Raw genomic sequence first — 55,644 nt, forward strand, 5'->3', positions numbered from 1 at the left:
CGATCGCGATGGAAAACGGTCTGCGCTTCGCCATCCGCGAAGGTGGCCGCACCGTTGGTGCGGGTGTTGTTTCCAAAATTATTGAATAATTCGCACCTGCGAATGATCAAACGGAAAGGGCGTCCCTCGGGACGCCTTTTTTGTTTGAACTCAATGATCCCGAGACACACCAAATGTAGTGTGTCGAAGATCATCGAGTAATCGGTAGGCCAGGCTTCAGCCCGGCTCGTCGTTGAGATTGAGAAGGCCGCTCCCTAAGGGGCGGCCTTTTTTGTGGCGAGCCCTTCGCTGCGAAAGTCATCGCCGAACATTTGGCGTTAGCGCATAGTACTCAATAATACGACCGGGTTCCGCGATTCCGTAGAAAGACTGAACAGTTGATTTCGTCTTACAAAATAGATGTAATTTCATAATCTATTACTTTTCACGATTTTTGTGGGGGATTTCCCATGCCTTTGTCAAAAAATGAAATGCAGGAACTAAGACATCCTACTGAGACTCCACGCTTTTACATAACCTTGTTTGTTTTGATTCCGTTTGGTTTCGTAACGGCGCTGCTAACAGTCGCAACTTTTGGAACCATTCTTTTGCTGGTTCCGATCATCCTTTTCTCGCTGTGGTTTAGCCTTAGGTTGGCTGTCGCGCATTGGATGAACAATTTTGTCCAGGTTTCAGCGGCGTCTTTCCCTGAAGCCAACGATGCGATCAAAGAAGCGAAGGAGCTTTTTGGTTACAACCGAACGGTCGAGGCATATGTTCATGAGGATGGATCTTACAATGCATCAATCCTGTCGCTTCTCAACACCAAGATATTGCTTCTGAATTCCGAGCTTCTGAGGAACGAAAACACTAAGGACGAACTGCGATTTATTGTGGGGCGATTTGTGGGCGCATTGGCAGCTAAACATTTCCGGTTTGGCTGGTTGCAATTCTTCATTAACAGTGTGGAGAAGCTATTGATCTTCAATATTTTGCTTTTCCCCTACGAACGCGCAACCAAACTATCAGGCGACAGAATGGGATTGCGCATGATTGATGGCAACACTCGGGTCGCTGTGAGGTCCATGATGAAAATGGCTGTAGGCTCCGAGATTGCTGACCGTGTCAACATTCGCGCGTATGTCGCACAGGGAAGAAAATACAATGGGAGTTTCTTTGGCTGGTTGGCCCGTGCTTTTTCGTCTTTCCCACACCACTGCACACGTGTGTCAGAGCTTATCGTCTTCGCGAAACAAAAATACCCAAGAAGCGTTTCCGCTTCCCGTGGCCGGGCCCGAAAACGCCGTGTCAGCGGCGCACGAATGGCTACATAGCGACTGACTTTGTGACCCGGGATCCATTCGGCACAGACCCAGTCAGCCGCCGCCATAAGCTGCTGAATTAGGACAACCCACCCTCAGCCGCCGCGCGAACGGCCCGGATGTTCTCACCATAAACCTCCGGCTGATCCACCGATCCGCCCTTGAATACGGCTGATCCGGCCACCAGCACATCCGCACCCGCTGCCGCAACCAGTGGTGCCGTCCGGGGATCGACGCCACCGTCGATTTCGATATGTACCGGGCGGTCGCCGATCATCTGGCGCAGTTTGCGGACCTTGGCGGTCATGTCGATGAACTTCTGGCCACCGAACCCGGGGTTCACCGTCATCACGCAAACCAGATCGGTCAGGTCCAGCAGATGCTCGACCGCCTCGGCAGGGGTGCCGGGGTTCAGGGCGACGCCTGCTTTCATGCCCGCCGCGCGGATGGCCTGCAGGGTGCGATGGGTGTGCGGCCCGGCCTCGACATGGGCGGTCAGGATGTCGGCGCCCGCATCGGCATAGGCCTGGATGTAGGGATCGACCGGCGTGATCATCAGGTGCACGTCCATCACGGTTTTCACATGCGGGCGGAACGCCTTGACTGCCGGGGGGCCGAAGGTGAGGTTCGGGACGAAATGGCCGTCCATCACGTCCACATGTACCCAGTCGGCACCTTGGGCTTCGATGGCCTGAATCTCGGCCCCGAAATTGGCGAAATCGGCGGACAGGATCGACGGAGCGATCTTGATGGTGCGGTCAAAGCTCATGGTGGCCTCGTGTCAGCAAAAGAGTCGCGGTCGCGTATACCCGCGCCGTGACGCAAAGGGTAGCCCCTGCGACCCGTGCGCCGTTACAAAACTTTCACCGCAGTGACACGTATTCGTTGAACGGCATCTGTAGCAGACCGCCAACACGAATTGGGGGTGGCACGTGCTGCGGATCGAGAAACTGACCAAACGCTTTGGCGGGAATACAGCCGTGGACGCGGCGACGCTGGATGTGGACAAGCCGTGCATGATCGGCATCATCGGACGTTCGGGTGCGGGCAAATCGACGCTGTTGCGGATGATCAACCGTCTGACGGATTCGACGGAAGGTCGGATTCTGTTCGAAGGCCGCGACGTGACCCAGTTGAAGGGGCGAGAGAAACGGGCATGGCAGGCGGATTGCGCGATGATCTTCCAGCAGTTCAATCTTGTGCCTCGCATGGATGTGGTTTCCAACGTGTTGCACGGCACGTTGAACCGCCACTCGACGCTGGCGACGATGTTCAACCTGTACCCGATGGCCGAAATTCACCGCGCCATCGATATTCTGGACCGTCTGGGCATTGCCGAACACGCGCCCAAACGGGCTGAGGCGCTTTCGGGTGGACAACAGCAGCGCGTGGCCATTGCCCGCGCCCTGATGCAGGACCCTAGGATCATTCTCGCGGATGAGCCGATTGCCTCACTCGACCCGATGAATGCGCAGGTGGTGATGCAGGCGCTGCGTCGTATCCACGAGGAAGATGGCCGCACCGTCATCGCCAACCTGCACACGCTGGACACGGCGCGCCGCTACTGCGACCGCGTCGTCGGAATGCGTGACGGTCGCATCGTGTTCGACGGCCTGCCCGAGCAACTGACCACCGGCGTCGCCCGCGAAATCTATGGCGCTGATGCCAGCTTCTCGGAAGAGGCGACCTCGACCGAGATCGACACTCTGGACGCCACCCAGAAGGCCCTGATGGAAGCAGAAGCCACCATCTGAGCCACCCAACCCCTTTCATCGACCGGCCGATGAAAGGCCGGCACAAAAACCTGGAGAGAGACAGATGAAAAAACTGATTGCTGCCCTTGCTGCAACCACCGCCTTGGCCGCGCCGGTCCTGGCTGACGACATCAGCGAGTTCCGCATTGGCATTCTGGGCGGTGAGAACGCTCAGGACCGCCTGAACAACAACGAATGCCTGCGTGAATACACCGAAGAAACATTGGGCGTTGAAACCAAGCTGTTCGCGCCTGCCGACTATGATGGCGTGATTCAAGGCCTGCTGGGCGGCACAATCGACATGGCGTGGCTGGGCGCATCGGGTTACGCAAAAACCTATCTGAGCGACCCCGAAGCGGTCGAGCCGGTTCTGGTCAAGGTCAACACCGATGGCGGCTACGGCTATTACTCGATCGGTTTTGCCCGCAAGGACAGCGGCATCACCTCGCTGGAAGACATGAAGGACAAGACCTTTGGCTTCGGCGATCCGAACTCGACCTCGGGCTATCTGATCCCGTCCATCGAAATCCCACAGGCCACCGGTTCGACCATGGAGTCGGGCGACTATTTTGGTGAAGTCAAGTTCACTGGCGGTCACGAACAGACCATCGTTGCTGTCAATAACGGCGACGTTGATGGCGGCGTGACCTGGGCCGATGGACTGGGTGACTGGGAAGACGGTTTCAACTCCGGTGCCCTGCGTCGTGCGGTTGATGCGGGTCTGATCGACATGAACGACATGGTCATGATCTGGCAGTCCAAGCCGATCCCGGAAGGCCCGGTTGTACTGCGCACCGCGCTGCCTGCGGATGTGAAGGAAAAGATGACCGCGCTGATGGCGGGTCTGGCCGAAAAGGACCGTGAATGCTTCTACGGCGTTGCCGCTGGTGAGGCCAAAGCGTTCGAACCGATCACCCATGACGCTTACGAAATCATCATCGAAGCGCGCAAGCTGAAGTCGAACTAAGCCTGCATCCTCCAAGATCGGGGTCCGGTACCTGCCGGGCCCCGTTTTTCCACTCAGGAGCATTCCATGACAGACCTGACCGCAGGGCCCCCCAGCGTCGCCCAGATCCGGGCCGACTATTCCGAGATGACACGGCGCAAGCGGGTCTATGGTGGTATCCTTCTGATCCTGTTTGTGGCGCTGATGGTCGCGGGCTTTCGTACAGCAGACAGCCGCAACGCGGGCAGCTTTATCGATGGTTGGCACCGCATCTTCGACTACCCGTCCGAGGTTCTGGCCGAGGCGTGGGAGAAGATCGGCGCGATGCCCGAGAATCTGGTCACGTTCTTCCCGGCCTTGATCGAGACAATCAACATCGCCGCAGCATCGACCCTGATCGGGACTATCGCGGGGACGTTTCTGGCCTTGATGTCGACGCGGGGCATGGCGCTTTGGCCTTCGCTGATCCCGCTGTTCCGCCGCATTGCCGACATTTGCCGGGCGATACCGGAGATCGTGATCGCGCTGGTGCTGATCTTTGTTCTGGGCGGTGGTCCGGTTCCGGCGATGATCGCGATTGCCATTCATACGGCAGGGGCCTTGGGCAAGCTGTTCTCGGAAGTGAATGAGAACGCCTCGCTGAAACCGGTCGAGGGGTTGCATTCGGTCGGTGCGAACTGGTCACAACGGATGTATCTGGGTGTGATCCCGCAGGTCGGGCCGAACTATGTCAGCTATGCCTTGCTGCGGTTCGAGATCAACATCCGCGCCTCGGCCATCCTCGGTTTCGTCGGGGCTGGCGGTCTGGGCTATGAGCTGCGCAACTCGATGTCCTGGGGGCAGGGGCGCTATGACGAGGCCGCCGCCATCTTCCTTCTTCTCTTTGTCACTATTGTCGTCGTGGACCAGATCTCGGGTGTGCTGCGCGACCGCCTGACCCATGGGTCGGAAAAAGGAGCTTCGGCATGAGCACCTTCGCAACCGATCTGACCGTTGTTGAACTGAAGGCCGAAGCGGACCGTCTGTTCAGCCGAAAACGTCTGGTGAATTTCGGCCTTCCGGCTTTGGTGCTGGTCTATCTTGTCTATGTGTTCTTCGCCTTCGACGTGCCGGGTTTGGCGGGGCGGGCGAACCTGGAAAACGGCAGAACTCTGGTCGCCGACAGTTATAGTTACAAAACCCATATCGAGCGGGATAATCGCACAGGTGAGGTCTCAGCCGCCATCGAAGGCGAGCGCAAGGGCGCCTACCCCGAAGGCGAGGCGCCGGATTGGGTGACGCTGGGCGAAACGACCGTCATCGATCTGGAAGACGGGCATGTGGTGCGTTTTGGTCCGGAGACCATCGAATATGACATTCCCGGCTACGGCACCGTGCGCGCCACACCGACCCGATCCGCCGGGGTGCAGGCCGAACTGCCGCCGGGCGATGTGCCCGATTGGATCAATGTTTCAAAGAACCGGATGGCGATCACCACCGATGCCGGTCGCCTGACTGTGACCCGGAACCGGGCCGAGGTGTTTCGGTATTTCACCGGGTGGGAGCTGTTCTGGTTCACTTTGGACAGCCCCTATTACGGCCAGTCATTCTCCGATCTCGCCGGGCGCGCTGCATCCGGGGAAGCCGGGGCAATTTTCAACGATTTCTGGACCAACAAGATGTGGCGGCACCAGGACGTGGCCTGGGCCATATTCGAGACGATCCTGATGGCGTTTCTGGGCACGTTCGGCGCGGCCATCGTGGCCTTGCCACTGGCCTTTCTGGCGACGCGCAACTTCAACCCGCTGAAATCCGTTCGGTTCGTCACACGACGTATCTTTGACTTTGTGCGCGGCGTGGACGCCTTGATCTGGACGGTTGTTCTGGCCCGCGCCTTTGGGCCCGGCCCGTTGACCGGCGCTTTGGCCATGCTGGTGACGGATACCGGCACCTTCGGCAAGATATTCTCGGAAGCTTTGGAGAATGTGGACCAGAAACAGATTGAGGGCGTGCAATCGACCGGTGCAAACGCGCCGCAGCGCTATCGCTTTGGGGTCATCCCGCAGATCACACCTGTATTGTTGAGCCAGCTTCTGTATTTCCTGGAATCCAACACCCGCAGCGCCACCGTGATCGGTGCGATCACGGGCGGCGGTATCGGCCTGTTGCTGACCCAAGCGATCATCACGCAGAAAGACTGGGAGGAGGTCGCCTATTACATCGTCCTGATCATCCTGATGGTGATGCTGATGGACTGGTTCTCGGGCTGGTTGCGGCGTCGCCTGATACAGGGGGAGATTGGAAAGGCACGCAAACCGCGCGATCCCAAGCGCAAACCCTTCCTGCTGCCCTGATCTAACAACGGACGAGACAATGCCACGACTGCGCGCGGATCAGCCGTTCATCCATCCCGATTGCCAGATCAGTAACAGCCGGTTCGGGGAATATGTCGAAATCGGCGCGGGTAGCCGCCTCGCCAATACGGTCTGGGGTGACTATTCCTATTGCGACCGGACCTGTGACATTGCCAATGCCGAGATCGGCAAATTCGCCAATATCGCCAGCTTCACCCGGATCGGGGCAACGGATCACCCGATAGAGAAAGCCTCGCTGCACCATTTCCTGTACCGGTCGGCAGATTATTGGGACGGTGAAGAGGACGATGCCGAATGGTTTGCCCATCGTGCCAGCCGGACGGCGCGGATCGGCCACGACACCTGGATCGGTCATGCGGCGATCATCAAGCCCGAGGTTTCCATCGGGCATGGGGCAGTCGTCGCCTCTGGTGCCGTTGTGACCAAGGATGTCGCGCCTTACACCATCGTTGGTGGCGTCACAGCGGCCCAGATACGCCGTCGGTTCTCTGACACGGTGTCCGACCGGATGTTGGCCCTGTCATGGTGGGATTGGGACAATGCCCGTTTGCGGGCGGCCCTTCCGGACTTCCGCACCCTGAGTGCCGAAGCCTTCCTGGAGAAGTACGAATAGGAAAAGGCAAACTCTCCCGCGCCCGCTGGTGCATCGGCTGCGCCGATCCCCCTTGGCGACCTTGGGCCCGGCGCCGCGCTGCGCGCGGCGCTACGCCCAACAGGATGAGGCCTCCGGCAGGAGGGCGAAGACGGGCGGGAGCCCCTTGGGTTCAATCCTCATTCAGGGTCAATGTCACACGCTCGCCGGCGAAAACGGTTCGGCCATATTCCACAGGATTGCCGTCCGGGTCGGCGTTTATGCCGATTGAAAACAGCACGGGAGCCCCTTCTGCCATATGCAAATGAAGCGCCTGTGTTGCGGTCGCCGCCCGCGCTGTCAGCCGGGTCGAAATTCGGGTGTAATCGGAAATGCCACAGGTTTGCAGGGCTTTGGTAACGGATTGCGTGTCCGAGAGGGCCTTGAGCAGATCGGGAAACCGCTCAGCCGGAAACACACTTTGAAACAGGCCGATGGGTTGCCCGTCCGCCAAAGACAACCCGTCATAGACGTGCACCGAGGCACCTTGTTCAAGCTGTAAAGCCTCGGCTTCTGCCTCATCCGCCGCACGGGTGGTCAGCGCTAGGATTTTCTTGCCGGGGATCTTGCCGCCGGCTGAGATATTCTTGTGGTAACGCACCCGCTTGCCAATGGGATAATCCGTGGGCCTCGCCGCCACAAACACGCCCGCTCCGCGCCGTGCGTGGACCAGCCCCTGATCGGCCATATCCGACAGGGCACGCCGGACCGTGTGGCGGTTGACCCCATGAGTTGCCGCCAACTGCGCCTCGGTCGGCAGGCGATCACCCGTTTGATACCGCCCTTCGGCGATATCCGACGTCAGGCTGAGGGCGATGCTTTTCCAGATCGGCGTTTTGCTCATGTCACCAAATATTCACAGAGTTCTGATTGCACGGCGCACGCACGCACGCTAATATTTGTCTAGTTGTATAGTATAGATAGACAACCCAGCCAAGAGGCTTTGATGACACATCAAACAGAAATCGCGACGGCTGCCCGTCAAGAGTGGATGGGCCTTTTGGCGCGCGCTCCGGAAGATGCAATGTTGACGCTTTGGAAGGATCTTGCGGACCGTCCCCCTTTTGAGTGGTTGCGTCGGCCCGAAACCGGCGGCGTGATGGTGCGCGGACGCGCGGGTGGAACCGGTGCGCCGTTCAACCTGGGTGAAATGACGGTTACGCGTTGCTCGGTTGTTCTGAAGGATGGCACGGTTGGGCATGGCTACGTTCAGGGACGCTCGAAACCCAAGGTCGAGGCGGCGGCGGTGATCGATGCGATGATGCAGACGGCGGCGGCGTCAACCCTGCGGTCCGAACTCCTTGATCCGCTGAAACAGCAGATGCAGGCGGTCAAGGCCACGCGCGCGGCCAAAGCAGCCGCAACCAAGGTCGAGTTCTTCACGATGGTCCGGGGGGAAGATTGATGTCGGCGCAAACGCAATTCTCGGGTGGCTTCGACAACGCACCGATCCAGGCCGCTCATGCGTTCCGCGCTGCGATGACAGTGATGGCGCGCCCCGGCGAAATCCGCCCGCTGACCGGTGTTGTGCCGCCCAGCCCGCTGTCCGCGGCCGCCGGAACATTGCTTTTGACGCTGTGTGACCCGGAAACCAAGCTGAATCTGGCCGGGGCTGTTGACACCGACGCTGTCCGCAACTGGCTGACCTTTCACACCGGCGCTCCGCTGGTACCCGCGCCCGAGGCCGACTTTGCGGTTGGAACCTGGGATGCGTTGGCCCCGCTTGACGTCTATCGCATCGGAACGCCGGAATACCCGGATCGCTCGGCCACTCTGATTGTCGAATGCGAGGCGCTGGAACAGGTGGGTGCTGTTTTGTCCGGTCCCGGCATCAAGGATGTGGCGCATCTGGCTGTGCCCGACATCGCTGCGTTTCAGGCGAATTCGAAACTCTACCCGTTGGGGTGCGATTTCTTTCTGACCTGCGGAGAACAGGTCGCTGCCGTGCCACGCAGTACGCAGATCAGGGCGGAGGGCTAGGTCATGTATGTCGCTGTCAAAGGGGGCGAAAAAGCCATTGAGAACGCCCATAGCTGGCTTGCCGAGGAACGGCGCGGCGCGACAGATGTGGCGGAGCTCAGCCTCGGCCAGATCCGGGAACAGCTGAGCCTTGCGGTCAATCGGGTCATGGCCGAAGGGTCCCTGTACGATCCTGATCTCGCCGCTTTGGCGATCAAACAGGCGCGCGGGGATCTGATCGAGGCGATCTTTCTGATCCGCGCCTATCGCACCACCCTGCCACGCTTTGGCTACTCGAACCCTGTCGAGACAGGGCAGATGGCTTGCGACCGTCGCATCTCGGCCACCTTCAAGGACGCACCGGGCGGGCAAGTTCTGGGCCCGACTTTTGATTACACCCACCGGTTGCTGGATTTCAAACTGGCCGCAGATGGCGAGGTGCCTGCCACCCCTGAAGGATCAGCGCGTACCGAACCAACGCCGCATATCACCGAATTCCTCAAAGGCGAGGATATCATCCAAGACGAACCCCTTAGCGATGAAACCCCGGGCGATCTGACACGTGAACCGATGGAGTTTCCCTCGAACCGCCCGCTGCGCCTGCAATCTCTGACGCGCGGGGATGAAGGGTTTGTGCTGGGCATGGCCTACTCGACCCAGCGCGGCTATGCCCGCAACCACGCCTTTGTCGGCGAGTTGCGGATCGGCAAGGTCACGGTTGAGATGGACATCCCGGAACTGGGTTTTGCCATCGACATTGGCGAGGTCGAACTGACCGAATGCGAGACGGTAAACCAGTTCAAAGGCTCAAAAACCGAACCGCCGCAATTCACGCGCGGTTATGGGCTGGTCTTTGGTCAATCCGAACGCAAATCGATCTCGATGGCTCTGGTCGACCGGGCGCTGCGGTGGGAGGAGTTGGGAGAGGAAAATCTGGGTGCCCCCGCGCAGGATGAAGAATTTGTTCTGAGCCATGCGGATAACATTCAGGCCACAGGGTTCCTCGAACACATCAAGTTGCCGCATTACGTGGATTTTCAGTCCGAACTGGAACTGGTGCGCAAACTGCGCCGCGAGGCGGAAGAACGCATTACGCCCAGGGAGGCTGCGGAATGAAGGCGGTTGTTTTTGACATTGGTGGTGTGCTGATCGACTGGCAGCCGCATCTGGCCTGGGTCGAGGCATTGGGTTCCGAGGACGCCGCCCATGCGTTTATTGAGCGGACAGGTTTTCGGGAAAAAAACGCGCGCGGGGACAATGGCGAGTGCTTTGCTGATCTGGCGCAGGAGCTGGAGGACCCGCAGGACCGGGAGTTGTTCGCCGGATATGTCGATCTTTACGCCCGAACGGTTGAAAATGCGATCCACGGGACCTGGGACGTGCTGGACAGGCTCAAGGCGCAGGGAACACCGGTGCATGCCATCACCAACTGGTCCGCTGAAACCTGGCCCGAGGGGTTAAAAGTACACCCACGTCTGGGTGAGGTGTTCGGAACTCTGGTTGTGTCTGGCGAAGAAGGGATGATGAAGCCGGACGCGCGGATATTCCATCTGCTGTGTGAACGGGCGGGAATTGCGCCCGAGGGCTGCGTTTTTATTGATGACGGATTGCACAATGTCGAAGGCGCTCGGGCGGTCGGAATGGATGGTATCCATTTCACGACACCGCAGGCGCTGGAGATCGCTCTAACTGAAAGAGGGTTCCTATGAGCGAGTATAATTTCGCCTATCTGGACGAGCAGACCAAGCGGATGATCCGCCGTGCCATTCTCAAGGGTTTGGCCGTTCCGGGCTATCAGGTGCCCTTTGCCAGCCGCGAGATGCCGATGCCCTATGGGTGGGGTACGGGCGGGGTGCAGGTTTCGGCTGCAACCCTGACGCCCGACGATACGTTCAAGGTAATCGATCAGGGGGCGGATGACACAACGAACGCTGTCTCGATCCGCAAGTTCTTTGAAAACACGGCAGGCGTCGCAACCACCGAACAGACCGAGAAGGCGACCGTCATCCAGACCCGCCACCGCATCCCTGAGGCCAAGCTGACCGAGGATCAGATCCTGGTGTATCAGGTGCCGATCCCGGAACCCTTGCGCTTTCTGGAGCCGCGCGAAACCGAGACGCGCAAGATGCACAGCCTTGAAGAATACGGGCTGATGCATGTGAAACTCTACGAAGACATTAGCCAGCACGGGGCGATTTCGACCTCATACGCTTATCCGGTGAAAGTGTCCGACCGCTACGTGATGGATCCGTCACCGATTCCGAAATTCGACAACCCCAAGCTGGAAATGGACGCGATCCAACTGTTTGGCGCAGGACGCGAGCAGCGGATTTACGCGGTGCCGCCGCACACCAAGGTCGTCAGCCTCGATTTCGAGGATTATCCGTTTGAGGCCACCAAGGCCGATCACGCCTGCGATCTGTGCGGGGCCGAAGACAGCTATCTGGACGAGGTCATCATGGATGATGCGGGTGGCCGGATGTTCGTATGCTCGGATACCGATTACTGCCGCTCGCGCCGCGCGGCGGGCCATTTGGGGCGATTGGGCGAAACACAGCCGGAATTGCAAGGAGAGATGAGATGACAGGAAGGCCTTCGATTGTTCCCTATTTCAGCTATGTCGATGCAAAGGCTGCGGTTGAGTTTTTGCAGCGTGCGTTTGGGTTGGAGGTTGTTCAGGCCTTTGATGGCGAGGACGGTCGGCTGATGCATGGCGAGATGCGATATGGCAACGGCGTCATCATGATGGGCACGGTCGACGATGCCGTGCAGGTGCAGAGCCCCGGCGTTTATCTGGTCGTCGAGGATGTGGACGCCCATTTCGAAACCGCAAAGGCGGCTGGCGCCGAAATTGTTTACCCGCCCGAGGATACTGAATTTGGAACGCGCCGTTATCGGGCGCGCGATTCAGAAGGGCATGAGTGGTCGTTTGGCAGCTATCAGCCTCAGACGGTTGCTCCGGATTGGGGCGCGGAATGATGGGGCAAAACGTGCCATTGTTGAGCGTCAAGGGCATCGAGAAACGCTATGGCACGCGGATCGGCTGTGCGGATGTCAGCTTCGATCTCTACCCCGGCGAGGTGATGGGGATCGTTGGCGAAAGCGGGTCGGGGAAATCCACCCTGCTGAACTGTCTGGCCGGTCATCTGGAACCGGATGCGGGGCAGGTGATCTTTGACACTCGCGCAGATGGACCGGTGGATACGGTCACCATGTCGGAACCTGCGCGCCGGATGCTGGGCCGCACCGATTGGGCCTTTGTGCACCAGCACGCGCGCGACGGGTTGCGCATGTCGGTCAGTGCCGGAGGCAACATTGGTGAACGGCTGATGGCCGTAGGCGACCGGCACTATGGCGAAATCCGCGACAAGGCGATTGACTGGCTGGGCCGGGTCGAGATCGCAGCATCCCGGGTCGATGACCGCCCGACAGCGTTTTCCGGCGGGATGCAGCAGCGGTTGCAGATTGCGCGCAATCTGGTCACGGGCCCTCGACTGGTGTTCATGGATGAGCCGACCGGGGGGCTGGACGTCTCGGTTCAGGCGCGTCTGCTGGACCTGTTGCGCGGGTTGGTCCGCGAAATGGGCCTGAGCGCGATCATTGTGACCCATGATCTGGCCGTGGTGCGCCTGCTGGCGGATCGATTGATAGTGATGAAGGACGGGCACGTGGTCGAGGCCGGGTTGACCGATCAGGTGCTGGACGATCCGCAACATGCCTATACGCAGTTGCTTGTGTCCAGCGTCCTGCAGGTTTGAGTATTTGGGAAAAGATGAAGTGATGATTGAGCTGAAGGACGTCAGCAAGAGCTTTACCCTGCACAATCAGGGCAGTGCGGTGATCCCGGTGATGGAGGGGGCTTCGCTGACGGTGGCGCCGGGCGAATGTGTTGCCCTGACCGGGGCGTCCGGTGCGGGGAAGTCCACGCTGATGCGGGTGATCTATGGGAACTATCTGGCCGCGTCCGGTTCGGTACAGGTTGCTGGGTTGGATGTTGCGCAAGCCGAACCGCGCGAGATTCTGGCTCTGCGGCGGGACACGCTTGGCTATGTCAGCCAGTTCCTGCGGGTTGTGCCGCGCGTGCCGACGTTGGAGGTAGTGGCCGAGCCGTTACTGGCGATTGGATGCGATCGGCAGATGGCGTTGGACAAGGCAGCGGGATTGTTGGCGCGGCTGAACATACCGGAACGGCTGTGGTCCCTGAGCCCGACGACCTTTTCCGGGGGCGAACAACAACGTGTGAACATCGCGCGCGGCTTCGCGCATGAGTATCCGGCGATGTTGTTGGACGAACCGACCGCCAGTCTGGATGCACAGAACCGGGAAACCGTTCTGTCCTTGATCGATGAGGCCAAGGCGCGTGGCGCGGCGATTGTTGGGATATTCCACGACGTTGATGCGCGTGATCGGGTCTGCGACCGCGCGGTGGATGTGTCCACATTCACGCCCGGACAGGCGGCATGACACTCGCCCCGGTCATAGCGGTTGTGGGTCCATCAGGCGTTGGCAAGGACAGCGTCATGGCGGCGCTGGAGGCGCGCGCGCCGGGTATTCAGCGATTGCGGCGGGTGATCACCCGGCCCGAAGGGGAAGAGGGCGAGGAGTTCGACCGTGTCTCGGTCGAGGTGTTCGAGCAGATGGTGCTGGACGGTGCCTTTGCCATGCACTGGCCTGCGCATGGGTTGCTGTATGGCGTACCAGCCGGGATCGCCGAACAGCGACAGAACTGTCAGGCAGTGCTGGTCAATTTCTCGCGCGCTGTGCTGGTGCAGGCGCAGAAGGTGTTTGGCGATCTGATCGTGATCTCTCTGACCGCTGATGCCGAGGTGCTTGCACAGCGTCTGGCCGCGCGGGATCGCGAAAGCGCGGCGGATCAGGCCAAGCGTCTGGGCCGGGCCAAAACGCCCCTGCCGGACGGGCTGAACCGGGTGATCAAGATCGACAATTCGGGCGCTTTGGATGACACGGTCAGCGAAATCCTTGCGCAGCTTCAGTCGGAAAGGGCGTAGCGATGGATCAGGTGAAAGCGACCGTCCTGAGCCTCGCCCATCAGGGCCAGATCGTTGATCTGAAAGGGCGACGGCAGCAGCGGGGCCAGATGATCGGCCAGTGCGCTTTCAACGTCTGTCAGCGTGGTTTTGTCCAATCGCCCGCTGAGCGTGATGTGAAATCGGAACGCGTCCAGCACATAGGGATAGCCCCACTGAACAAGATTGGCGTCCTGTTCCGGGGTCAGCTTTGCCGCCCGGCGGCGGGCCAGTTCCGCCTCGGACGCGGGCGCGCGAAACGTATCCAGATCCTGCACGCAGCCAGCGGCCAGAGCGTTCAGGGCATCGGTGTTCCCAACGGGGCGCAAGGCCAGAAACCGGCCCAGACGCGCGATCTCGAGCCCGTCCAGCGTGACCGGCGCGTGACGCGCGGCCAGCGCGGCGCAGGCATCGTGCAGCGCGTCCACGGTTTGGCCGTCGCGCAAGCGAAAGGGGGGCTTCATCGTTGCGTGCAGCCCGTATTTGCGCGGAACCTCGGTGACGGTGGCCACGTCGATGCCGTCGACAACCGGGTGCGTAACCTGCGTTCCGGCCTCCATGTCCCAGCCCAGCCAACGGGTGGCAAATCTCGTCCATTCCGCGTCAACGGGCGGGGCAAAATAGATCGCGTATCGCGTGAATGTCACATTGGCCTCCTAGCTACGTGGCCGTTCAATATCTCAAACTGCGTGAAGTTCAGATGACAGAAGAAATGATCCTTGCCAATGCCACGCTTGTGTTGCCCGAAGAGACCGTGACCGGCAGCGTTCGGATCGTCGGTGGCACCATTGCGGAGATGGACACAGGCACCTCGGTTCCGACGGGGGCGATCGATTGCGGCGGCGACTATGTCTGCCCCGGATTGGTGGAGTTGCACACGGACAATCTGGAACGCCATATCCAGCCGCGCCCCCGAGTGGACTGGCCGCATGCCGCCGCGATCCTTGCCCACGATGCCGAGTTGGCCAGCACCGGGATCACCACTGTCTTCGATGCCATGCGCGTGGGCTCGATCCCGTCTGGGGCCGCGCGATACGGGAAATACGCCCGTGGCCTGTCGCAGGAGCTTTGGGACCTGCGGGAACAGGATGCGCTGAAGATCAGCCATTTCCTGCATCTGCGGGCCGAGGTGTGCTCGGAAACGCTGGTCGAAGAACTGAATGAGTTCGGCCCCGAGGACCGGGTTGGGCTGGTGTCGATCATGGACCATACGCCGGGCCAGCGGCAGTTTCGCGATCTGTCAAAGTTCGAGGCCTATGTGAAGGGCAAATACGCGATGGACGACGATACGTTTTTGCAGCACGTGGCGCAGTTGAAGGGCCTGCGCGACCAACACGGTGACACACACGAGGTCGAAACCGTGAAGGCCGCGCAACGGTTCGGGGCGGTGATCGCCAGCCATGATGACACGACCGAAGATCAGGTGAAGGTTTCTGCAGGCCACGGCATTTGTCTGGCCGAATTCCCGACAACGGTCGAGGCCGCGCGCGCCTGTCATGACCACAACATCAAGGTGATGATGGGGGCGCCGAACATCATACGTGGCGGCTCTCATTCCGGGAATGTGGCGGCCGAGGAACTGGCCCGGCTGGGTCATCTGGACATCATGTCGTCGGATTATGTGCCGTCGGCCCTGTTGCTGTCGGCAGTGCGTCTGGGTGAGATGTGGGGCGACATGGCACGCGGTCTCATGACCGTCACTCTGGCCCCGGCGCAAGCCGCAGGGTTGCACGACCGGGGAGAGCTGCGCAGCGGCGCGCGTGCCGACCTGATCCGGTTTCAGATGCGGGGCGATGTTCCGGCCTTGAAGGCGGTCTGGTCGCGTGGGCAGCGCGTGGCCTGATCAGGCAAGGTAAAACAAGTACCGGTCCGGTGCGATGGTTTCGGGCCCTTTGATCTGATCGAAGCCCACCAATGGCTGGCCCGAGATCAGCAACCCTCCGGGCTGCATCACCTGCGCGATCAACGGGCTGAGGCGGGCAGCTTCGGCCACGTCCTCTTCCTTGATCCCACGTCCGAAATCATAATGCGCCATGGCCATCTTGTGGCCTTCACGGGCCAGCCTTTCCAGCATCGGCTCGGCCTCGCCTTGCAGGAAATCCTGTTCGGGCGGGGTGCTGTCGGGGTGGCATTGCAACACCCGGTCCATCACCCAGATGCGCCGGTTGGGCAGGATCTCTCGCAGGTGGTCATAGGTGCGCCCGTTGCCCAGGCCCATGTCCAGCACATCGCCGTCCTTATCCGCGATCCGGGATGCGGCCCAGTTCAGCCCGTCGCGCTGGGCAGTCAGGCGACGCAGCATGGAATCCAATCGGCTCATCAGGGGAACTCCGTTCTTCAGGTCTTGGGGGCGGTCCACGCCTGTGCGGGGCCGTCCAGTAGTTTCGTCAGCAGGGCCTCGGTGAAGGCCCAGATGTTCGGGTCGTGGACAAGGTGGTGGGTCAGCACTCCGAACGGTTCAGCATTCTCTGCCCGTCCATTGCGGCGATCCTTGAGAAAGTCCACGACCTGCAAGATCAAAACATCCGGAGCAACCAGCCCGCGTGTTCCACGCCAGTCAATGGGATCGAGATGGGTGTTGATCTGCTCCAGCCCCGGGGCGGCCATCGCGGCCTTGCGCGGCGTTGCCGTGGACAGGATGCGAAAGCCCAGCGCGGGCAGTTGCGCGACGGCTTCATCGCCGATCCTGTTCCAAGGTGGGACAAACATCGGTCGCAGCCGATCACCGAACATCTCTGTCATACGGGTAAGCCCCGCTTTTGCATCGGCGATAACCGCATCCAGTGGTCGATGCGCCCTAAACTCGGACTTCTTTTCACCTTCGGGTGCGTGATTCTGATGCGCCCATCCATGGACAACGGGGATCAAAACCGGATGCTGGTCGACATATCCCGCAAGTTTTGCATCCGCATCACGGGGGATCACAGCCAGATGGACAGGCAAGCCCAACCGCTCGGAGAGTTCGGTTAGCCTGTCCAATTGCGGTGTAAGCGTCGTCGCATCATCGTCCCGCCACCACAGGGGCAGGGACAGGTCGCCCTCGCGCCACAGGGCCAGTTCGGCGTCCAATGGGCTCCAGTCGGGGTTCATGGCCGTTGCTCCCACAAGTGTTTGGCGATCTCGACGCTGCGCTGTGCGCCGTCAAACCCTGCGCGTTCGGGCTTTCGCCGCCCGTCGGAAATCACGCGTTCAACCCGCTGGGCCAACACAGACCCGGTCAGGTCCTGACTGTGCAGCAGCTCGATCGCGGGCAAACCCGACAGACTCTGACCGCGCAGCCCCTGTTCGACTTCCTTGCCGTCGTCAAAGGGCACAAACACCGCAGGCGTTCCGCATTGCAGGATATCCAAAGCGGTGTTGTAGCCGCACATGCTGACTGAGGCCGCGGCATGGGGCAGCATCTGCCTGAAATCCGGGCGCACGGGTTCCAGTGTCACCGGTGCCCCATCAACGTACCCGGACAACTCGGCAATGCGGTCCTTTGCGTCCCGCCCGCCCACCAACAGGCGCCAGCGCCTGTTGGACATCTTTCGGGCGGCCTCGATGGCCGCGCGAAAGATCGGCTGGCCGACAGATCCGCCGCCTGCGCTGACCAAAACTTCGTCCCGTCCCACGGCGTCTGGATGCAGGCTTGGTGCCTCTGGTGCGACAAACCCCGTATAATGCAGCCGTTCGGCAAGGCGTTCCGACACCGGCCAACTGACCGAAAGCGGGGTGATGTTTTCATCAGAATGCACCAGCACACCATCATAATAACGCTGCACGATGTCATCGGCGCGTTCGGCCTTCGCGGGTTTCGAGGGCGGCGCCAGAATGTCGCGGATCGAACAAAGAATGATGGGCCGCGATTCCAGTGCGTGTGCGGCTTCCAGCCCCGCTTCGAACTCGGCGGCCAGCACACGGCGGCCAAAGGGGAAAAGCTCGGTGATCAGAACCTGGGGCTGAAAGCTGTGTATCGCCTGAACCAAAGCGGTGCTCCGCGCAGTCAGATACCCTGCATCGGCGACCACGCCGGTCTCTGTCAGAAGGCGCGTGAAATTCGTCCCGTCTGATCGCAGTGGCGGCAGGCCAAACAGGGTCATGCCGTCCGTGTTCAATTGCTGCGCGGTCATGCCGCCCGACACAACCAGCACCTGCTGCCCATCATCCACAAAGGCGCGGCCCAATGTCAGCGCGCGGCTCAGATGGCCCGTGCCCAGCAGATGGGTGACGACGATCATCACTCTCATTGCGTGGCTCCGCGAGGGATCAGGCGCACAGGGTCAGGTTCGGCGGTCAGGTCAGGCATCTCAACGACATAAAGCCGATTGCGTTTGATCTTGAAAGGCGCGGGGCCTTCAAAATTCCAACCCCAGGCGCGGGCGAGGATCACCCGCATGATGCCGATATGGCAGATCGCGACCGTGTCCCGCTGCAACCCAGACAGCCATGGTTGCAAGCGACGCCAGACCTCGGCGGGGCTTTCGCCATTGGGCGGGCGATAGTCCCAGCCCCAGTCTTCGATATGGCGATAGCCGCTTTTGGGGTCTCTAATCAGATCGACGCCGCGCAGCCCCTCCCAATCGCCCCAGTTCATCTCGGTCAGGGCCGCAGATGTCTGCGGAGTGCGACCCGATACCAACTGCGCCGTCTCGTGGGCGCGGGCCAATGGGCTGGACCAGATGTCAGCCTGCTGCCATCCGGGTGGAAGATCATAGCCCGCCAATTCAGCCCGCGCGTCATCATCAAGGGGAATATCGCTGCGCCCTTGTATCTGCCCGGCGCGGTTCCAGCTTGTGTGTCCGTGTCGCAAGAGGGCCAGTCTGGTCATGCCGATGCCTCCACCAACGGGCGCACCGTTGACCAGAATACTTCGGTCGCACGCGGCATCAGGTGATGCGCCGCCACATGCGCCCGTGCGTCGGCACCAAGGGTTCGGCGTCTGGCGGGGTCATCCAGCAGCGCCTGAAGATGCATGGCAAATCCGAGTACCCCGGCATCCACGGATGGGTAATCCGACGGACAGAGAACGTCCCGAACCCCCGGCCGATCCTGCGCCACTACGGGCAGACCGGCTGCCTGTGCTTCGAGGTAGACCATCCCATAGGCCTCATTCACGCCGGGCCAGACGAACAGGCTGGCGGTTTGGTAGGCAGCTTGCAGAGCGTCCCGATCCAGTTGACCCAAGAAGGTGATGCGATCCGCAAAGGGTGCCATCAGGGCCTCGACCTCGGGGCGGGCGGGGCCGTCCCCTGCGATGTTGAGGTGCCAGTCGCCAGTTAGATGCGCCAAGGCTTTGGCGAGAATGGTGTAGGAGGCCAGCTTGTCCCCGTGGCGCATCATCCCGACGCTCAGCATCGGGCCGTCTGCGGTGCCGCTTGGCGGCAGGTCGGAGATCGGCAAAAAGGGTGGCAACTCAACCAAAGCCTGATTGTTGCAGCGGTCGCGCTGCAGGGTGATCAGGTCATTTGCCGTGTGATAGAAAATCACCTGCGCCGCATCGCAGGCCGCGTGCGCCGCCCGGGCGAAGCCCGACCAGGGGCCGGTCAGGCGGCTGGAGGCGCGGGTGCTTTCCAACTGAACATAAGGAATACCGCGCGCCTTTGATACCACAGGGCCCACCAGATCGGGGGCTTTGTAGTAGTTGTGATAGGTCACCCAAAGATTGACGTCCGCCGGCATCCGAGCGATTAAGCGCTGCGCCTCGGCCTCTGCCGCCAAACGCAGCGATTGCTGATGTGCCGCGTCTCCGGTTTTGTCATAGATGCGCAGGTCCGAGATCAGATCGACCCGGTCCCCTTGCGCCGAAATGGCCTGCATCAGATTGCGGGCCATTTCCCGGTCGCCCGAAGGTTTTGGGTTGTCGGGCGACTTCATCGGCGCATAGAACGCGACGCGCGCCATCAGGCGGCATCCGTGCACAAAGCGCTCAGCCGGGCCGACAATCGAGCGATGCCGGGGTCCATCCGGAATTCGGCGAGCAGACGATCATAAGCGGCTTGGGCCATCTGGGCAGTTTTCGCTGGCTGCGCCGCCATCTGGGCCATCGCCTCGGCCAAAGCCGCCGGGTCGTCCTGGGACAGAACGCCATGCGTTCCGGTCTCGATAAACTCGGGAATGGCGGAAACGGGCGTCGAAAGGATCGGCAGTTTTTGCGATGCCGCCTCCATCAGGACATTCGGCAACCCGTCCCGGTCGCCGTCCTCGGCAATTCGGCTGGGCAGCATGAACAGATCCGCATCCCGCATCGCAGCAATCACCTCGGGCTGATCACAAGCGCCTTTCCAGGTGATGCGGTGCGCAACGCCTGCCGCCTTTGCTTGATCCTGCAGCGCCTGACCCAGGCCGCCGCCGCCGATATGGGTCCAGTGCCAGTCCAGTGTCTTGGGCAGCAGGGCGAAGGCCGCGATCAGGCGATCAAAGCCCTTTTTCTCGACCAGCCGCCCGACCGAGATCATGTGAAACGGCCCATTCGCATCGCGCAACGCGCGCTCGGGCGGGGATGGAAAGCGGCCAAGGTCCAGTCCGTGGTAAATCAGATCGACCCGATCCGGCGTATCCGCCAAGCCGCGCAGGTGTTGCGCCCCGATGGCGGTGCAGGTGGCCCCGAAGGTTGCGCCATGTGTCGCCGCCTGCAACTTTTCGCGTTTCTCCCAATCCGGCGAGGTCCAGATATCCTTGGCGTGGGCAGAAAAGCTCCATGGAACGCCGCGCATGATGGCCGCATAGCGCGCGACCGAGGATGGCGTGTGCATGAAATGCGCGTAAAGCGCCCGTGTGTCGCCGGGCAGTTCCGCAGCCAGAACGCAAGCCTGCCCAAAGCGGCGGATGCGGTTGTGGGTGGGATCACGACGCAGGTCCTGCCGCCATACCCGGTATGATTCTGCATAGCCCGGAAGACCCTGGGCAATCGCGCGTGCGGACCAGACCCGCTGGGGTTCCTGATACAGGTATTCGGGCAGGTAGTGCACGCGACCGGTAAAGCGGTCATGCAGCGGATGGCGTTTGGTGTCCGTCGGGTGGCGGAGTGACCAGATGTCAAACGCGTGGCCCGCGTCCTGAAGGGCGACCAGTTCCTGCGCGATGAACGTCTCGGACAGGCGCGGCCAGCCTTTGACCAGCACCGCCAGCTTCGGCGTATTTGCACTCATCCGGTGGCCCGTTCCTGTTCGCCGGTCAGCAGGGTTTCGATCCGGTCGGTCACGTAATCCAGACCGTCAAGCAGGCCAGCCTGGATCGTCTCGGACGGCAACGGCTGTTGCGGCAGTGCACGAATGGCCTGAATCATCGCATCAGGCGTCAGGCCGTCGCGGGTTTCGTCCAGCATTCGGACAAGACCCAACCCCTCGGCCTGCGAGGCGCGGATCCACTGTTCCAGACGCGGTGTGGTACGCGGAACGATGACGGCGCGTTTATCGAAGGACAGAACCTCGCAAAAGGTGTTGTAGCCCCCCATGCAGACCACACCGGCAGCACCGGCAAACAGGGTTTCGATCTGGGATTCGAAGCCCACAGCCGTCACCCGGCCATTCAGTGCGGCCACGCGGGCTTCAAAATCGTCGCGCAGTTCGCCGGACAGGAATGGCCCATAGACCAGAACGGCGCGGGGCGACAGATTGGGGTCTTGTTCGTAAGCGGACAGAACCAGATTGACCATGGCCTTGCCATCGCCGCCCCCACCGGGGGTGATCAGGATATAGGGCTGTTCAGGCGGTTCACCGACAGGGCCAAGGTCGCGCCGCAGATAGCCGGTCCAATGAATGCGGGACTGTGTTGCGGGGTTCAGAGGCAACCCAGCGGTCGGGTCGTAGATCGAGCGCAGGCCATAAACCCAGATCTCGTCATAAAACCGCTCGGTCGCGGTAACGGCGTCTTTCCGGTCCCATTCGGCGGCCAGCACCTCGGGCTCGTCCAGCACATCGCGCAGACCAAGGACCAGCTTGGTGCCGCACTTGTTTTCCAGATACTCCAGCGTCGGCAACAATTCGCCGCGAAACCCGGTGGGTTCCTTATCGACGATCAGCATGTCCGGATCGAATTGCTGCACGGCTGTCTGGATCAGACCCGCGCGCAGCTCGGTCACTTCATCGATTCCCATGCCGATAGTGCGCGCGGCATAAGATCCGTCGGCGCGCTTGGTCACGCCGGGCAGGCGCACATGGTCGACGCGGCGGGGAAAAGTGAACCGCCCGGCCACGGGCGAGCCGGTCAGGATCAGCGCCGATGCGGTTGGGTCTGCCTGCGTTGCCGCCGCCGCCAATGCGCGCGAGCGTCGCAGATGACCCAAACCAAAGGTATCATGGCTGTAAAACAGGATGCGCGGCGCGCGACCGGATTTGAGAGTGTTTGTGCCGAGGCTCATATTGGTGCCTGTTTTTCTGGTCTTGGTGCAGGATCCGCGCGTTCGCACCAGTTATCTTATATTGTTAAGCCTTGCTTGCCAAAGGCGGAAAGGCCCAATCGCAAATGCGCGAGGCATTGCGAATTGGCAACAGAAGAATGTTGTATCGCGGGCATTTTTCTCCGGGGTTTGGCATTGTTAGCGGAATGGTCGAGAAAACGGCCAGTTGGGCAGCGCCTGGGCGCAATACAGGTCATATTCAATTTTTGCGAAGTTGAAAATACCCGCAGTGACCCATTGCGCCAGGACCACGCCCCGGCACGATATTGAGTTCGATGGCCGTGATGGTTTGAACAGAGCGTAAGGGTTCTGTATTCTGAGCGGCATCTTGAGTTTAGGATGCAAGACCCTATGAAACCTAACTTTCTGGCTGGATTGATCCTGGCGTTGCTGACTGTTCTTCTGGTCTTGCCCGCTGGAGTTTCTGCGCAAACCTCTCTGATCCCCGGTTATCCGACAGGATCAACCGAAGAGACCGAGACAGCCAGCGAAGGCGATCTGGCCGCCGCGATCCGCGCCGCCAGCGAGGCTGGTGCCAGCGTCATCGTGATCGACAGTGCGGGGCAGGTTGTGACCTCGACCTCCGGCGGAGGGGCTGCGTCCGAGGACTCGGCGGAAAACCCAATGGCCGACGGATCGCAACTGATGCGGGCGCAAGAGCGGTTTTCGAAGTTCCGCGAGTCGGTCGCCTCGCGCCTGGAAGCCTTGCCCTATTCGGTATTCGAGGTTCAGTACGTCCTGCGCCAAACCAGCCCCGATGGGCGCATTCAGACCTATGTCGAGGTTCTGGTTTGGAACGTCCTGTTCCTGTTGTTAGGCCGATGGCTGTCGACGGAAATATACGGCAAACGCTTTGCCAAACGCTGGGTCGTGGCCCGAAGCAAAGAAAACCCCCAAGGCTATCGCGAAAAAATGCCGTTCCTTGTGTTCCGCTTCCTGATGGGAATCGGCGGAACCATATTTGCGATGCTGATGGCCCTGATCGTCGGGTATCTGTTTTTTGGCGAGGCCGAGGATATCTCGATCCAATTCACGGTAACGGCCATCTTCACGGCCTTTTTCCTGTCACGCACGGTGTCCGACCTGTGGCGGATGGTGCTGTCGCCGTATCTGAGCCAATATCGCCTGCCGCCCTTTTCCGACCGCAACGCGAAGCGGCTGTATATCTGGGCGTCGGCACTGGCCACCTATGACATCTCGGTCGTTATGTTCTCGACCTGGGTGGCGGATTTCGGGCTGAACTACAATGTCTATGCCATGGTCTATGGTGGCCTGACCATGGTGGGGGCCTTGGGCAATATCCTGATGATCCTGTTCAATGCAGGTGCCATTTCCAATGCGATCCGGGGTGGGCGCGCGCCCGGTCAGGTGTCGTGGATCTTGCGGTTCATCTCATTCGCCTGGGCCCCGGTGCTGATCATTTACATGGTATTCAGCTGGTTCAAGCTGGCAGTGGATCTGGTGCTGGAGAATGAAAACTCGGTCCCGATTGTGGCCAGCAGCTACGCGATCTTCATGTCCGTCGTCGTGGCCTATGGTGCGATGAACTATCTGCTGGAACGCTATTTCAACCGTAACCGCCAGATCGAAGAAAAGAATGCCACGGCGGACGAACCTCTGGAGGGCGAACTCGTTTCGGACACGCCAGAGGCCACGCAACGAAAGCACACGATCCTGACCTACGAAGACCTTGCCCGCCGTGTCGCCGGTATTCTGGCCTTTGTGGTCGGTATGTACGCGCTGGTCGTGATCTGGAACCCCGAGGCCAGTTGGAGCGAGGACCTGCCCGTCGGGCGCGCGTTGGATGTCATGGTGATCCTGTTCATCGGCTACATCCTGTTCAACTTCTTCCGCATCTGGATCGACAGTAAAATCGCCGAAGAATCCGATGACGGGACCGAGGCCGAACTGGGTGATGAAGGTGGCGAAGGCGGTCAAAGTCGGTTGGCGACTCTGTTGCCGCTGTTCCGGGGGGCGATTCTGGCCGTTGTCGTGGTCACGATTGTGCTGATCGTGCTGATGGAACTGGGCATCAATGTCAGCCCGCTGTTCGCCGGTGCTGGTGTGGTTGGTCTGGCCGTTGGGTTCGGCTCGCAAACGCTGGTCCGCGACATATTCTCGGGCGCGTTCTTCCTGTTGGATGATGCGTTCCGCAAGGGGGAGTATATCGACATTGGGGATGTGAAAGGGACGGTCGAAAAGATCTCGGTCCGGTCGTTCCAGTTGCGCCACCATCTGGGCGCGCTGAACACCATTCCCTTTGGTGAGATCAAGGTTCTGACCAACTATTCCCGCGACTGGGTGATCATGAAGCTGCCCCTGCGTGTCACCTATGACACCGATGTGGAAAAGGTGCGCAAACTGATCAAGAAGCTGGGCCAGCAATTGCTGAGCGATCCGGTGATCGGCGAGAACTTTATCCAGCCGCTGAAATCGCAGGGCGTGATCGAGATGCAGGATTCCGCGATGATCATCCGGGTCAAGTTCATGACCAAACCGGGCGATCAGTGGCTGGTGCGCAAGAAGGTGTATCAGGAAATTCGCGAATTGTTTGCCCGCGAAGGTATCCGTTTTGCCCACCGCGAAGTCACTGTGCGGCTGGCAGATGACAAGAACGCCGAAGACCTGACGCCAAAACAGCGCGAGGCGGTAACCGGCGCTGTGCAGGCCGCGATTGACGAGGATTATCTGGACGATATCGGCCCCGGCGGCGACGACCGCTAGGGGTTCTCCCGCCCCTTTGGTCTGCGTCTCTGACGAGACGCCACCCAAAGCGTTGGGCCGGGCCGCGCGTGCCGCGCGGCGGGTGTGTCAGGGGGCCGGCGTCGGCCAGACAGGATCAGATGTGCCCAGTTTGTTGGCGGGACGGGGCCAGCGCAGTTCGGTCCCGCCCACGGTAAGGGGCGATTTCAGCCGGTATCCGGGGCCCCAGCCTGAATTTTCCATGGTTTTGGAATAGTCGCTTTTTGTGACTTCCCCGATTTCGTCCGCTGCGTCGGTCTTGCCCAAAACGGCAAGAAGCTCGGCCGTGCGGGCAAGGGACAGTTGCGCATGCATGACCGAGTTGCTTTGCGCCGCCTCGGCCAGTGCAGACAGGACGGCGGCTGCCATCAGGTATCCGGTTGCATGATCCAATGCCTGAACCGGCAACGGGGTTGGTCTGTCCGCCTGCGCCCAGCCCATGCCGGTATGTGCAATTCCGGCGCTCATCTGCACCAGACTGTCGAACCCGCGCCGCCCGGCCCAGGGGCCTTGCCAGCCATAGGCATCCAACGTGACCTCGACCCGGTTCGGGGCCAGTTCGTCCCGCTTGGATTTGGTCAGGCCCAAGGCGTCCAAAGCACCGGGACGGTAGCCATGGACAAAGACATCCGCCTCGGCCAGCAGAGCCTGCAGTCGCGCCAGCCCATCAGTTGATTTCAGGTCCAGATAAGCGCAGTGCTTGCCCAGAGAAATATCGGGGATCACGCCGGGTTCATCCCAATCCGGTGGATCAATGCGCAACACGTCGGCCCCAAGCCCGGCGAGCGTACGGGTCGAGACCGGACCCGCCAGAACCCGCGTCAGGTCCAGCACGCGCAACCCTGCCAGCGGGCGTTCAGCGGTGGCCTGGGGCCGATCACGCAGCGTGATATGTCTGGGGCTGTGCCATCCGATCAGCGGGTCTCGGGCGACTGCACGACCTTGGGGGTGGTCCTGCCACTCGACCCGGCTGCGCATTGCAGCGGCAACGCCGCCTTCCGCGACGATGGCGTTTTCCAGATCACCAATGGACCACGACCTGAGGGCCTGCGTGACCGCATCCCGGTCGGCCTCGGTGCCCAGGACCTTCAGCGCGGCGGCCCGGTGGTGCGGCAGGTTGGTGTGCAGCCGAATCCAGCCATCTGCGGCGCGGTAATCCCCTGCGATGGCGTCCCACAGGCTGGGCATCTGCCACCCATCGGGCTTGAAGGAATAGCGAAACCAGAGCGAGGCCAGACGTTGGTTGACCTCGATGTCGGGCGCTGTGGGCGTCAGGTTGAGCGCCACCATCAGGCGCGATACCTCCTGACCCACGGCAGCAAGGCTGGCAGTTGCAAGCTCAGAGACCGCGAAGGCGCTGGGCAATGCCCCGGACCCGGTGGTGCGATAGCCGTCAGATGCAGGCAGTGCGGCAAGCAGACTCATTGCTGATAGGGATCAAGGCTGTCGCGCAATCCGTCACCAAGGAAGTTGAAGGCCAGTACGACGACGATGATTGGCAGCATCGGGATGGCGGTCCACGGGTAGATCTCGATCGAGGCCAGGTTCTGCGCGTCATTCAGCATCACGCCCCAACTGACCGCCGGTGCGCGCAGGCCGAGGCCCAGGAAGGATAGTGCCGTTTCCCCAAGGATCATCGCAGGGATCGACAGCGTGGCCGAGGCGATCAGGTGGGACATGAAGTTGGGCAACAGGTGTTTGCGGATCACCCGGCCCGAGCTTGCGCCCATCATCTCGGCCGCGCGGACATATTCCTCTTCCCGCAGCGACAGGAATTTGGCCCGGACGGATCGGGCGAGGCCGGGCCAGTCGAGGATGCCAAGAATGATCGAGATGATGAAGAACACCGCAACCGGGCTCCAGTTCGATGGCACGGCGGCGGACAGGGCCAGCCACAAGGGAAGCTCGGGTAGAGAGCGCAGGACTTCGATGACCCGGTTGATCGTCCAGTCGATGCGCCCGCCGAAATACCCGGCCATGGATCCGAACAGGATGCCAAGGAAAAATGAGACCGAAATGCCGATCAGGCCCACCGTCAAGGACAGTTGCGCGCCGTAAAGGATGCGGCTGAACACATCACGGCCCAGCCGATCCGAACCCCACAGGAACAGGGTAGCGCCGTCCGGGGCGCAGAACAGGTGGGTGTCGGATTTGATCAGGCCGGCCAGCCGGTATTCCGACCCTTCGCAGAAGAAGCGGATCGGGCGCGGGTCTTCGGTATCGGGAACGAATTTCCACTGGAACGTCTCCAGATCCGCCTCGGCCACGATGGGATAGATGAACGGGCCTTTGAATTCCCCTTCGTGGAACCAGTTGATCGATTGAGGCGGAGCATAAAGGTGTTCGCCGTTCCGGTCATTTGGGCCATAGGGTGCGATGAACCCGGCGAAGGGCAACATCAGGTAACACAGCAACAGGAAGATGCCCGAAATCAGGCCCAGCTTGTGGGTTCTGAATTTCCGCCAGACCAGCACCCAGTTTGGCGCGTCCAGATCGGCACGTTCCAGCTGCTGGACCGAGGCTTGCGGGTCGAATGGGGCGTCATCGACAAAGCGATCATCGGGGCGGTCGGTCATGCTTCGCGCCCCTCATACCGAATGCGTGGATCGAGCATCACCAGCAGAATGTCCGAGATCATGGTGCCGATCAGCGTCAGCAAGGCCACGAACATCAGGATGAAGGCCGACAGGAACTGATCCTGTGTCTTGAGCGCCGTCAGCAGGGTCGGGCCGATGGTCTGCAGGCCCAGAACGACCGAGACCAGAACCGAGCCCGACACCATCGAGGGTAGCAGGTTGCCGATATCGGCCACGAAGGGGTTAAAGGCCACGCGCAGGGGGTATTTGGTCAGCATCCGCGACGGGGCCATGCCCTTGGCGATGGCTGTTTCCACATAAGGCTTGCCCAACTCGTCCAGCATATTCGCCCGCAGGCGTTGCATCATGGCCGAGGCTCCGGATGTGCCGATGACGAAGGTTGGAACGATCAGGTGGATCAGGATGGATTTGAGTTTATCCCAACTCATCGGCTGGCCTTCGAATTTAGGGTCCATAAGCCCACCGATGGGCAAGTTGAAATACTGGTGGCCGTAATAAAACAGGATCAGCGCAAGCAGGAAGTTCGGCGTCGCCAGACCCAAATACCCGACAAAGGCCGAGGTATAGTCGATCCATGTCCGCGATCGCGCTGCGGCAATCACGCCAAGGGGCAGGGCGACTGCATAGACAAACAGGATCGCGGCAAGGTTCACGACGACGGTCAGCCACAGCGTATCGCCAACGATCTCGGACACCGGGCGGTCGAATTCAAAGGACCAGCCCCAGTTGCCCTGCAACATGCCCGAAAAGCCGTGCGGACCGGGCCAGAAACCCATCCAGATCAGGTATTGCTCCCACATCGGGCGGTCCAGCGCGTATTCCGTGCGCAGGAACTCGGCCTTGGCCACGCCTGCCGATTGGCCCGAGGCCTGAAGTTCGGCGATCTGATTGCTCAGATAGTCGCCGGGCGGCAGGTTGATGATCACGAAAATCAGGACCGAGACCACCAACAGGGTCAGCAGCATCGTGAAAAAGCGATACACCGCATAGCGCAGCATGACCATTTAGCTGCTCCTGTCAATCGGCGAAGAAGAACTCATCTGGGCGGTGAACGCCGAAATGCGCGCCGGGCTCCCACGCCCACATGGCCTGTTCCGGGACATTGCGCAGACGGTTCGAGACGACGATGGGCTGCGGTGCGCCGTTCAGGATGCCAATGGCATACAGCTGATCGGCGTGGATATTCAGCATTTCGGTCCAGGCGGCCTCACGCTCTTCATCCGTGGTGGCGATCTCCCATTCATGGGCCAGTTCCATCAGGCGCTCGGCCTCGGGCATATCGGGGGCTTCGCCAACCTCGCCACCGGTCTGATAATACTGGCCCCATTTCGGCCAGGCCAAAAAGACCTGATCGGTCGGTGCCAGATAAGACGGCGACGTATGGGCCTGCGGCAACCCGTCATCCCATCCGAACCAGACCGAGGCCATGGTGTTCCCGGCAAAGACACGGTTGCGCAGGATGTCGCGGTCCAGCGGGCGCATCACCAGTTTGACGCCAATCTCGCGCCACGTGTCGGTGACGATTTGCAGGGCGTTCTCCACCTCTTGTCGCTCACCGGCGGTTTCGATCACCAGTTCCATGGGGCGGCCATCGGGCAGCAGGCGGATGCCATTCTTGTCGCGCTGATCCAGCCCGGCCTCGTCCAGCAGGGCATTTGCCTGATCGACATCGAAGTCGGCCCAGGCCTTGGCGTTTTCCTCACTGTAGAAAGGCGAGGCGGGCAGAACCGACATCGCCATCGGCTTTGCCAGTTTGAAGTAAAGCGCCTGATTGATCGTGTTGCGATCAATTGCCAGCGACAGTGCACGGCGTACACGCACGTCGCGCAGCACATTGCGCCAAGCTTCGTCCGAATAGTTCAGGTTGGGATAAATCGCGATCTGCGAGGCCACGCCGGTTTTCCACAGCAATGTCTTGTAATTGCCAACCTCTTCCCCCTTTTTCAGGATCGAGGCATCGCGGAACGCCAGACCACGGCCTTGCAAATCGCTTTCGCCTGCGTTGGTCTTGGCTGCAACCAAGCCGGGGGCAACAATCTCCATCTCGACCACGTCGATATAGGGCAGTTGCACACCGTTCGAGTCGACGCGGTGGTAATAGGGGTTGCGGATAAAGCTGTGCCGGATCTTCTTGCCCGAACTGGCATTCAACCATGGCTGCAGGGTCGGCAACTCACTATTGTCGAATTTATACAGGTTATCCAGTTTGTTATGCAGGGCCGCCCAGCTTTTGACGCGGGCATCTTCGACCTGAAACGCCAGCTCTTCCGGGTCCGCAAATTTCTCATGATATTGCTTCAGGAAAGCGGCTGGCCGGTAGATGAAGGGCGGACGGGCCTGCGCCAGCGATTGCAGGAAATCCGGATTGGGGTCATCCCATTCGAAAATCACGGTCGTTTCATCCGGGAATGAAACAGTGGGTGTTTTGCCTTCGACGATCAGGAAATCCGGGGGGCCGGACGGGCTGAGCAATTCGTTATTGGCAACATCTTCCCACCAATAGCGGAAATCCTCGGACGTGAAGGGCGAGCCGTCCGACCACTTGTGCCCGTCGCGCAGTTTCAGGGTGAACTTGCGGTTGCCTTCGTTTTCGAACGAGGCCAGCAGGTCGGGGACAATCTCGTAATTCTCGTCAAAGCCGACCAGGCGGGCATATCCGTAAACGACCATCTGACGGATATCCTTGGAGCGGGTCACCATGGTGCGCAGGGTCCCGCCGGGCGTTCCGAACTCGCGCCCTTTGGCGGCCAGATCGACGATCAAAGGCTCTTTCGGCAAGCGTTCGGTAACCGGTGGCAAGTCTCCGGCATCAACCTTTGCGGCCCAGTATTCGGCCTCTTGCGGGGTTGGTGTTTCGGCTGTGGCGGCCAAGGTCGAAGAAAAGGCCAGCGATGCGGCAAAAAACAAATGGCGAGTGGTCTTAAACATGACAACGTACCTTATGGCCCGGCTCCAATTCCACAAGTGAAGGTATCACGGTGTCAGAGAAACGAAAGGCTTCATCCCAACTGTCCGGCGCGCCGGCGCCCAACGAAACCATTTTCAGGTCGATCGGGCGGTTGATGTCGGGTTCTGGTTGAGCGGCAATCAACGCCTTGGTGTAGGGGTGGCGCGGATTGTAGAAAAGGGTTTCGGGTGGGGCTTGTTCAACGATCAACCCCCGGCGCATCACGGCGACCTCATCAGCAATGCGCGCCACGACCGCAAGATCGTGAGAGATGAAGAAGTAGGACAGGTTCAGACTGTCCTGCAGGTTCTCAAGCAGTGTCAGGATTTGTTCCTGTACCGACACGTCCAGCGCCGAGGTCGGCTCGTCACACACAATCAGTTGCGGGTCCAGCATCATGGCGCGGGCGATGGACAGGCGCTGGCGTTGACCGCCGGAAAAGGCGTGCGGGTAGCGTTTCAGCATGTCGGCGTTCAGACCAACACGCTGCAACATCTCGGCGGCCTTGTCCCGTTGTTCCGACGTTGAGCCTATCCGGTGAATCTCCAACGGCTCAGTCATCGCATCCTGTATTCGCATGCGGGGGCTGAGCGAGCTATAGGGGTCCTGAAACACCATCTGCGCCTTGCGCTGAAAGGCGGTGCGCTGGGCGCGGCTCATTTTGTGGACGGGGATCGGGTCTTCGGTTGCGGAGGTGCGGAACAGCACCTCTCCGCCCGGATCGGGCAGTTCCGCGCCAAGGGCGATCCGGGCCGCGGTGGTCTTGCCCGAGCCGCTTTCACCTACGATGGCCAGCGTTTTACCGCGCGCAAGTTTCAGATCGACGCCGCGACAGGCATGAATTTCCTTATCTGCCTGCCAGCCCTTGCTGGCCCGCATCGTATAGGTCTTGGAAACCACTTTCATTTGCAGGATCAGGTCTTCGTCAGGCATGGGAATGCCCACGGCATCCTGATCGGGGATTTCGGGCGCCGCATCGAACAACTGCTTGGTATAGGGATGTGCGGGCGCAGTCAGGATGGGCGCGGCGGGACCCGCCTCCATCACGCGGCCCTTGTGCATGACCACGACCTGCTCGGCCATGTTGGCAACCACGCCAAGGTCATGGGTCACAAGGATCAGCGCCATCCCGGTTTCGCGTTGCAATTCCTTGATCAGACCAAGCACCTGCGCCTGTGTTGTCACGTCCAGCGCCGTTGTCGGCTCATCCGCGATCAGCAATTCAGGCTTGGCCACCATCGCCATCGCGATCATCGCGCGCTGACGCATACCGCCGGACAGCTCGAACGGATAGGAATCATAGGCGCGCTGCGGATCGGGGAAACCGACACGTTCGAATTGCGTGATAACCTCTTTGCGGGCCTGAGCCTCGGACGCGCCGCGATGCAGCCACAGCACCTCGCTAACCTGATTGCCGATCTTGTGCAGCGGCGACAGCGAGCGCATGGGCTCCTGAAAAATCATCGAAATCCGATTGCCGCGAATGCCGCGCATCTCACGCTCGCCGATCTTCACAAGATCAGCGGTGCCCTTGGAATCGTTCAGAATGATCGAGCCGCTGCGAATCTGTGCGGTTCGGGGAAGGATGCGCAGCGCTGCCCGGCAGGAAATAGTCTTGCCCGACCCGGACTCGCCCACAAGGGCAAGCGTCTGACCGGCCTCAACGTCGAAATTCACGTCTGTGACCACAGGATCACCCACGCCAAAACCAATGCTGAGGTCTCTGACGGACAACAACGCGCTCATTCGGGTTTTCCACCCCGTTGGCCGTACGGTAGCATCGGCTGTATCAACTCCCCGTGATTTTTTAGTCAGTGTCGCGCGGTTCCGCCCGTCTAGTCAAACCCGTTCTTAGACTGAAATGTCTCGGGAATATGAAAGTTATGTCTTCGCTGCTACACAAACTCTTGAGTTTTTGTCATCTAGTGCACAGCCGCCTGCGTCTATGCTGGTGAGCGGTATCAAGGAGAGATTTCCCCGTGTCCGAGAATCAAAGCCGTCTGGATCTGTTCATCGACCGCATGGTGTCGCAGCGCGCCTGTCTGGATTTTGCGATAGCGCAGACCGCAGGGATGGAGGGGCCGGTATTCGAACTGGGTCTGGGCAATGGCCGGACTTATCATCACATGATCCGGCACATTCAGGACCGCCCAGTTTACGTGTTCGAACGCGCGGTGGCCTCGCACCCGGACAGCACCCCGCCCGAGGATCGGGTCATTCTGGGCGATGTGCGCGAGACGCTGCCCGCCTCGGTCGCGCGTTTCGGCGCGTCTGCCAGCCTGATCCACGCGGATCTTGGCGGGCATAATCGCGAGAAGAACGATGCCTTCGCGCGCCTTGTTTCCCCGCTGATCGAGCCGCTGCTGGCCGAGGGCGGGCTGATGGTGTCGAGTGACCGAATGTATTTCGAAACGCTGACTGAACTGCCTTTGCCCGGCGAGGCCGTCGTAGGGCGCTGTTTCGTCTATCGCCGATGATCCAAGAAGGACCCAGCCGATGATCTTCTATGATTGTTCAACAGCGCCAAACCCCCGCCGGGCCCGCATGTTTATCGCCGAAAAGGGGATCGACATCGAAACGCGCGAGGTCTCGATTGCCAAGGGTGAGCAGCTGGAGGATGCGTTTCTGGCGGTGAACCCGCGCGCGACCCTGCCGGTTCTTGTGACGGACGAGGGCGCGGTCCTGACGGAAAACCTGGGAATCGCGGCCTATCTTGAGGCGAGCTTTCCCGAACCGCCCCTGATGGGGCGTACACCTGACGAAAAAGGCCAGGTGTTAATGTGGCATGCCCTTGTCGAACAACAGGGCGGGGCCCCGATTGCCGATGCGCTGCGCAACACGCATCCGGCCTTCAAGGATCGCGCCATTCCGGGGCCGGTCGATTACGCCCAGATCCCTCAACTGGCGGAACGTGGTGCGGCACGTGTCGGGGCGTTTTTTGACTTGCTTGAGGGCAGATTGGCCGAGAGCCCCTTTGTCGCCGGGGATACCTTCAGCCTCGCCGATATCTCGACCTTCGTTTTCGTCGATTTCGCGCGCGTGATCAAAATGCGGATACCCGAGGGCAATACCGCCACGCAAACGTGGTTTCACACGGTTCAATCCAGGCCCAGCGCCAGTCTTTGAAAGCAGCCAAAACAGGCGGGTGTCTGATTGGGTCGATTACTGTACAGAAATGTCTAGACAGAAGTGAACAGTGCCACTAGCGTCTTTCCAGGTTCTGATTAGGGGAGGTCGGGATGAAATCCCAATACCGTGTCGTGGTCATCGGGGGCGGCGTTGTTGGCGCCTCGGTTCTGTATCATCTGGCCAAATTCGGCTGGTCGGATGTTGTGATGCTGGAACGGCGGCGGCTCGCCTCGGGCTCGTCCTGGCACGCGGCGGGTGGCATCCATGCGCTGAACGCGGATCCGAATATGGCCTCGCTACAGGCCTATACCATCGACCTGCTCAGCGAGATTGAAAAGGAATCGGGCCAGAATATCGGGTTGCACATGACCGGCGGCCTGACGCTGGCTGGCACGCCCGAACGGTGGGAGTGGTTGCAGGCCAATTACCGTATCTTCCAGTCTATCGGGATCGATGACTGCGAGTTGCTGACCCCGCAAGAGGCACAGAAACGCTGCCCGATCATGTCCACCGAAGGCGTTCTGGGCGCAATGTGGGCGGATCGCGAGGGGTATATCGACACCACCGGCACCGTTCAGGCTTATGCGACGGCTGCCAAGAAACGCGGGGCCGAATACTACGAGGAAACCAAGGTCGAAAGCCTGACGCAGACAGCGGATGGTTGGGAAGTGGTGACAGATAAGGGCACGATTACCTGCGAACACGTGGTCAACGCCGCTGGCCTCTGGGCCAAGCAGGTGGGCCGGATGGCCGGGGTCGAACTGCCGGTTTCGCCCCTGAAGCACCACTATCTGATCACCGACACCGTACCCGAGGTGGCGCAGGCAGAGTTTGAGATGCCGATGACCGTGGACCTCGAAGGGTTCACCTATATGCGGCAGGACCAGAAGGGTGTTCTGGTTGGCATTTATGAGGTCGATCACGAACACTGGGCCATGGATGGCGCGCCGTGGAACTATGGCGAGGAACTGTTTCAGGAGCAGCTCGACCGGATCGAGAACGAGTTGACGCTGGGTTTTGAACGCTATCCCTCGATCCAGAACGTGGGCATCAAGACATGGGTAAACGGCGCGTTTACCTTCTCGCCCGACGGTAACCCTCTGGTCGGGCCGGTGCCGAGCAAGCGGGGCTATTGGTCGGCCTGCGCGGTGATGGCCGGGTTCCTTCAGGGTGGCGGCGTTGGCAAGACGCTGGCCGAGTGGATGATCCATGGCGAACCCGAGGCCGACGCATGGCCGATGGACGTGGCCCGTTACGGAGACTTTGCGCAAAACAAACGCTACATCCGCGAGACGACAGGCCAGTTCTATTCCCGCCGTTTTGTGATGACCTATCCGAACGAACAGCTTCCTGCGGGCCGTCCGTTGAAAATGGCCCCGGCCCATGATGCGATGACCGAGGCGGGCTGCAAATGGGGCGTCAGCTGGGACCTTGAGGTGCCGCTGTATTTTGCGCCGAAAGGGTTCGAAGAGACGCCGACGCTGAAACGCTCGAACGCGCATGACATCGTGGCCGAGGAATGCAAGGTGATCCGTGAGGGTGTGGGCCTGATGGATATCTCGGGCTTTTCCCGGTTCGAGGTCACCGGGCCGAATGCAGAGATCTGGCTGGACAAACTCATGGCCTCGAAACTGCCCGCGCCGGGTCGGGCCAAGCTGGCCCCGATGCTGGGCGAGAACGGACGCCTCAAAGGTGATCTGACCGTCCTGAACTGGGGTGATGGCACCTGGTGGATCATGGGCAGCTACTATCTGCGCGCCTGGCACATGCGCTGGTTCGACGATCACATGATCGACGGGGTTGAGGTCCGCGATCTGGGCGAAGAATACTGCGGGTTCGCCGTGGTTGGCCCGAAATCGCAGGCAGTGGTCGAGAAACTGGCGGAACAGGATATCTCGGGCCTGAAATTCATGGGGTGTGGAGATTTCGACATCGGTTTGGTCCGCGCCCGCGTGGCCCGCATGTCGGTGACGGGCGAGAAGGGGTACGAGATCAACTGCCGCTATGGCGATCACATCAAACTGAGGCGCATGTTGCTGGAGGCCGGGGCCGAGGACGGTATTCGCGAGTGCGGTTTCAACGCGATGCTGTCGACTCGGCTTGAGAAAAGCTTTGGCATTTGGTCCGCCGAGTTCACCCAGGCCTATACCCCCGGCATGACCGGTATGGATCGCTGGATCGACTGGGATAAGAACTTTGTCGGCAAAGACGCTGCCTTGGCCGAGCGCGATGGCAACGGCCCGGCGCAGGTGCAGGTGACGCTGGAGGTGGACGCTTTGGATGCCGATGCCAGCGGCTATGAACCCATCTGGTCGGGCGAGGACCGCGTTGGTTTCGTCACCTCGGGCGGCTATGGCCATTACACTGGCAAGTCGCTGGCAATGGGTTTGGTCAACCGCGACAAGGCCGCGCCGGGTACGGAACTGACCGTGCATGTGGTGGGGGTCGAACGACCCGCGCGGGTGATCGCCCCATCGCCGTATGATCCCCAGGGCAAGGCGATGAGGGGCTGAGGATGATCTCGCAAACCCCTGAGCGTGGCAGGCGACGGCGCGGACGTGGGGCCGAGGCCGCGCCCGCACCCAGTCGCGACGTAAATTACCGCCAATTGCGGAACCCGTTCCCGCAAATGGAGGTGTTCCCCGCCGATCAGATCGCCGACATGCACGAAACGGCCTTGCGCACGTTGGAAGAGCTGGGCGTCAAAGTCCTTTTGCCCGAGGCGCGACACCTGTTTGCGGCAGGTGGCGCAAAGGTGGATGAAGACAGCGAAATGGTCTTCATCGGGCGCGATATGGTCGAGGCAGCTGTGGCCTCGGCCCCCAAATCGATCGCGTGCCGCGCCGGGGCACGGCGCAGGGATTTTACTTTGGAACTGGGTTCGCTGGTGTTTCAGCCCGGTGCTGGCGCACCCAACGCCACCGATCTGGAACGCGGGCGACGCCCCGCGACCGGGCAAGACTATCTGGAGTTCCTGAAACTCACCCATCATTTCGACGTGTTCCAGATGATCTCGCCCCAGGTCGAGCCGCAGGACATGCCGACCCATTTACGCCATTACTTCACGACCAAGGCGCAGATGGAGTTGACGGACAAGTTCCCCTTCTTCTTCTCGCGCGGGACGCCGCAGGTGATGGATTGCTTTGAAATGCTCTCTACCGCGCGCGGTCTGACGGATGCGGAGTTCCGGGCCAACCCGCACTGCTACACGATTATCAACACCAACAGTCCACGCACGCTGGACATTCCAATGGCGCAAGGCCTGATCGACTTTGCGCGGCATGGGCAGATGTCGATCATCACCCCGTTCACCCTGATGGGCGCGATGGCCCCGATCACCGTGGCAGGCGCAATCACGCTGTCCCATGCCGAGGCACTGGCGGCGCTGACCCTGACCCAACTGGCGGGTCCCGGAGCGCCGGTTTGTTACGGCACCTTCACCAGCAATGTGGACATGAAATCGGGTGCGCCCGCCTTTGGCACGCCTTCGCACTTCCAAGCCTCGCTTGCGGCAGGGCAACTAGCGCGGCATCTGGGTCTGCCATGGCGGTCGGCGGCAGGGTCGGCATCGAATATCAACGATGTGCAGGCCGCCAATGAAAACCAGTTCGGCCTTTGGGGTTGTCTGATGGCTGGTGCGACGGTGATCATCCACTCTGCCGGGTGGCTTGAGGGCGGGTTGACGGTGTCCTTTGAAAAGATGATCTGCGATGCCGAGGTCCTGAACATGGTCGCGGAGCTTTGTGCCGGGGCGCAGGCCGGGACTGCCGAGATCGGCTTTGACACAGCACTGGCCGAGGTCGAGCCCAGCGGCCACTTCTTCGCCTCAAGTCAAACGATGGAGCGCTACAACACCGAATTCTACCAGCCCCACGTTCACGACTACGCCAATTTTGGCACCTGGACCGAGCGGGGGGGCGTTGATGCCAACCATCGCGCGACCGGTGTCTGGAAGGCAATCCTGAACGATTTCAAGGCCCCTGCTGGCGGCAGCGACCGGCTGGGTGCCTTACATGATTTCATCGCGCGCCGGACCGCCGAGGGCGGCGCACCGCCGGAGAGTTGAATGAACACCAAACCAATTCTGCATCGGGATGATCCACTGGCTGAACCCTTGGTCGGCAACATCAAGGTCACGCGCGACGACTGGCTGAATGTGGCCATGGACGTGCTGATCTCGGACGGTGTGGACCAGATCAAGGTCCTGAACCTGGCCGAGCGCATGGCAGTCTCGCGCTCGTCCTTCTATTGGTATTTCAAATCCCGGCAGGAGCTTCTGGACGCGCTGCTGTCGCGCTGGCAGGCCACCAATACGGCTGCGTTGGTCGCGCAGGCAGAGGCACCGGCCAGGACGATCACGGCAGCGGTCTGTAACGTGCATCGATGTGTGGTGAACACCGACCTGTTCGATACGGCGCTGGACTTTGCGGTGCGCGACTGGGCGCGCAAATCCGGCAAGGTGCGCCGCGCATTGGATCAATCGGATGCCCGACGATTGCAGGCGCTTCACGCCATGTTCGCGCGTTTTGGCTATTCCGAGATCGAATCCGAGACCCGCGCCCGCGTGCTGTATTACATGCAGATCGGATACGATCTGGCGCAGCTGAACGAGCCGATGGAGACGCGGCTGTCGATGGTTTCGCATTACCTGTACGTATTCACGGGTGTCGAGCCGCGCCCAGAAGAAGTGGAAGAATTCAGCGCCTATTCCAAGCGCTATTGGGAAGGAGACACAGAATGAGCCAACCGGATGCAATCATCATAGGGACCGGAGTGATCGGTGCCGCCATCGCGTTTGAGATGGCCAAGGCTGGATGGAAGGCGCTGTCGCTGGATCGCAATGCGCAGGTCGGGCACGGCTCAACCGCAGGGTCTTGTGCAATCATTCGGATGCATTATTCGACCTTCGATGGCACGGCCTTTGCGTGGGAGGGTTATCACTACTGGCGCGATTGGGCCGAATATCTGGGCCTGCCGTCAGATGCCAATCTGGCGCAGTTCCGTGAAACGGGCTGTCTGGTGATGAAAACCGATGCCAATGGCATGCTGGAAAAGCACATGAAGAACAGCGCCGATCTGGATTGCCCGTTCGAGGAATGGTCGCCCGACAAGGTTGTTGAACGCTTGCCGGTCTATTCGCTGGATAGTTTCGCGCCCGCGCGCCGCATGGATGATCCGGAGTTCGGCCAACCCAATGGCCGCAAGTTGCAGGGCGGTGTTTACTGGCCACAAGCGGGGTACGTGACCGACCCGGCGCTGTCGGCACAGAACCTGATGGACGCGGCCAAACAACACGGGGCCGAGGTTCGCACCGGGGCCGAGGTGGTCGAGATCCTGACCGACGGCGGTCGTGTGGCCGGGGTCAAGCTGGCCTCGGGCGAGGAAATCCACGCCAAAGTGGTGGTGAACGTGGCGGGGCCGGGATCGGCCATCATCAACAAACTGGCGAATGTGCTGGACGATATGACCATCGAAACCCGCCCCCTACGGCAAGAGGTGGTGCATGTGCCCGCCCCCGAGGGGTTTGATTTCGAAAACGACGGCACCATCGTCTCGGACAGCGACATCGCGTGTTATTGCCGCCCCGAGCATGGCAATCACATCCTTGTCGGATCAGAAGACCCGGAATGCGACCCGCATCAGTGGTGCGAGGATGACATCCACTACAACCGCGATTTTACCGACCAGTGGACCACGCAGGCCATGCGCTACGCTCAGCGTGTGCCCAGCCTTGGCATTCCGTCCAAGACCCGTGGGGTGGTTGACCTGTATGACGCCTCGACGGATTGGATTCCGATCTATGACAAGTCCAGCCTTCCGGGATTCTACATGGCCTGCGGCACCAGCGGGAACCAGTACAAGAACGCTCCGATCGCCGGGAAGATGATGACCGCCCTGATCGATTATTGCGAGGGCGGAGCGGATCACGACGCCGAACCGCTTCAGTTTGAACTGCCCTACATCAAACGCATGATCGATGTCGGCTTTTATTCGCGCAAACGCCCGATCAACGAGGAAAGCAGTTTTTCGGTTTTGGGGTAGTCGAAAGGCGACCAAACGTTCTGAATGACTGGAGGCCCAAATTCTAGCGGGTCACACCTTGGTCAATATGCTGGTCATTGCCGCGCGACGGAAACACGACGCGGTCCCGGTCAGTGTGCGAAAGTAACCCAGGCCCAGGCCATGGCGATGTAGGTCAGATTGTGCATCAACTGGTCCAGACCTGCCGCGCGCCAGAATGCGGGCTGGTTGGGCTCTAGCCGTTTTTTGTCGGAATAGCTGGCTTTGGCGTAGTCGATATTGAAGTGAATAAACCACTCAAGCGCGCCGATGATCAGGATAAAGGCCAACGGCGTGCCAAAAATCAGAAAGACAATGATCGAGCCAACAACATGCACAGCGGCATGCTGCGCACGGCCCATGTGAAGATATTCACCCCGACCGGACAACATTTTCGGTGTTTGTAAGTAATAGTCAGCGAACATATGTTTGATCTGCAACAAGCAGAGCATGACAAACACTGCGCCAAAACTGGCAGTCAAAAGTTCCCTCCCGAAATCGTCCTTCAGCGGATACTAGGCGTGAATGCGTCAATTGGTAAATGAACTAGTTCACATTTGGCAAAGAAATCTGAGGCTCGAAAACGTGTTTGCGAAATTTTGCTGGGATTGTGTAGATTTATACTGTTCAGTTTTCCGGCATATCGCCAATCATGAGTTTTGAGTACAAGCAGGGGCAGGTTCCATAGAGCGCACGATCTTTCGTTTTATCTGGAAGTATTCCAAACGCGACCAGCTGATCCTGCTGGCCGTGACCTCGACGCTGTTTCCCTTGCTGTACCTGACGTTGGAGTTGCCCAAACGCATCATCAACGATGCGATCGGTGCCAGCAGCGATGTTGTGGATGTCTGGGGATACAGCCTGCCGCAGACCAATTTCCTGATCATCCTGTGTTTTGCCTTTCTTGCGGCGGTTCTGGCCCATGGCCTGATGAAGATGCGCATCAACACCATGAAAGGGGTGCTGAGCGAACGGATGCTGCGGCGCTTTCGTTATCAGTTGATCAGCCGTGCCCTGCGTTTCCCGCAGCCCTATTTCGAGCGGGTCAGTCAGGGTGAGATGGTGTCGATGATCACCGCCGAAAGCGAGCCGATGGGCGGGCTGATGGGGGATGCGATCAGCCAGCCGGTTTTGCAGGCGGGACAGATGATTACTATCCTGTCCTTCCTGTTCCTGCAAAGCGTCTGGTTCGGTCTGGCGGCGGTGGCCCTGATCCCCTTGCAGGCCTGGTTGATTCCGAAATTGCAGCGCCAGATCAACCTGTTGAACAAAAAACGCATACAAGAGGTGCGCGTGCTGGCCGCCCAGATCGGCGAGAATGCCGCCGGTGCCTCGACCCTGCGCGCCAATGGTGGCTGGCGCTATCGTCGCGCTATGATCTCGGATCAGTTGGGGCGGTTGTTCGGGATCCGGTTCGAGATCTATCAGAAGAAGTTCTTTATGAAGTTCATAAACAACTTCATCTCGCAACTGACGCCGTTCATGTTCTATCTGGTTGGCGGCTTGCTGGTGCTGCAGGGTTCGGTCTCGCTGGGGGCACTTGTGGCGGCTTTGGCGGCGTATAAGGACCTGAGCTCGCCATGGAAGGAACTGCTGACCTATTACAACCAGACGCAGGATATGTCGCTGCGCTGGGACGTTGTGATCGAACGCTTCGCGCCTTCGGGAATGCAGGACGAGAGACTATTCGAGGGTGAGCCACAGGCACGCCCGCATCTGAACGGCGACATCGTTCTGGATCACGTCTCGGTCCGCGATATGGACGGCAATCAGGTGCTGGACGATCTGAACCTGACGTTCCCGGGCGGCAAGATCATCGGCATCGCGGCCCCAAGCGAAGAAGATCGGCGCGCCGTAAGCGAATTGCTGACGCGCGAGATTCTGCCCAGCGCGGGCAAGGTGGCAATCGGTGAACATAATCTGTCCGAGCTTCATCAGGGTGTGGTGGCGGCGCGGATCGGCTATGCCTCGTCCCGGCCAGTCATGTTTCAGGGCACGCTGGGTGACAATGTCATGATGCCGATGCGGTTCAAGCCCTTGTCCGATCAGACGGATGATCCGGATTTTGCCGAAACCTTGCGGGCGGGCAACAGCGACGATCCGTTCCAGACCGAATGGCTGGACCCGTCCCTTGCCGGTTTGCAGGACGCCAGCGAGTTGCGGGACTGGTGGTTGAAGCTGATCGATGGAATGGGATCGGGTGCCGCCTTGTTCCAACGCGGGGCCGAGCAGGTCTTTGATCCGGACACCCATCCGGAGCTTGCGCGCAAATTGATCGATCTTCGCCCAAAGGTTCAGGAGGCTGTTCAAAAAGCGGGCCTGACGCAGCAGGCGCTGATCTTTGATCGCCAAAGCTATAACCCCGCGTTGCCGGTGGCCGAAAACCTGTTGTTCGCCACCCCACGCGTTCCGGTGACGCAGGATTTGCTGGCCAAACAGACCGTCTTCCTGGGCCAGTTGCGAGAGTTGGGTCTGGATGAGACGCTGATCGCCTTGACGCGCGACGTGATCGATATGTTGCGGCAGATCTTTGGTCTTGATGGCACCGATCACCCGCTGTTCCGCAAACTGGGGCTTGAGGCCGCAACCTACGAGACTGCTGTCGAACTGGTTGAGCGGACACGGAAAGAGGGTGCCTCGGGTCTGGACGACGAGCAATTGGCCAACCTGCTGGCCGTGCCATTGGTGATTTCCGCGGAACAAATCGGCCCGGCCTTCACGGATGAGCTGAAGAACCGCATTCTCGAACTGCGGCACAGCCATTCCGACAAGCTTTTAGCGCGGTTGCAAGATGTATTCGTTTCACTGGACCCGGATCAGTTCGCCCCCGGTCTGACGGTGATGGAGAACGCGCTGTTCGGCAAAGTCAGCCAGATCGGTGGCGCGCGATCCGATGAGGCCCGCAAGCTGATCGTCGATGTGCTGGCCGAAAACGGCGCGCGGCTTTTGGTTGTCGAGTTGATCTATGACGTTCCGGTTGCGCTGGGCGGTCAGAACCTGCCCGCCGTGTTTGCCGAGCCGCTGGCCTTCACCCGCGCGACGATCAAGAAACCCGACATCCTGATTCTGGAAAACGCGCTGGCCAGCTATGACATGCAGACGCAGGTAGCGGTCTACAAAAACCTGCGCGAACTGATGCCGGACACCACGGTCGTCTATTTGAACGATCAGTTCGAGAATCCGGACGTATTCGACATGTATGTCGAAATCCGGCAAGGTCGTGTGGTCACGGACGAAGGACCTGCGGACGTGGAAGAAGACAGCGCCGCCTCGGCTGACCTTGCGCGCAAGCTGCGCGCCCTGGAACAAACACCTCTGTTTTCCGGCCTGGATCGCAGACAATTGCGTCTGCTGGCCTTTGGTGCGCGTTGGTTCGAGGCGATCCCGGGGCAGGTCGTGTTCCTGAAGGACGATCAGCCGACCGATGGGGCCTATGTGGTTCTGGAAGGTGAGGCGGGCCTGTTCCTTCCGCAACCGGACGGCCCCGATCAACTGATTACCAAGGTGGGACCGGGTGAGCTGGTGGGCGAGTTGGGCCTGATCCGCAAGGAACCCCGCGCGCTGAGCATGGTGGCCGAGACCAAGATGTCCTGCCTGCGCATTGGTGAGGAGGAATTCCTGGCTGTGGTCGAAAACGACGCTGCGACCGCCTTCAAGCTGATGCAGGTGATTGCCGGTTACGTATCGAACTGACCGCTAACCGTCGGGCTTGCAGAAGAGTTCGTACAGCAACCCGATCACCTGCCGTGTGTTCCCATCTGCCAGCGAATAATAGATGGTCTTGCCATCGCGGCGGGTGGACACCAGATTTTCCTCGCGCAGCCGCGCCAGCATCTGGCTGACGGCCGCCTGCCGGATTTGCAGCAGGTCTTCCAACTGCCCAACCGATTTTTCCCCGTCGCCCAAATGGCACAGGATCATTAGACGCCCTTCATGGGCCAGTGTTTTGAGATAGGCCGCGGCGCTTGCCGCGTTTTCTTTCATATTTGCCGACGTATCAGGGGTTTCGTCGGTTAGTTCATTCAGGGTCACGGGTAGGCCACTTGTCCGATTGGGGTTGGCGCAATATGCCCCAACCCATACGGGCTTGTCACCCCTCGGTGGCGGGGGCTCCGCCCTGAAAGGCGTTGCCGTTGGCATAATCGCAGGGGTCTTCCTGCATTTGCAGGTGCAACCCGTCCCCGGTGTACGGGTGCGCGCGGGCCAGATCTTCGTTGACTTCGATCCCCAGACCGGGCGCGCTTGGTGGCGTGACAAAGCCGTCTTCGACCCGGATTGCGCCATTGATCAACTGATCATGGAACGGTGTTTCGATGGTTTCCAGCAACAGAAGATTCGGAATTGATGCGGCCAGATGCGTATTCGCGGCCCACTCCACCGGACCGGCATAAAGATGCGGGGCCATCTGCGCGTTGAAGACCTCGGCCATGGCGGCGACCTTCTTCATCTCCCATATCCCGCCAGCGCGGCCCAGGGCGGGTTGCAGAATCTCGGCGGCACCGGCGCGCAAAACTGCACCGAATTCGGCCTTGGTGGTCATGCGCTCGCCGGTTGCGACCGGGATGCGCACGTTGCGGGCGACGCGGGCCATATCCTCGATATTGTCCGGCGGGGTGGGTTCTTCGAACCACAGCGGCGAATAGGGTTCCAACGCCTGCCCCAACCGGATTGCGCCCGCCGTGTTGAACTGACCATGGGTGCCGAACAACAGGTCGGCTTTGTCTCCAACCGCTTCACGGATCGCTTTGCAGAACGCCACGGACATTGAGATGTCGGACATCGCGGGCATATGCCCACCCCGGATCGTATAAGGGCCAGCCGGGTCGAACTTGACCGCGGTATAGCCGCGCCGGACCATTTCAGCGGCGCATTCCCCGGCCTGATCCGGAGCGGTCCAGAAATCATTCAGGTTATGCTGGGGCAGGGGATACAAGTAGGTGTAAGAGCGGATGCGTTCGTTCATCAGCCCGCCCAGCAAGGCATAGACAGGCCGGTCCCGATCCTTGCCCAGAATGTCCCAGCAGGCGATTTCGAGCCCCGAGAACGCGCCCATGACGGTCAGGTCCGGGCGTTGGGTGAAACCGCTGGAATAGGCGCGGCGGAACATCAACTCGATATTCTCGGGGTTTTCGCCCAGCATGTGCCGTTCGAACACATCGCAGATCACGTGGCGCATGGCCTCGGGACCGATGGATGAGGCATAGCATTCGCCCCAACCGGTAATGCCTGTGTCGGTGGTCACTTTGACCAGTATCCAATAACGCCCGCCCCAGCCCGGTGCGGGTGGCGCTGTGATGATGATATCGAGGTCCTGCAGTTTCATCCCATGCCCTCCGGCCCTGTGGGTTTGACGTGTCGACGCGTGCGATGCGCCGGACTGTTTCAGCCACGGTGGCGCGGGAAGATGCAGGCCGCAAGGCGGAAATCGTCAGTTTGATGTCGCTGTTACGCCCTGGATTGGGCGGGCGCGCAAAAACAGCACACACCCTGCCAGCATCAGAACCAGCGCCAATAGGAACGGCGCGCCGGGCAGGTAGACAATTGTGTCCGGTCTGATGAACTGCGCGAAGATGCTGGTCATCAGCAGGGGTGAGATGACCATCGACAAGGCATGCAGCGATGTCAGGACGCCCTGCAATTCCCCCTGTTGCGAATCCGGTGTGGCGCGCGACATCATTGCCTGCAGTGCAGGAGTAATGACGGCGCCGATGGCGGTGATCGGGATCAGCATCAGGGCGATCAGGCCGTTGGTCAGAAAACCCAGAATACCAAAGCTGACGATTTCGAAAACCATCCCGTATATGATTGTCACCCGTTCACCCAGATAGCGGGTGGCAGGGCGGATCAACCCGCCCTGAACGGCTGCCATAGCAAGGCCGTACACGCCCAATGACACGCCGATCATCTGCGGGGACCATCCGAACCGCTCGGTCGTGAAATAGGCCCAGATGGCCGGATAGACATAGATCGACACCGAGTAGAGGAAATAGACCCACAGCAAGGGGCGAATGCCGGGCAGGGCGGCAATAGCCTTCAACGAATTGATCGGGTTCGCGCGCCTCAGACTGAAGGCCCGGCGGGTCTTGTCCGTCACCGTTTCCGGCATCACGAACAAGCCAATGGCAAAGGTCATTGCAGACAGGCCCGCGGCCGCCCAAAAAGGCGCGCGGGTGCCGTATTCGCTCAGCAATCCGCCCACGACAGGGCCCAGCACAAAACCGACGCCAAAAGCCGCCCCCAACAGCCCGAAATTCGCCGCCTTGTCCTGCGGTTTCGAGACGTCGGCCATGAAAGCGGCCGCCGTTGAATGCGTGGCCGCCGTGATCCCGCCGACGATACGGCCCGCCAGAAGCAGCCAGATACTGCCCGCCAGCGCCATGACCACATAGTCCAACACCATGACAAACAGGGATACCAGCAGAACGGATCGGCGTCCGTAAGCATCGGACAAGTTACCCAGAATCGGCCCGAATACGAACTGCATCGCGGCAAAGGCGGTGCTGAGGACGCCACCCCACACCGCCGCATTGGCCAGCGTACCGCCCTGAACCTCGACAATCAGTTGGGGCATGATCGGCATGACCAAGCCGATGCCCATTGCGTCGATCATGACGATGGAAAGAACAAAGACAAAAGGCAGGCGCATCAGAACCGTCACGTCGTTTCAACCCTCGCACCCTAGGCGGGGTTACTACGTTAGGAAAGAGTTGCCCGAGGTCATCTATGTTTGGTCATGCGACAATTGCTGTTTCAGATCAGACAGGATGTTGGCCAGTTGATCCGGGTGCGAAAAGAAGGCCGAATGCCCCGAGTGGATGGTGCGTCGGAACGCGGGCGGGATGCCCTCGCTCATCTTGCACTGATACTCAAAGGGTACTGTGTGGTCATCGCTGGTGGCGATATAGGCGCGCGGGACCTTTTGGTAGCGCGCGCCAAGATGCAAGGGTGTATCTTGCGGACGAATGGCCTGAGGACACAAGCGGCCAAAGGCGTAGGGCGTGATGTCCGGGTCGCAGTCGTGGTAGAACAGCTCTCTTACGCAGTCCGGACGGACGGTATAGGACAGCCCGTCGGCGGATTTTTCCACCGCGTCGGCAATCGTCTGGCTGGGTCCGCGGCGGCGCATTTCGACCATCGACAGACCGTCCTGCGGGACATAGGCGCTGAGGTAGATCAGCGCGCGCATGGCATCCGGCTGCGCCTCGGCCGCGGCGCTGATGGGATACCCGCCCCACGAATGGCCCACGACGATCGTTTCCGGTGTTGTCGCCGACAGGATAGAATCCCTGCACCCATCCAGCGTGACATCTGCGATGGGGGTTGGATCAGCGCCATGGCTGGGCATGTCGATGGCGCGGACCGAGTGGCCGAGGGATTCCAGCACAGGAATCAGGTCGCGCCAACACCACGCGCCGTGGCAGGACCCGTGGACCAAAAGGAAATCAGCCATGTATTGGCTCCTTCAAATATGCCCGATACCGGTCAAGAATTCGTTCAGCAAAGCTGCGTAGTCTTCAGGTTTTTCCACGCAGGGCAGATGGCCCGCCCTGCGCATCAGTTTAAAATCTGCGCCCGGGATCAACTCGACCGTCTCGCGCACCAAATCCGGTGGGGTCGAGCCGTCCTCGCTGCCGGCGATGCCTAAGGTGGGCAGCCGCAAGCCGCTGGTGGGCGTATAAAAATCCGTGCCCGCAATGGCCGCGCAGCATCCAAGATAGCCTTCGACCGGCTGCCCAACCATCATATCTCGCCACGGCAGATGTTTCTGCGCTGCCCGGAAATCCCGGGAAAACCAGCGCTCCATCGTGGCATCGGCCAATGCTTCGATACCGCCCTGTTGCACGGCCTGTATCCGATCCTGCCAAATCGGCGGGTTGCCGATCTTGGCTGCAGTGTTCGACAAGACCAGCGCGCGGACCTGATCCATGCGTTTGACGGCCAGACCTTGCGCAATCATACCACCGATGGACAGACCGACAAAGACACAGTCGCGCACCTCAAGGTGATCCAGCAACCGTTCGACATCCCGAATCAGAGCACCCATGGAATAAGGGCCACGCGGGACTGAGGATTGCCCATGCCCGCGTTTGTCATACCGGATGATCCGCAGCCCGGCGGGCAGATGGGGCAGAATTGCGTCCCAAAGATGCAGATCGGTGCCCAGCGAATTGGCAAAGACAATAGGGGCGCCATCCGGGGCGCCATCGATCCGGTAATGCAGCTTTACATCGCCAAAATCCGCGCAGGTCATGCGTTTGATCCTTCTGTCCGTGTCGATGTTTTGCACAGAACTGTGGCGATTGTCAGGTCAGGAATTCCAACGCCTTTGCAAATACTTCCGGGTCGGCGTTTCCGCCGGATGCCACCACGATCACGGCGTCACCTTCGATCTCGTCTGTCCGGAACAGGGCCGATGCCAGCGCCACGGCCCCGCCTGGCTCCAGCACGACTTTCAGGCGTAGGAAGGCCAAGGCCATGGCGCGCAGCGCCTCGTCCTCGGTGATCGACAGGCCGGGGCCGCAAAGGCGTTTCAGAATCGGGAAGGTAATTTCACCCGGCTGCGGGGTCAGAATCGCATCGCAAATATTGCCCGAGGTCGCCGCGTTCTTCTGGATCTGCCCCGTTGCCAAAGAGCGTTTTACGTCATCGAACCCCTCGGGCTCACACGGGCGGGGGCGCAGGTCGGGGGCGTGTTTCTCCAGCGCCAGCGCGATGCCCGAGGTCAGACCGCCACCGCCGCAACATACCAGCACATCAGCCTGAGTAACGCCCAACGCCTTGGCCTGACGTGCGATCTCAAGGCCCACCGTGCCTTGGCCGGCGATGACCTGAGGTTCGTCATAGGGGCGGATCAGGGTCAGCCCGCGATCCGAGGCCAAAGCCTCGCCAATCTCTTCACGGCTCTCGCTCGCGCGGTCATACAATACCACCTCGCCCCCCAAAGCACGTGTGTTGTCGATCTTCAACTGCGGCGCGTCCGAGGGCATGACGATCACTGACGCCACGCCATGTTTCGACGCAGCCATGGCAATGCCCTGCGCATGGTTGCCCGAGGAATAAGCGATCACCCCGCGCTGCCGTTGATCCGGTTTCAGCGCCGAGATGGCCGACCACGCGCCGCGAAATTTGAAACTGCCGGTGTGTTGCAGGCACTCGGGCTTCACCAGAACACGTCGACCCGCGATCTGGTCCAGAAAGGGCGAGGTCAGAATCGGGGTTTCCCGAGCATGTCCATGCAGCCGTTCAGCGGCGGCTTCGATCAGTTCAATCGTACTCATGTCACACTCAGGACCCTGCGAATGATGTCTAAGGATTCGGGTTCATCCAGAAACGGGACGTGCCCGCGATTCGGAATCTCGGCCGAAATCAAGCCGGGGTGGCGGTTGTGCATCTCGGTCAGCGTCTCGGCACCCAGAACATCCGAATTTGCGCCCCTCAGCACGCCTGTTGGAATGTCGCGCAGGGCGTCGAAGAACATCCACATATCCGGGATCGCGCCGGTAGCCGCCTGTTCCAGCAAAGCCGTGCGCAGGGCAGGATCGTAGCGCAGGCTCAGGCCGTCAGAGGTTGCCGCGTACTGGATCTCGGCCTGCGCACGCCAGCGTTCGTATGGAACGCCCGGGAATTGCGGCTCCATCACGGATTGCAGGGACTTGGCGGCTTCGTCATAGGTTTTCGAAACCGGGGTCTTGCCGACGTAATCCATGATCTTGGCGATGCCCGCAGGTTCGATCACGGGGCCCACATCGTTCAGGATCACATGCGTCAAGCGTTCAGGGTGGCTGGCGGCAAGGGCCATGGCGATCAATCCACCGCGTGACGTGCCCAGAATCGCAGCTTTCGGCACATCCAGATGATCCAGCAATTCGATCGCGTCGTGGGATTCGCGAAAGATGTTGTAGTTCATGAAATCCGGATCGTAATCGGACTGCCCGCGCCCCCGGTAGTCCATCATGATCAGGCGTTTGTCGCCAAGGTGCGGCTGCATAAAAGAAAAATCGCGGCTGTTGCGCGTCAATCCCGCCAGACACAGCACCGGTTGACCGGAGCCTGTATCCTCAAAATGAAGCCGCCTGCCGTCTGAGGTCGTGAAATCAGGCATCAAAGCCCCGCCAGTTCGGGGATCGAGGTCAGGTCGGACAGCACATGTGCGGGTGTCCAGGGCAGCCGGTCCATCGGTTCCCCGGCGCGGTTGACCCATGCGGTGACAAAGCCGTATCCGCTTGCCCCGGCAGCGTCCCAGCCGTTCGAACTGACGAACAAGACCTCGTCGCGGGCGCAGCCGAACCTGCCCTGCACCAGATCGTAGACTCGGACATGCGGCTTGAAGACACCAACACTTTCGACCGAAAGCACGTCGTCCAGAACGCCCTCGATCCCGGCCGATTTCACCGCGCCTTCCAGCATCGGGGGCGAGCCGTTGGACAAGATCGCCGATTGCAGGCCGCCATCCTTGAGCGCCTTCAGCATGGCCGGAACTTCGGGGTAGGCTTGCAGTTCCCAGTACAGGTCCAGCAAACGCTGCCGCAGTTTGGCATCCCCTTGCAAACCGGCGGCTTCCAGCGCCCAGTCCAGACCGTCCTGCGTCACATCCCAGAAATCGGCATGGGCATCGGCCACGGCCCGCAACCAGGTGTATTGCAACTGTTTCAGACGCCAATGCCCTGCAACCTCGGGCCAGGTGTCGCGCAATGCCTCAAAGCCGGGCTCGGATGCGGCCTGACGGGCGGCTGCGGCCACGTCGAACAACGTGCCATAGGCATCGAAGATACAAGTTGTGATTGCCATCTGCTCCCCTCCACATTCGGGCGCAGGTTGGCACACAAGGGCAGGGCGTTAAAGGGCGAAGGGTTTACATCATTGTGTAAGCCCCTAGGGTTGGCCGTTCAGTTCCCAAACGGCCCGGAGGCCCCAATGACCGACATCAAACAAGGCGACACGGTTCGCATCCACTACACCGGGACGCTGCTGGACGGAAACGTCTTTGACAGCTCGGACGGGCGCGATCCGCTGGAGTTTGTCGTGGGCTCGGGCCAGATCATCCCCGGTCTGGACAGCGCCATGCCGGGGCTGGCGGTCGGGGACAAAAAGCGGGTCGAGATTGCCTGCGTTGACGCTTATGGCCCGATTAACCCGGCGATGCGGCAGGTTATTCCTCGGGAAGGCATTCCGGATGACATTCCGCTTGAACCCGGTACGCAGTTGCAGATGCAAACCCCGGACGGTCAGGCGCTGCCGGTTATGGTGGTCGAGGCGAATGAGGCGACCGTGACACTGGATGCCAACCATCCATTGGCCGGGCAGGACCTGATCTTCGAGATCGAGGTCGTCTCGGTCAACTGATCGTGGGGCTATCCCAGTAGGGCTTCGATCGCGCCGCGCACCTGCGGCTGCGTAAAGAACACGAACAGCACCAGCAGAGTGGTCAGGGTCAGCAACAGCACGCGGGCGCGTTGGCTCAGGAAGCCCGATTTGCGTCGGGCCGTCCGGGCATTGCTTGCGATGATCTGGTCAAATTTGCTCATGCTGCAATCCCTGCCGCTGAAAGATGGTTAAATCTTGGCGGCGGCAGGGAAAGATATGGTCACATGAAATCGGGCTGTGGCATTCCGAGCACGTGAAAACCGCCATCGACGCGGATAATCTCGCCCGATGTGCAGGCACCCGCGTCAGATGTCAGGTAAACCGCTGTCCCGCCAACAGCCTCCAGCGTGGCGTTCGAACGCATCGGTGCGTTCTGGTCGCAGAACTTGTAGGTCTTGCGCGCGCCGCCGATGGCCGCACCCGCAAGCGTTTTCATCGGGCCGGGTGAAATGGCGTTCACGCGGATGCCTTCGGGGCCCAGATCATTGGCCAGATAGCGCGTTGCCGACTCCAGCGCGGCCTTGGCGACGCCCATGACGTTGTAGTTTGGAACAACGCGGTTCGACCCCTGGTAAGTCAGTGTCAGCAGCGAGCCGCCATTGTCCTTCATCATTGGATAGGCGCGGCGTGCGACCTCGACAAAGGAATAGGCCGAAACGTCCATCGAGTGCTTGAAGTTCGCCCGTGTGGTGTCCAGGAACCGGCCCGCCAGTTCCGACTTGTCGGAATAGGCAATTGCGTGAACCAGAAAATCAATCGTGGGCCAACGCGCGGCCAATTCTGCGAAGGCACGATCCAGCGAGGCGTCATCGGTGACATCCGCATCTACCATGAAATCGCTGCCAAGACTTTCGGCCAGCGGCGCCAACCGCTTGCCGAATGCCTCGCCCTGATAGGTGAATGCCAGCTCTGCGCCTGCTTCGTGCATGGCCTTGGCGATGCCCCACGCAATCGAGCGGTCATTGGCGACGCCCATGATCAGGCCGCGCTTACCCTTTAGAAGTTCCGACATCACATTCACCCGTTATACTTTGACAGAATCATGGATCCGTTGGTGCCGCCAAAGCCGAAGCTGTTGGTCATGACACTGTCCAGTCCTGCGTTTTCAACTGTTTTCGTTGCAATTTCACCGGGCAGGATGCCTTCGGCAAGTGTGTCGACATTGATCGACGGAGTAATAAAGTCGTTGTCCAGCATCAGCAGACAGAAGATCGCCTCAAGCGCGCCAGCCGCGCCCTGGGCGTGGCCGGTCATCGACTTGGTCGAGGAAATCGGCGGCACGTTGCCTTCGCCAAAGATGCGGCGGACGGCTTCGACCTCACCCACGTCACCGACCGGGGTCGAGGTACCGTGTGCGTTGATGTAGCCCACCTTGCGGCCTTCGGGCAGCGTATCCAGCGCCAGTCGCATGGCGCGCTCTCCGCCTTCTCCGGATGGGGCCACCATGTCGTGACCGTCCGAGGTGGCGGCATAGCCCGTGACCTCGGCATAGATCTTGGCACCGCGCGCCAGCGCATGTTCCAGCTCTTCCAGCACGACGATGCCGCCGCCGCCCGAGATCACGAATCCGTCGCGGTGTTCATCAAACGCGCGCGAGGCTTTTTCGGGCGTGTCATTGTATTTCGACGACATCGCGCCCATCGCGTCGAACAGGCAGGACAGGGTCCAGTCCAGCTCTTCTCCGCCGCCTGCGAACATCACGTCCTGCTTGCCCAGCATGATCTGTTCCGCCGCGTTGCCGATGCAGTGCAGCGACGTCGAGCAGGCCGAGGTGATAGAGTAGTTGATACCCTTGATCTTGAACGCAGTCGCGAGGTTGGCGGAAATCGTCGAACACATGCATTTGGGAACCGCAAAGGGCCCGATCCGCTTGGTTGCGCCGGTTTTCAGAACCGTCTGATGCGCCGTCAGCATGGCGCTTGTGGATGGCCCGCCGGAACCGGCCACCAGACCCGTGCGCGGGTTGACCACCTGGTCTTCGCCCAACCCGGAATCGGCAATCGCCTGGCTCATGGCGATATGGGCATAGGCTGCGCCGGGGCCCATGAACCGCAGGGTACGCTTGTCCACATGCTCGGCCACGTCGATTTTCAGCGTTCCGGCGATCTGGCTGCGAAAGCCATGTTCGACCATCTGTTCGTTGGCTTCGATGCCGGATTTGCCAGCTTTCAGCGAGGCCAGAACCTCTTGGGCATTGTTGCCGATAGAGGAGACGATCCCCAGACCGGTGACAACTACTCGACGCATGTGCGTGCTCCTTACATTCGGGCCGGTCAGGCTCAGGCTTCGGACAGAACGACTTTCATGTCTTTGACGTCGTAAATCATTTCACCGTCCGCTTCGACGATACCATCCGCGACGCCCATGGTCAGGCGGCGGGTCTGGATCGCCTTTTTGAAATCAATTTTATACGTCAGCATCTTGCGGTCCGGGCGCACCATTCCGGTCAGCTTGACCTCGCCCACGCCGACCGCCATGCCGCGCCCCTGCCAGCCGCGCCAGCCCAGGTTGAAGCCGGTCAGCTGCCACAGGCCGTCCAGACCAAGGCAGCCGGGCATGATCGGGTTGCCGGGGAAGTGACAGTCAAAGAACCAAAGATCGGGCGTAATGTCGAACTCTGCCAGAACATGGCCTTTGCCATGCGCACCCCCGTCTGCCGAAATATCGGTGATCCGGTCCATCATCAGCATCGGCGGGGCGGGCAATTGCGCGTTGCCGGGGCCAAAAAGCTCGCCTCGTGCGCATTTCAGCAGATCGTCTTTGTCAAAGCTGCTCGGGAATTGGGCCATTCTTGCCGCCTCTCCTGCCAGGGGTCAGTTCGTTATATCTGGCCTCGTCTAACACCCGTATGCAAGGTCCTGCAAGAGCGGCAGGCCACGTCATGGTGTTCCAGCGACACTCTTTTCCCTGCACCCGCAAGGTTTTTGCGAATGAATTTCATTTGAAATTCCTGACCAAGCGACCCTATATATATAACCAGCAAGAACGGGTATCGGATTTGTGACACCTCAGAGCCGGAACATAGCGACAAATTGGTTGGAAGGCGCGGGTTTGCGCCCGACGCGTCAGCGTGTGGCATTGGCCGAATTGCTGGTTGGGGACGGGCGTCATCGTCACGTGACAGCCGAAAGCCTGTTTGACTCGGCCAAGTCCAATGGCGACGCAGTGTCGCTGGCGACGGTCTACAACACCCTGCGTGCGTTTTGCGACGCCGGTGTTTTGCAGGAAATCACGGTGGACGGATCGAAAAGCTATTTCGACACCAACACGCATGACCACCCGCATTTCTTCTGGGAAGACGAGGGCCGCCTGAGCGATGCGCCATCAGAGCAACTGGTCATTCAACGCCTTCCCGAAGCCCCGGAAGGGGTCGAGATCGCCTCGGTCGACGTGGTTATCCGCCTGCGCAAAAAGCAGTAACCTAAAACGCCGTTAGTCTGTCCAGCAGGGTTTGCTCGGCCAGAGCGACTGTTGCATCGACCGGTCCTGTCCCGTGCCGGGCCAATACGACAGCCTCGGGCGCGTCTTTGTCTGTAATCGGAAGGCTGACCAAGGGCTTGGCGTCGTAGCTAAGCGCATTCGAAGGGCTGGCATAGCTGATCGCGATCCCCTCGCCATGTGCGGCAAGGCTGCGTTGAATCTCGAGCGTTGCGGCCCTGTGCGCGACCGTTGGGTGCAGCCCGTTTTGCCGGAACAGGGTCAGCACATGCTGCGCGGACAGGCCTTCCTTGGACAGAATAAGGGGGTCATTTGCTAACCTTGCCAGCGAAACAGTTCCAGCCGACGCCAGGGGATGATCTGGGGGGACAAGGGCGCAAGGCACTGAGTCGAACAGCTTTTGCCGGACAAAACCCGCATCCATGCCCAGATCATAGGTGATGGCAATGTCGATCTGTCCGTCGATGAGGCAGTCCTGCAATCCCTCGAAGCTTTCAACCCGGTAGGACACAGCAACATCCGGCATGACCGCCTTCAGGGCCTGCAACGCCGAGGCCAGATGGAAGGGTGCCAGATCGACGAAACAGCCCAACCTCAACTGGGATGATCCCTGCGACACGGGCGAGGGGCCTTCGGTCGCCGCCGCCGCGCTTACCAACCCTTGTGCCTGTTCGATGAACCGGCGGCCCTGCGGCGTCAAAGCCATGGCCGCCCCGCGCCTGCGGGTGAACAGAGGATAGCCAAGATGCGATTCGACCCGCGTCAGCGCAGTGGACAGCGCCGGTTGCGAGACATTGAGGGCCTGAGCCGCCGCAGACAGGCTGCCATGACGCCCGATGGCGCAGACATATTCATACTGGCGCAGGGAAATATATAACATCAGGTTATTTATAACTTCCAAAGATATGATTTGAACAGAAGACATGGTTGGCATTTAACCGATGCAAACATCAAGGAGGTCGCCATGCCACATCCCCTCGTATCCAAAGAGATGATCGACACTTACCAGACCGAC

General features: G+C 60.3%; 57 protein-coding genes (1 of these 57 only partly in view). 28 read left to right on the forward strand and 29 right to left on the reverse strand.

Annotated features, from left to right (window positions below; all coding sequences use genetic code 11):
* On the forward strand, window positions 1-89 hold an 89-nt coding region (locus ACR0KX_RS13485; RefSeq protein ID WP_299642092.1), incomplete at its 5' end, for an EF-Tu C-terminal domain-related protein.
* A 360-nt stretch (window positions 90-449) separates the two neighbouring features.
* Window positions 450-1,313 carry a M48 family metallopeptidase gene (locus ACR0KX_RS13490; protein ID WP_170454561.1) on the forward strand — a complete coding sequence of 288 codons (864 nt, stop codon included), beginning with the start codon at window positions 450-452 and terminating at the stop codon, window positions 1,311-1,313.
* Window positions 1,314-1,380: 67 nt separating this feature from the next.
* Here ACR0KX_RS13490 and rpe read toward each other — a convergent pair whose 3' ends face one another.
* Window positions 1,381-2,070: a ribulose-phosphate 3-epimerase gene (gene rpe, locus ACR0KX_RS13495; protein ID WP_170454559.1), complete on the reverse strand. Its 690-nt coding sequence runs from the start codon at window positions 2,068-2,070 to the stop codon at window positions 1,381-1,383.
* Between the two features lie 163 nt (window positions 2,071-2,233).
* On the opposite strand from rpe, the gene phnC reads away from it, so the two are divergent.
* The 5 genes from phnC (at window position 2,234) to ACR0KX_RS13520 (ending at window position 6,968) form a co-directional block, all read left to right on the forward strand.
* Entirely contained in the window at window positions 2,234-3,055 is an 822-nt protein-coding gene (gene phnC, locus ACR0KX_RS13500) for a phosphonate ABC transporter ATP-binding protein (protein ID WP_170454557.1), read from the forward strand.
* Between the two features lie 64 nt (window positions 3,056-3,119).
* Window positions 3,120-4,022, forward strand: a complete 903-nt coding sequence (phnD, locus tag ACR0KX_RS13505) for a phosphonate ABC transporter substrate-binding protein (protein WP_170454555.1) — start codon at window positions 3,120-3,122, stop codon at window positions 4,020-4,022.
* 66 nt (window positions 4,023-4,088) lie between these two features.
* A complete protein-coding gene (phnE, locus tag ACR0KX_RS13510) occupies window positions 4,089-4,970 on the forward strand; it encodes a phosphonate ABC transporter, permease protein PhnE (RefSeq protein WP_170454553.1) in 882 nt (293 codons plus the stop codon).
* Window positions 4,967-6,334 carry a phosphonate ABC transporter, permease protein PhnE gene (gene phnE, locus ACR0KX_RS13515; protein ID WP_170623889.1) on the forward strand — a complete coding sequence of 456 codons (1,368 nt, stop codon included), beginning with the start codon at window positions 4,967-4,969 and terminating at the stop codon, window positions 6,332-6,334. The genes phnE (ACR0KX_RS13510) and phnE (ACR0KX_RS13515) overlap by 4 nt, the downstream gene beginning before the upstream one ends.
* Window positions 6,335-6,353: 19 nt before the next feature.
* Entirely contained in the window at window positions 6,354-6,968 is a 615-nt protein-coding gene (locus tag ACR0KX_RS13520; protein ID WP_170454549.1) for an LbetaH domain-containing protein, read from the forward strand.
* Between the two features lie 151 nt (window positions 6,969-7,119).
* On the opposite strand, the gene phnF is transcribed toward ACR0KX_RS13520, so the two are convergent.
* Window positions 7,120-7,830 carry a phosphonate metabolism transcriptional regulator PhnF gene (gene phnF, locus ACR0KX_RS13525; protein WP_170623887.1) on the reverse strand — a complete coding sequence of 237 codons (711 nt, stop codon included), beginning with the start codon at window positions 7,828-7,830 and terminating at the stop codon, window positions 7,120-7,122.
* Between the two features lie 102 nt (window positions 7,831-7,932).
* Between phnF and phnG the strand changes: the two genes are divergently transcribed.
* Genes phnG through ACR0KX_RS13570 form a run of 9 tightly spaced genes read left to right on the forward strand, consistent with a single transcriptional unit; the run spans window position 7,933 to window position 13,954 of the window.
* The gene (phnG, locus tag ACR0KX_RS13530; protein ID WP_170623886.1) at window positions 7,933-8,391 is read left to right on the forward strand and encodes a phosphonate C-P lyase system protein PhnG; all 459 of its coding nucleotides are present in this window, start codon (window positions 7,933-7,935) and stop codon (window positions 8,389-8,391) included.
* Window positions 8,391-8,966 carry a phosphonate C-P lyase system protein PhnH gene (gene phnH / locus ACR0KX_RS13535; RefSeq protein WP_170454542.1) on the forward strand — a complete coding sequence of 192 codons (576 nt, stop codon included), beginning with the start codon at window positions 8,391-8,393 and terminating at the stop codon, window positions 8,964-8,966. Before phnG ends, phnH begins: the two co-directional genes overlap by 1 nt.
* Before the next feature lie 3 nt (window positions 8,967-8,969).
* Complete coding sequence (locus tag ACR0KX_RS13540; protein ID WP_170623884.1) at window positions 8,970-10,061, forward strand: carbon-phosphorus lyase complex subunit PhnI; 1,092 nt, start codon at window positions 8,970-8,972, stop codon at window positions 10,059-10,061.
* Window positions 10,058-10,654 carry an HAD family hydrolase gene (locus ACR0KX_RS13545; protein WP_170454538.1) on the forward strand — a complete coding sequence of 199 codons (597 nt, stop codon included), beginning with the start codon at window positions 10,058-10,060 and terminating at the stop codon, window positions 10,652-10,654. The genes ACR0KX_RS13540 and ACR0KX_RS13545 overlap by 4 nt, the downstream gene beginning before the upstream one ends.
* Complete coding sequence (locus tag ACR0KX_RS13550; protein WP_170623882.1) at window positions 10,651-11,529, forward strand: alpha-D-ribose 1-methylphosphonate 5-phosphate C-P-lyase PhnJ; 879 nt, start codon at window positions 10,651-10,653, stop codon at window positions 11,527-11,529. The genes ACR0KX_RS13545 and ACR0KX_RS13550 overlap by 4 nt, the downstream gene beginning before the upstream one ends.
* Complete coding sequence (locus ACR0KX_RS13555) at window positions 11,526-11,924, forward strand: VOC family protein (protein WP_170454533.1); 399 nt, start codon at window positions 11,526-11,528, stop codon at window positions 11,922-11,924. Before ACR0KX_RS13550 ends, ACR0KX_RS13555 begins: the two co-directional genes overlap by 4 nt.
* Complete coding sequence (gene phnK / locus ACR0KX_RS13560; protein ID WP_480626874.1) at window positions 11,924-12,703, forward strand: phosphonate C-P lyase system protein PhnK; 780 nt, start codon at window positions 11,924-11,926, stop codon at window positions 12,701-12,703. Before ACR0KX_RS13555 ends, phnK begins: the two co-directional genes overlap by 1 nt.
* Window positions 12,704-12,725: 22 nt before the next feature.
* Window positions 12,726-13,409, forward strand: a complete 684-nt coding sequence (gene phnL / locus ACR0KX_RS13565; protein ID WP_170454529.1) for a phosphonate C-P lyase system protein PhnL — start codon at window positions 12,726-12,728, stop codon at window positions 13,407-13,409.
* Window positions 13,406-13,954, forward strand: coding sequence for an AAA family ATPase (locus ACR0KX_RS13570; RefSeq protein WP_170454527.1), 549 nt, complete (start codon window positions 13,406-13,408; stop codon window positions 13,952-13,954). The genes phnL and ACR0KX_RS13570 overlap by 4 nt, the downstream gene beginning before the upstream one ends.
* On the opposite strand, the gene ACR0KX_RS13575 is transcribed toward ACR0KX_RS13570, so the two are convergent.
* A complete protein-coding gene (locus tag ACR0KX_RS13575; RefSeq protein ID WP_170454525.1) occupies window positions 13,936-14,619 on the reverse strand; it encodes a DUF1045 domain-containing protein in 684 nt (227 codons plus the stop codon). The two genes, ACR0KX_RS13570 and ACR0KX_RS13575, sit on opposite strands and share 19 nt — an antisense overlap.
* Before the next feature lie 53 nt (window positions 14,620-14,672).
* On the opposite strand from ACR0KX_RS13575, the gene ACR0KX_RS13580 reads away from it, so the two are divergent.
* Complete coding sequence (locus tag ACR0KX_RS13580) at window positions 14,673-15,815, forward strand: alpha-D-ribose 1-methylphosphonate 5-triphosphate diphosphatase (RefSeq protein ID WP_480708514.1); 1,143 nt, start codon at window positions 14,673-14,675, stop codon at window positions 15,813-15,815.
* On the opposite strand, the gene ACR0KX_RS13585 is transcribed toward ACR0KX_RS13580, so the two are convergent.
* From ACR0KX_RS13585 to ACR0KX_RS13615, 7 genes are read right to left on the reverse strand one after another with little or no spacing between them, the layout of a single operon-like run.
* On the reverse strand, window positions 15,816-16,292 hold the full coding sequence (locus ACR0KX_RS13585; RefSeq protein ID WP_170623880.1) for a class I SAM-dependent methyltransferase: 477 nt from the start codon (window positions 16,290-16,292) through the stop codon (window positions 15,816-15,818).
* Between the two features lie 17 nt (window positions 16,293-16,309).
* Window positions 16,310-17,062, reverse strand: a complete 753-nt coding sequence (locus ACR0KX_RS13590) for a polysaccharide deacetylase family protein (RefSeq protein WP_170623878.1) — start codon at window positions 17,060-17,062, stop codon at window positions 16,310-16,312.
* Entirely contained in the window at window positions 17,059-18,201 is a 1,143-nt protein-coding gene (locus ACR0KX_RS13595) for a glycosyltransferase (protein WP_170623875.1), read from the reverse strand. The genes ACR0KX_RS13590 and ACR0KX_RS13595 overlap by 4 nt, the downstream gene beginning before the upstream one ends.
* The gene (locus tag ACR0KX_RS13600; protein ID WP_170623874.1) at window positions 18,198-18,782 is read right to left on the reverse strand and encodes a histidine phosphatase family protein; all 585 of its coding nucleotides are present in this window, start codon (window positions 18,780-18,782) and stop codon (window positions 18,198-18,200) included. Before ACR0KX_RS13600 ends, ACR0KX_RS13595 begins: the two co-directional genes overlap by 4 nt.
* Window positions 18,779-19,855, reverse strand: coding sequence for a glycosyltransferase family 4 protein (locus ACR0KX_RS13605; protein WP_170623872.1), 1,077 nt, complete (start codon window positions 19,853-19,855; stop codon window positions 18,779-18,781). Before ACR0KX_RS13605 ends, ACR0KX_RS13600 begins: the two co-directional genes overlap by 4 nt.
* Window positions 19,855-21,102: a glycosyltransferase gene (locus ACR0KX_RS13610; protein WP_170623869.1), complete on the reverse strand. Its 1,248-nt coding sequence runs from the start codon at window positions 21,100-21,102 to the stop codon at window positions 19,855-19,857. The genes ACR0KX_RS13605 and ACR0KX_RS13610 overlap by 1 nt, the downstream gene beginning before the upstream one ends.
* Window positions 21,099-22,313: a glycosyltransferase gene (locus tag ACR0KX_RS13615; protein ID WP_170454508.1), complete on the reverse strand. Its 1,215-nt coding sequence runs from the start codon at window positions 22,311-22,313 to the stop codon at window positions 21,099-21,101. Before ACR0KX_RS13615 ends, ACR0KX_RS13610 begins: the two co-directional genes overlap by 4 nt.
* Window positions 22,314-22,703: 390 nt before the next feature.
* On the opposite strand from ACR0KX_RS13615, the gene ACR0KX_RS13620 reads away from it, so the two are divergent.
* Complete coding sequence (locus ACR0KX_RS13620; protein ID WP_170454505.1) at window positions 22,704-25,076, forward strand: mechanosensitive ion channel domain-containing protein; 2,373 nt, start codon at window positions 22,704-22,706, stop codon at window positions 25,074-25,076.
* Window positions 25,077-25,163: 87 nt separating this feature from the next.
* Here ACR0KX_RS13620 and ACR0KX_RS13625 read toward each other — a convergent pair whose 3' ends face one another.
* From ACR0KX_RS13625 to ACR0KX_RS13645, 5 genes are read right to left on the reverse strand one after another with little or no spacing between them, the layout of a single operon-like run.
* Window positions 25,164-26,519 carry a CoA transferase gene (locus ACR0KX_RS13625; RefSeq protein WP_170623867.1) on the reverse strand — a complete coding sequence of 452 codons (1,356 nt, stop codon included), beginning with the start codon at window positions 26,517-26,519 and terminating at the stop codon, window positions 25,164-25,166.
* On the reverse strand, window positions 26,516-27,670 hold the full coding sequence (locus ACR0KX_RS13630; RefSeq protein WP_170454501.1) for an ABC transporter permease: 1,155 nt from the start codon (window positions 27,668-27,670) through the stop codon (window positions 26,516-26,518). The genes ACR0KX_RS13625 and ACR0KX_RS13630 overlap by 4 nt, the downstream gene beginning before the upstream one ends.
* A complete protein-coding gene (locus tag ACR0KX_RS13635) occupies window positions 27,667-28,695 on the reverse strand; it encodes an ABC transporter permease (RefSeq protein ID WP_170454498.1) in 1,029 nt (342 codons plus the stop codon). The genes ACR0KX_RS13630 and ACR0KX_RS13635 overlap by 4 nt, the downstream gene beginning before the upstream one ends.
* Before the next feature lie 13 nt (window positions 28,696-28,708).
* Window positions 28,709-30,619, reverse strand: coding sequence for an ABC transporter substrate-binding protein (locus ACR0KX_RS13640; protein ID WP_480708515.1), 1,911 nt, complete (start codon window positions 30,617-30,619; stop codon window positions 28,709-28,711).
* Window positions 30,612-32,384, reverse strand: coding sequence for an ABC transporter ATP-binding protein (locus ACR0KX_RS13645; RefSeq protein WP_480708516.1), 1,773 nt, complete (start codon window positions 32,382-32,384; stop codon window positions 30,612-30,614). The genes ACR0KX_RS13640 and ACR0KX_RS13645 overlap by 8 nt, the downstream gene beginning before the upstream one ends.
* A gap of 233 nt (window positions 32,385-32,617) precedes the next feature.
* Between ACR0KX_RS13645 and ACR0KX_RS13650 the strand changes: the two genes are divergently transcribed.
* The 6 genes from ACR0KX_RS13650 to ACR0KX_RS13675 all read left to right on the forward strand — a co-directional run bounded on the left by ACR0KX_RS13650 (window position 32,618) and on the right by ACR0KX_RS13675 (window position 39,809).
* The gene (locus ACR0KX_RS13650) at window positions 32,618-33,115 is read left to right on the forward strand and encodes a class I SAM-dependent methyltransferase (RefSeq protein ID WP_170623863.1); all 498 of its coding nucleotides are present in this window, start codon (window positions 32,618-32,620) and stop codon (window positions 33,113-33,115) included.
* A 19-nt stretch (window positions 33,116-33,134) separates the two neighbouring features.
* Window positions 33,135-33,764, forward strand: a complete 630-nt coding sequence (locus ACR0KX_RS13655; protein WP_170623861.1) for a glutathione S-transferase — start codon at window positions 33,135-33,137, stop codon at window positions 33,762-33,764.
* Window positions 33,765-33,877: 113 nt separating this feature from the next.
* On the forward strand, window positions 33,878-36,280 hold the full coding sequence (locus ACR0KX_RS13660; protein ID WP_170623859.1) for a GcvT family protein: 2,403 nt from the start codon (window positions 33,878-33,880) through the stop codon (window positions 36,278-36,280).
* A gap of 2 nt (window positions 36,281-36,282) precedes the next feature.
* Window positions 36,283-37,833 carry a trimethylamine methyltransferase family protein gene (locus tag ACR0KX_RS13665; protein ID WP_170623857.1) on the forward strand — a complete coding sequence of 517 codons (1,551 nt, stop codon included), beginning with the start codon at window positions 36,283-36,285 and terminating at the stop codon, window positions 37,831-37,833.
* The gene (locus tag ACR0KX_RS13670) at window positions 37,834-38,508 is read left to right on the forward strand and encodes a TetR/AcrR family transcriptional regulator (RefSeq protein WP_170454484.1); all 675 of its coding nucleotides are present in this window, start codon (window positions 37,834-37,836) and stop codon (window positions 38,506-38,508) included.
* Window positions 38,505-39,809 (forward strand): FAD-dependent oxidoreductase, encoded by a 1,305-nt coding sequence (locus ACR0KX_RS13675; RefSeq protein WP_170623852.1) that lies wholly within the window; start codon window positions 38,505-38,507, stop codon window positions 39,807-39,809. Before ACR0KX_RS13670 ends, ACR0KX_RS13675 begins: the two co-directional genes overlap by 4 nt.
* A 110-nt stretch (window positions 39,810-39,919) precedes the next feature.
* On the opposite strand, the gene ACR0KX_RS13680 is transcribed toward ACR0KX_RS13675, so the two are convergent.
* Window positions 39,920-40,279 (reverse strand): DUF3307 domain-containing protein, encoded by a 360-nt coding sequence (locus tag ACR0KX_RS13680; RefSeq protein ID WP_170454596.1) that lies wholly within the window; start codon window positions 40,277-40,279, stop codon window positions 39,920-39,922.
* Between the two features lie 244 nt (window positions 40,280-40,523).
* Here ACR0KX_RS13680 and ACR0KX_RS13685 point away from each other — a divergent pair, with 244 nt between their 5' ends.
* A complete protein-coding gene (locus tag ACR0KX_RS13685) occupies window positions 40,524-43,520 on the forward strand; it encodes an ABC transporter transmembrane domain-containing protein (RefSeq protein WP_170454594.1) in 2,997 nt (998 codons plus the stop codon).
* A 3-nt stretch (window positions 43,521-43,523) separates the two neighbouring features.
* On the opposite strand, the gene ACR0KX_RS13690 is transcribed toward ACR0KX_RS13685, so the two are convergent.
* From ACR0KX_RS13690 to ACR0KX_RS13725, 8 genes are all read right to left on the reverse strand, one after another.
* Window positions 43,524-43,811 (reverse strand): metalloregulator ArsR/SmtB family transcription factor, encoded by a 288-nt coding sequence (locus tag ACR0KX_RS13690; RefSeq protein WP_170623909.1) that lies wholly within the window; start codon window positions 43,809-43,811, stop codon window positions 43,524-43,526.
* A 106-nt stretch (window positions 43,812-43,917) separates the two neighbouring features.
* Window positions 43,918-45,150: a mandelate racemase/muconate lactonizing enzyme family protein gene (locus tag ACR0KX_RS13695; RefSeq protein ID WP_170623850.1), complete on the reverse strand. Its 1,233-nt coding sequence runs from the start codon at window positions 45,148-45,150 to the stop codon at window positions 43,918-43,920.
* Window positions 45,151-45,255: 105 nt separating this feature from the next.
* Complete coding sequence (locus tag ACR0KX_RS13700; RefSeq protein ID WP_170623907.1) at window positions 45,256-46,473, reverse strand: TCR/Tet family MFS transporter; 1,218 nt, start codon at window positions 46,471-46,473, stop codon at window positions 45,256-45,258.
* Window positions 46,474-46,548: 75 nt separating this feature from the next.
* On the reverse strand, window positions 46,549-47,277 hold the full coding sequence (locus ACR0KX_RS13705; protein ID WP_170623848.1) for an alpha/beta fold hydrolase: 729 nt from the start codon (window positions 47,275-47,277) through the stop codon (window positions 46,549-46,551).
* A gap of 12 nt (window positions 47,278-47,289) precedes the next feature.
* Complete coding sequence (pcaD, locus tag ACR0KX_RS13710) at window positions 47,290-48,078, reverse strand: 3-oxoadipate enol-lactonase (RefSeq protein WP_170623846.1); 789 nt, start codon at window positions 48,076-48,078, stop codon at window positions 47,290-47,292.
* Between the two features lie 52 nt (window positions 48,079-48,130).
* On the reverse strand, window positions 48,131-49,105 hold the full coding sequence (locus tag ACR0KX_RS13715) for a threonine/serine dehydratase family protein (protein WP_170623844.1): 975 nt from the start codon (window positions 49,103-49,105) through the stop codon (window positions 48,131-48,133).
* A complete protein-coding gene (locus ACR0KX_RS13720; RefSeq protein WP_170454470.1) occupies window positions 49,102-49,929 on the reverse strand; it encodes an alpha/beta fold hydrolase in 828 nt (275 codons plus the stop codon). The genes ACR0KX_RS13715 and ACR0KX_RS13720 overlap by 4 nt, the downstream gene beginning before the upstream one ends.
* Window positions 49,929-50,615, reverse strand: a complete 687-nt coding sequence (locus tag ACR0KX_RS13725; RefSeq protein WP_170454468.1) for a haloacid dehalogenase type II — start codon at window positions 50,613-50,615, stop codon at window positions 49,929-49,931. Before ACR0KX_RS13725 ends, ACR0KX_RS13720 begins: the two co-directional genes overlap by 1 nt.
* 126 nt (window positions 50,616-50,741) lie before the next feature.
* Here ACR0KX_RS13725 and ACR0KX_RS13730 point away from each other — a divergent pair, with 126 nt between their 5' ends.
* Window positions 50,742-51,170 carry an FKBP-type peptidyl-prolyl cis-trans isomerase gene (locus tag ACR0KX_RS13730; RefSeq protein ID WP_170623842.1) on the forward strand — a complete coding sequence of 143 codons (429 nt, stop codon included), beginning with the start codon at window positions 50,742-50,744 and terminating at the stop codon, window positions 51,168-51,170.
* Window positions 51,171-51,178: 8 nt separating this feature from the next.
* Here ACR0KX_RS13730 and ACR0KX_RS13735 read toward each other — a convergent pair whose 3' ends face one another.
* From ACR0KX_RS13735 to fabA, 4 genes are read right to left on the reverse strand one after another with little or no spacing between them, the layout of a single operon-like run.
* Window positions 51,179-51,352: a hypothetical protein gene (locus ACR0KX_RS13735; protein ID WP_170454464.1), complete on the reverse strand. Its 174-nt coding sequence runs from the start codon at window positions 51,350-51,352 to the stop codon at window positions 51,179-51,181.
* 59 nt (window positions 51,353-51,411) lie between these two features.
* Entirely contained in the window at window positions 51,412-52,203 is a 792-nt protein-coding gene (locus ACR0KX_RS13740; RefSeq protein ID WP_170454462.1) for an enoyl-ACP reductase FabI, read from the reverse strand.
* A gap of 5 nt (window positions 52,204-52,208) precedes the next feature.
* The gene (fabB, locus tag ACR0KX_RS13745) at window positions 52,209-53,438 is read right to left on the reverse strand and encodes a beta-ketoacyl-ACP synthase I (protein ID WP_170623841.1); all 1,230 of its coding nucleotides are present in this window, start codon (window positions 53,436-53,438) and stop codon (window positions 52,209-52,211) included.
* A 32-nt stretch (window positions 53,439-53,470) separates the two neighbouring features.
* Window positions 53,471-53,980: a bifunctional 3-hydroxydecanoyl-ACP dehydratase/trans-2-decenoyl-ACP isomerase gene (gene fabA / locus ACR0KX_RS13750; RefSeq protein WP_170326986.1), complete on the reverse strand. Its 510-nt coding sequence runs from the start codon at window positions 53,978-53,980 to the stop codon at window positions 53,471-53,473.
* Between the two features lie 211 nt (window positions 53,981-54,191).
* Here fabA and irrA point away from each other — a divergent pair, with 211 nt between their 5' ends.
* Window positions 54,192-54,611: an iron response transcriptional regulator IrrA gene (gene irrA, locus ACR0KX_RS13755; RefSeq protein ID WP_170454458.1), complete on the forward strand. Its 420-nt coding sequence runs from the start codon at window positions 54,192-54,194 to the stop codon at window positions 54,609-54,611.
* Between the two features lies 1 nt (window position 54,612).
* On the opposite strand, the gene ACR0KX_RS13760 is transcribed toward irrA, so the two are convergent.
* Window positions 54,613-55,509, reverse strand: a complete 897-nt coding sequence (locus ACR0KX_RS13760) for a LysR family transcriptional regulator (protein WP_170623839.1) — start codon at window positions 55,507-55,509, stop codon at window positions 54,613-54,615.
* 84 nt (window positions 55,510-55,593) lie between these two features.
* On the opposite strand from ACR0KX_RS13760, the gene ACR0KX_RS13765 reads away from it, so the two are divergent.
* On the forward strand, window positions 55,594-55,644 hold the 5' end (the start) of the coding sequence (locus ACR0KX_RS13765; RefSeq protein WP_170623837.1) for a phytanoyl-CoA dioxygenase family protein. Its footprint extends 747 nt past the window's final position; 51 of the gene's 798 nt are visible here — the first part of the coding sequence; it begins with the start codon at window positions 55,594-55,596; its stop codon lies beyond the right edge, outside the window.

Source organism: Ruegeria sp. BG5 (assembly GCF_056538425.1).

Bases quoted from the DNA above. Each gene is read 5' to 3' on its own strand.
- ACR0KX_RS13590 (WP_170623878.1), bottom strand. From the start codon at position 17,062: ATGAACCCCGACTGGAGCCCATTGGACGCCGAACTGGCCCTGTGGCGC.
- ACR0KX_RS13555 (WP_170454533.1), top strand. From the start codon at position 11,526: ATGACAGGAAGGCCTTCGATTGTTCCCTATTTCAGCTATGTCGATGCA.
- ACR0KX_RS13635 (WP_170454498.1), bottom strand. From the start codon at position 28,695: ATGGTCATGCTGCGCTATGCGGTGTATCGCTTTTTCACGATGCTGCTG.
- rpe (WP_170454559.1), bottom strand. From the start codon at position 2,070: ATGAGCTTTGACCGCACCATCAAGATCGCTCCGTCGATCCTGTCCGCC.
- ACR0KX_RS13690 (WP_170623909.1), bottom strand. From the start codon at position 43,811: ATGAAAGAAAACGCGGCAAGCGCCGCGGCCTATCTCAAAACACTGGCC.
- ACR0KX_RS13695 (WP_170623850.1), bottom strand. From the start codon at position 45,150: ATGAAACTGCAGGACCTCGATATCATCATCACAGCGCCACCCGCACCG.
- ACR0KX_RS13540 (WP_170623884.1), top strand. From the start codon at position 8,970: ATGTATGTCGCTGTCAAAGGGGGCGAAAAAGCCATTGAGAACGCCCAT.
- phnH (WP_170454542.1), top strand. From the start codon at position 8,391: ATGTCGGCGCAAACGCAATTCTCGGGTGGCTTCGACAACGCACCGATC.
- ACR0KX_RS13520 (WP_170454549.1), top strand. From the start codon at position 6,354: ATGCCACGACTGCGCGCGGATCAGCCGTTCATCCATCCCGATTGCCAG.
- phnL (WP_170454529.1), top strand. From the start codon at position 12,726: ATGATTGAGCTGAAGGACGTCAGCAAGAGCTTTACCCTGCACAATCAG.
- ACR0KX_RS13640 (WP_480708515.1), bottom strand. From the start codon at position 30,619: ATGTTTAAGACCACTCGCCATTTGTTTTTTGCCGCATCGCTGGCCTTT.
- ACR0KX_RS13610 (WP_170623869.1), bottom strand. From the start codon at position 21,102: ATGAGTGCAAATACGCCGAAGCTGGCGGTGCTGGTCAAAGGCTGGCCG.
- ACR0KX_RS13670 (WP_170454484.1), top strand. From the start codon at position 37,834: ATGAACACCAAACCAATTCTGCATCGGGATGATCCACTGGCTGAACCC.
- ACR0KX_RS13705 (WP_170623848.1), bottom strand. From the start codon at position 47,277: ATGGCTGATTTCCTTTTGGTCCACGGGTCCTGCCACGGCGCGTGGTGT.
- ACR0KX_RS13545 (WP_170454538.1), top strand. From the start codon at position 10,058: ATGAAGGCGGTTGTTTTTGACATTGGTGGTGTGCTGATCGACTGGCAG.
- phnK (WP_480626874.1), top strand. From the start codon at position 11,924: ATGGGGCAAAACGTGCCATTGTTGAGCGTCAAGGGCATCGAGAAACGC.
- ACR0KX_RS13660 (WP_170623859.1), top strand. From the start codon at position 33,878: ATGAAATCCCAATACCGTGTCGTGGTCATCGGGGGCGGCGTTGTTGGC.
- ACR0KX_RS13720 (WP_170454470.1), bottom strand. From the start codon at position 49,929: ATGCCTGATTTCACGACCTCAGACGGCAGGCGGCTTCATTTTGAGGAT.
- phnE (WP_170623889.1), top strand. From the start codon at position 4,967: ATGAGCACCTTCGCAACCGATCTGACCGTTGTTGAACTGAAGGCCGAA.
- ACR0KX_RS13585 (WP_170623880.1), bottom strand. From the start codon at position 16,292: ATGAGCCGATTGGATTCCATGCTGCGTCGCCTGACTGCCCAGCGCGAC.
- ACR0KX_RS13490 (WP_170454561.1), top strand. From the start codon at position 450: ATGCCTTTGTCAAAAAATGAAATGCAGGAACTAAGACATCCTACTGAG.
- ACR0KX_RS13665 (WP_170623857.1), top strand. From the start codon at position 36,283: ATGATCTCGCAAACCCCTGAGCGTGGCAGGCGACGGCGCGGACGTGGG.
- phnF (WP_170623887.1), bottom strand. From the start codon at position 7,830: ATGAGCAAAACGCCGATCTGGAAAAGCATCGCCCTCAGCCTGACGTCG.
- phnE (WP_170454553.1), top strand. From the start codon at position 4,089: ATGACAGACCTGACCGCAGGGCCCCCCAGCGTCGCCCAGATCCGGGCC.
- fabB (WP_170623841.1), bottom strand. From the start codon at position 53,438: ATGCGTCGAGTAGTTGTCACCGGTCTGGGGATCGTCTCCTCTATCGGC.
- ACR0KX_RS13725 (WP_170454468.1), bottom strand. From the start codon at position 50,615: ATGGCAATCACAACTTGTATCTTCGATGCCTATGGCACGTTGTTCGAC.
- ACR0KX_RS13605 (WP_170623872.1), bottom strand. From the start codon at position 19,855: ATGGCGCGCGTCGCGTTCTATGCGCCGATGAAGTCGCCCGACAACCCA.
- ACR0KX_RS13580 (WP_480708514.1), top strand. From the start codon at position 14,673: ATGACAGAAGAAATGATCCTTGCCAATGCCACGCTTGTGTTGCCCGAA.
- phnG (WP_170623886.1), top strand. From the start codon at position 7,933: ATGACACATCAAACAGAAATCGCGACGGCTGCCCGTCAAGAGTGGATG.
- ACR0KX_RS13740 (WP_170454462.1), bottom strand. From the start codon at position 52,203: ATGTCGGAACTTCTAAAGGGTAAGCGCGGCCTGATCATGGGCGTCGCC.
- ACR0KX_RS13570 (WP_170454527.1), top strand. From the start codon at position 13,406: ATGACACTCGCCCCGGTCATAGCGGTTGTGGGTCCATCAGGCGTTGGC.
- fabA (WP_170326986.1), bottom strand. From the start codon at position 53,980: ATGGCCCAATTCCCGAGCAGCTTTGACAAAGACGATCTGCTGAAATGC.
- ACR0KX_RS13615 (WP_170454508.1), bottom strand. From the start codon at position 22,313: ATGAGCCTCGGCACAAACACTCTCAAATCCGGTCGCGCGCCGCGCATC.
- ACR0KX_RS13655 (WP_170623861.1), top strand. From the start codon at position 33,135: ATGATCTTCTATGATTGTTCAACAGCGCCAAACCCCCGCCGGGCCCGC.
- phnD (WP_170454555.1), top strand. From the start codon at position 3,120: ATGAAAAAACTGATTGCTGCCCTTGCTGCAACCACCGCCTTGGCCGCG.
- ACR0KX_RS13730 (WP_170623842.1), top strand. From the start codon at position 50,742: ATGACCGACATCAAACAAGGCGACACGGTTCGCATCCACTACACCGGG.
- ACR0KX_RS13600 (WP_170623874.1), bottom strand. From the start codon at position 18,782: ATGACCAGACTGGCCCTCTTGCGACACGGACACACAAGCTGGAACCGC.
- ACR0KX_RS13700 (WP_170623907.1), bottom strand. From the start codon at position 46,473: ATGCGCCTGCCTTTTGTCTTTGTTCTTTCCATCGTCATGATCGACGCA.
- ACR0KX_RS13625 (WP_170623867.1), bottom strand. From the start codon at position 26,519: ATGAGTCTGCTTGCCGCACTGCCTGCATCTGACGGCTATCGCACCACC.
- ACR0KX_RS13715 (WP_170623844.1), bottom strand. From the start codon at position 49,105: ATGAGTACGATTGAACTGATCGAAGCCGCCGCTGAACGGCTGCATGGA.
- ACR0KX_RS13620 (WP_170454505.1), top strand. From the start codon at position 22,704: ATGAAACCTAACTTTCTGGCTGGATTGATCCTGGCGTTGCTGACTGTT.
- ACR0KX_RS13735 (WP_170454464.1), bottom strand. From the start codon at position 51,352: ATGAGCAAATTTGACCAGATCATCGCAAGCAATGCCCGGACGGCCCGA.
- ACR0KX_RS13645 (WP_480708516.1), bottom strand. From the start codon at position 32,384: ATGAGCGCGTTGTTGTCCGTCAGAGACCTCAGCATTGGTTTTGGCGTG.
- ACR0KX_RS13595 (WP_170623875.1), bottom strand. From the start codon at position 18,201: ATGAGAGTGATGATCGTCGTCACCCATCTGCTGGGCACGGGCCATCTG.
- ACR0KX_RS13680 (WP_170454596.1), bottom strand. From the start codon at position 40,279: ATGCTCTGCTTGTTGCAGATCAAACATATGTTCGCTGACTATTACTTA.
- pcaD (WP_170623846.1), bottom strand. From the start codon at position 48,078: ATGACCTGCGCGGATTTTGGCGATGTAAAGCTGCATTACCGGATCGAT.
- ACR0KX_RS13630 (WP_170454501.1), bottom strand. From the start codon at position 27,670: ATGACCGACCGCCCCGATGATCGCTTTGTCGATGACGCCCCATTCGAC.
- ACR0KX_RS13550 (WP_170623882.1), top strand. From the start codon at position 10,651: ATGAGCGAGTATAATTTCGCCTATCTGGACGAGCAGACCAAGCGGATG.
- ACR0KX_RS13675 (WP_170623852.1), top strand. From the start codon at position 38,505: ATGAGCCAACCGGATGCAATCATCATAGGGACCGGAGTGATCGGTGCC.
- ACR0KX_RS13760 (WP_170623839.1), bottom strand. From the start codon at position 55,509: ATGTTATATATTTCCCTGCGCCAGTATGAATATGTCTGCGCCATCGGG.